Origin of the sequence: Trichormus sp. NMC-1, assembly GCF_001858025.1 — a bacterium.
Classification (GTDB): Bacteria; Cyanobacteriota; Cyanobacteriia; order Cyanobacteriales; family Nostocaceae; genus Anabaena.
Window position 1 is genome coordinate 1 of sequence record NZ_LZQD01000005.1, and the last position, 57,671, is coordinate 57,671.

Below are 57,671 nucleotides of genomic sequence, written 5' to 3' on the forward strand. Positions count from 1 at the left end.
GAGGAGCAATATCCTCCCTCGACTCAACCAAAACTCAGGATGGCATTAGATGCTGCTCACATGAGTATCTGGACTCTCGATATCCAAAGCCACCAAATTACTAGTGCGATTAATCTGGAAGCTCTTTTTGGTTTAGAGAAAGACAATTTTAACAACACCTATGAAGCTATTGTGAACTGTGTTCATACACAAGATCGTGATATCTTTAAGCGCGTCCATCAACAGGCTATTGAAAATGGGGGAGAATTTGAAATTGAATATCGAGTGGTTTTAGACGATGATAGTATTCGCTGGCTAGTCAGCAAAGGTGTAGTTTGGCAAGACTCATCTGGGGTAGCGTTACAAATGTGTGCTGTAGATATGGATATCACCAAGCACAAACAAGATGAAGCAGAATTACAACAGCAAAACTTGCAATGCCAACGCCAAACTACGCTAACGCAATTATTCGCTAATATCACCCTCAAAATTCGTCAGTCTTTACAAATTGATGAAATTCTCGAAACTAGTGTCACAGAACTGCAAAAACTGCTGCAAGCAGATCGGGTGTTAATTTTGCAGCTTCATAGTAATCGTTCCTTCCTACCTGTAAAAGAAGCCGTAGTTCCTGGTTTACCGGTTGTTATGGGGCAAACGATTACCGATTCTTGTTTTTCAGAAGATTACATCTACCAAAAATATTGCCAAGGGCGAATTAGTGCCATTAGCGACATTGAAACAGCAAATATTCAACTTTGCCACGTTGAATTACTCCAACAATTTGCTGTTAAAGCTTATCTTGTGGTGCCAATTTTCCAAAAAAATCAACTTTGGGGGCTGATTATTGCTCATCAGTGTCTGCGTACCCGTGAATGGAATGACTGGGAAATAGAATTTTTACGACAGATTGCCGATCAAATTGGCATTGCTTTAGCCCAGAGTCTGATCTTAGAACAAGAAACTCATCAGCGCCAAGAACTTATCCGTTCTAATGAAGAACTTCAGGAATTTGCTTTGATTGCCTCCCATGATTTACAAGAACCACTACGGAAAATTAGGACATTTGGTGATCTCCTAAAAGTTACCTGTGGAGACTCTTTAAGCACACAGGGATATGATTATCTAGAACGGATGCAAAAAGCTGCCCTGAGAATGCAAACGTTGATTGATGACTTATTAACACTTTCACGAGTAACTACAAAGGCACAGCCTTTTGTATCGGTGAATTTAGCACAAATTGCCCAAGAAGTATTATCTGATTTAGAAGTGCGTATTCAGCAAACTGGGGGACGAGTGGAGATAGAATACTTACCCATCATTCCCGCTGATCCTGTACAGATGCGGCAATTATTGCAAAACCTGATCGGTAATGCCCTGAAATTTCATCGTCAAAATGAACCGCCTGTTGTCAAAATATCTAGTCAATTATTAAACAATAATTTGCATAATATTGAACACCAGATTAAACATTATCAAATTATTGTTGAAGATAATGGTATTGGGTTGCCCGAAAAATATCTTGATCGCATTTTTAATGTTTTTCAACGTCTGCATGGTCGTACTGAATATGAAGGTACTGGCATCGGTTTAGCTATCTGTCGAAAAATTACTGAACGACATCATGGTACTATTAAAGTCCAAAGTACTCTAGGGCAAGGATCAAAATTTATTGTCACCTTGCCAAGTAAAGAGGATCTCTAATTTTTCTTCCCGGAGAGGGATTACTATTAGACCCTGAAATAGGGTTAATTGTACAAATGTAAATGACTCTTGATAAGTAGGTGGGCGTTAAAAATTGTCGTTGGGGCAAGGGAACAGGGAACAAATAAGAAACTTTAGTTCTGAGTTTAAACCTCAGTCAAAAAAAAGGATGTTTTTTGAGATGACGAGCAACAAAAAAAACAGTGTCATTATTTCAATCTCATGTTTTTAAACATGAGTTTTTCTGTTCCCTGTTGCCCGTTCCCTGTTCCCTCTGAATAGTGAAGACTATTAACTATTAACAAGAAACAGGGGAGCTAGATGTGTAGGTCGTTTTTTAAGTACAGAGCGCAGGCTACTTAGGCTATAGTACGACAGGGCGTAATAGAACAACCATTTAAAATAGTTAAAATGCTTACCCTGTCAGCTTTTTACTCTGTAGAGTGGTGGTTATTTGGTAAAATTTATAACTTTCCCAACATTCTCTAATCTGCTTTTTAAGTTTTAAATTTTTAATTCAGTAGTTGAAGTGATCACAACTTAAGGAAAATACTGGTTTGGAATTGTAGAACTGCTTAGATAAGTAGTACGAGGGAATTATGAATAACAGCCCCATCCAAGTTTTGTTAATTGATGATGATGAAGATGATTATATTTTAATTCGTGCTTGGTTCAGGGAATTTCAGGTAACTGGCTGTGAGTTGGAATGGGTGGATACTTATGAAGTAGCCAGGGAAGCGATCGCTCGACACGAACATGATATCTATCTGGTAGACTACCGCTTAGGGCAGCACAATGGGCTAGAACTGTTGCCAGAAACCATGAACAATGGTGACACTTGTCCCTTTATTTTACTTACTGGTCAGGGGGCTAGGGAAATAGACCTCGAAGCCATGAAAGCAGGAGCAGTTGATTATCTGGAAAAAAGTCAACTAACTGCGCCTTTATTGGAACGTTCGATTCGCTACGCCATTGAGCGCAAACAAACAGAAGCAAAAATCCGTCAACAAGCAGCTTTACTTGATGTCGCAACTGATGCCATTTTTGTCCATGATTTAGATAATCAAATTTTATATTGGAACAAAGCGGCAGAATATCTATACGGTTGGAAAGCAGAAGAAGCCTTGACAAAAAAGACACAAAACCTCTGGCAGGAAAAAGACTTATCTAAATTGTCAGAAGCACACCCAATTCTTATGAAAGATGGCTGTTGGGAGGGAGAACTATATCAAATTACCAAGCATGATCAAGAAATCATCGTCCAAAGTCGTTGGACATTAGTCCCTGAAGTGGGTCATCTATCACCATCTATTTTAGTTGTAAATACTAATATTACTCAAAAAAAGCTGCTAGAATCTCAATTTTTACGTACTCAGCGCTTAGAAAGTATTGGCACATTAGCTAGTGGTATTGCCCACGACTTAAATAATATCCTCACCCCGATTCTGATGACTGCTCAACTTTTGGAAACTCAAGTCCAAGAAGAGCGTTCTCGACTACTAATCCCGATATTAATCGCCAATGCTAAACGGGGAGCAAATTTAGTTAAGCAAGTATTATCTTTTACTCGTGGACTAGATAGCGATGCCAGCGGCTCTCTAGGAGAACCCACACCTTTACAAATAAAACATTTGCTGAGAGAAATTCAACAAATTATTAAAGAAACATTTCCTAAATCAATTGAAGTTATCACTCAAATTCCCCAAAATCTTTGGACTGTATCCGGTGATGCCACTCAACTACATCAAGTGTTCATGAATCTATGTGTCAATGCCCGTGATGCTATGCCCAAGGGTGGCACTTTAAAAATTACTGCCGAAAATCTTTTGGTTGATGAAAATTACGCCCGGATGCATATTGATGCCCAAGCACAACCTTACATTATTATTACTATAACTGATAATGGAATTGGTATTCCACCAAAAATAATAGACCGTATATTTGAACCATTTTTTACTACTAAAGAACTCGGCAAAGGAACTGGTTTAGGTCTATCTACAGTATTGGGAATTGTTAAAAATCATCGTGGTTTTATTAATGTATATAGTGAAGAAAGAAAAGGTAGTCAATTTAAGGTTTATTTACCTGCCAAAAAAGATACACCAGAAACTATAGAAGAGACAGAAATATCTTGGACTCAAGGAAATGGAGAACTGATATTATTTGTAGATGATGAAGCGGCTATTTGTGACATTACAAAAATGTCACTAGAAAACTATAATTATAAAGTAATTACAGCCCATGATGGTATTGAAGCAATAGCCTTATACGTAGAAAATCGTGATGAAATATCTCTAGTGTTAACTGATATGGGAATGCCACGTATGGATGGACTCACCAGCATTCGTACCATAAAAAAAATTAATCCAAACGTCAAAATTATTGCTATCAGCGGACTAGCAACCAGTGAAAATGTGAATGCAGCTTATGATTTAGGTGTTAAAGCCTTTTTACCCAAACCTTACACAGCAAACCAATTATTAAAAACCATTAGCACAGTTATTGGTCATTAATTAGGGTTTGCTGAAAAAGTCTTTTCGTGAAGACTACGAATTACGAATTACGAATTATTTTAATTACCAATCAACTCCACCGCATCACGTCCATCGTCATCTTGTAAGTAAACTTTGACAATTTCTTCTTTAGCGGTAGGCAATTTCTTGCCCACGAAATCTGGGTGAATTGGTAACTCTCGATGACCCCTATCTACTAACACAGCTAAACGAATCACCTCTGGTCTACCATACTCATTAACTGCATTTAAAGCAGCACGAATTGTCCGTCCTTTGAAAATAACATCATCGACAAGTACAACTGTTTTCCCTGTCAGATCAAAAGGGATATCGGTTTTGGCTGGAGTTCTTAATCCAATTTGGTCGAGGTCATCACGATAGAATGTGATATCTAATGCTCCCACAGATACGCTGACATTTTCCAGAGTCTCTATCTGACGTGCCAATAAGTTGGCTAACGGCACACCTCTAGTGTAAATACCCAAAAGCACCAATTGCGACAAATCACGTGTCCTTTCCACAATCTGAGAAGCAAGTCGGGTCAGGGTACGTCGCAGTTCTTCCGATGTGAGAATTTCAACTACTTTAGTAGACATAAATACTGGGGATTGGGGATTGGGGAGAGGGGGTGACGCGGAGAGGGGGTGACGCGGAGAGGGAGGAATTTACGAATTACGAATTACGTTGGCGGTAGCCTGCCGTAGGCACTATTACGAATTAAAAATATTGCTGCCCCCAACCACAACAAAAAACAAAATCGAGTCAATTGCAAAGCTTTGTGAATAGAATCTGGGGCGATAGGATAAATAGCATCTCCTAAGAGTGGTTTATGTTTTGCTACTCCACGATACCAATTTATGCCTCCCATTTGCACACCTAAAATGGCAGCATAGGCACACTCACTCCAACCCGAATTAGGACTGGGATCTTTAATAGCATCCCGGCGACACATTCGCCAGATATCTAAGGGTTTGGCTGATAATAATGCCAAAGTCATAACTGTTAACCGACAAGGAAGCCAAGTTAAATAATCTTCTAACCGCGCACTGAACCAGCCAATATCAGTATAAGGTGCTTCTCGATAACCCACCATTGAATCTAGAGTACTACTAGCTTTATAGGCGAGAGCCAAAGGAACTATCCCAACAAATGGTATAACCGCACCAATAATTGCATAAAATAGAGGAGCCATGACTCCATCTGTAGCATTTTCTGTGACTGTTTCTAGAACTGCTCGCAAAATTTCTGCTTCTGAAAGGTTTTCTGTATCCCTACCCACATAATTACTTAAAATCTGTCGTGCTTCCTCTAAATTTCCTGTTTTTAAAGGTTGAAGAACATCCATAGCAGCTGCACGCAGACTATGAAGAGCAAAACAACTGGCTAAAAGGATGCTTTCTAGCGCAATTCCTAACAATGGATGTAGCCATTTAGCAATGAGAATTATTAACCAGCCGATGAAACCGCTCCCTATGATCACAATTAGTCCGAGTACAATTCCGGCTAGGCGCTGTGTGAGAGAACTCTGACATTGTTTCAGAAAAAATTTACTCAAGTGAGAAATTACCCACCCCATCACTTGTACTGGATGAGGCCAACCCCAGGGATCACCAATTAAGTAATCTAACAAGGCAGCAATGATGAAGATATAGATGTTATTAGTCATTAGTGATTGATTAATTTCTGCCTATTCCCTATTCCCTGATAACTGACCAATGACTAAACAACAAAACTAGCTTCTTCTCCCAGAGATGCCTGCCAACTACGCGCATCATAATAAAGGTCTGCCAGGGTAATACTGTACAAAGCTTCTTTCAGTTTTTGGTTAAGCCTCTGCCACAAACTAAATGTTACCCAATCTTCAGCTTGTGCAGGTGCTGGATTATTAAGGGGTAAGTGAGTCATATTTTCACCAACTGCCTCTAAAATTTGCCCTATGGAAATTTGCACAGGCTCTCTTGCTAATTGATAGCCACCGATACTGCCGCGAATTGATTTCACCAATCCTCCACGACGCATTTCTATCAGCAGCTTTTCTAAATAAGGAGCCGGAATATCTTGGCGCTTGGCAATTGCTCTTACAGATACAGGACCGTATTCTGGCTGTAAACTCAAATCTAGCAATGCCTTAACACTGTAGTGACCTCTAGTCGTTAGTTTCATTTGTCAGGGAATAGGGAACAGGGTAAGAAATGACTAATGACTAATGACTTTAGGATCATCTTCGGTGAGCAGACGACTTTTTTGGGGTGACTTTAAAAAACTTAAACAAATATAGTCTAGCAGGAATTCACAAACTATATATAGTACTTGCTCAATGATCTATGAGAAAATCCCTTCTCTTTTTCCTCTTGCCTGTCTTGACGAAAGCGAACTGCCTCTTGTAGAGAGTAAGTTCACGAATCAAATAGGATTTCTATAGATATAGCAACCGCCAGAATTATTTTTTATAAAATGTCTTGACAAGATTGGGAATTGTGCAACAATTTTGCCTGTGAGTGTAATATACTTGGCTATGCTGAGATAAAAATAAAGGATTATGTTCCTGTTAGCTCAGTATCAGTTAAAATAAAATCGATTCAATCACTTCAAACATTCATTTTCGACCTAAGTTGATGCCTAAACTGAAAAAAATTGACCCCCTAGTCGGCGAAGAACTGCTCAAAAAAGTTAAGGAGCTAGAGAACGAAAGCAAGGAAGACAAAGCTAAACAGTGTGGCTACTATACTGTTACCAAAAATGGTATAGAGCGCGTCAATATGATGAAATTCTTAAATGCCCTGATTGATGCTGAGGGCATTCAGTTGGATAGTATACCTAGTGCCAATGGTCGTGGTGGACGCAGTGCCAGCTATAGAATTAGCGTGCAATCCAACAACAACTTACTGATAGGTTCAGCTTATACAAAACAGATGAATCTTAAACCTGGAGATGAATTTATCATCACTTTAGGGAAGAAGCACATTCGACTTCGGCAAGTAGACCCTGAAGATAGGGAAGATGCTGAAGTAGAAGCTACAGATGAATAAATAGTCATTAGTCATGAATCAGTTGTCCGTTATTTACTAATAGACATCTGGTGGAAAAAAATGTAGAGACGTTCCATGGAACGTCTCTACAAGGGTTCTGGAAAACGCATATTTAAAGAAAGGTCGATGTCTAATGACTAATGACCAGTGACTAATGACCAATAACTATATCTGTTGTGGGCAAGACTGGCAAATAATGCTGTAATGCCTTACGGGTTGCTGCCAAATTACAAGTTAAAGCAATTTGCTCTTTTTCTAGTAATCCTAAAATGCAATCGGGGTTATCTCGTGCTACAACAGGTAACTGATGCAAACCTCGCAGCGCCATCCGGTCTAAAGCTTCAGATAAAAGTTCATCCTGCCAAGCATAGAGAATGTCAGTCGAACAAATGTCTACAAGTGCTTGAGAAGAAAAATTAGCCTGGATTTCAGTAGGGGAATTCTGGTAATTTTCCCACAGGGAAAGAGTACGGTTAATATCTTCCAGAGACAGGATACCAACTAATTGTTCTGCGGCATCAACTACTAAAGCACTGCGTGTGCGATCGCGGATCATTTCCATAGCCGCTTCTAAAACTCCAAGAGTTGCGGGCAACTTTTTTGGGCTAGAGTGCATAGCATCTGCTACTAAAATGTGCTGCACAATTTCCACCTGTTCATCCTTCAATTCTGAAAGACCAATTTGTTGAAGATTGGAATTAGAGTTAAAAGTTGGCTTGATCCGCTCCACTAACCATACACTTAAACCCACCGCTGCCATCAAAGGTAAAACAATGCGGTAGTCACGGGTTAACTCAAACAACATTAAAATAGCTGTTAACGGCGCTCTCACACTACCTGCTAAAACAGCAGCCATACCCACCATTGCATAAGCTGGGGGAGCAGCCATATATTCACCAATGCTTGGCACTACCAAAGCCAGAAATTTAGCATAAGCTGATCCAAAGGACGCACCTAAAAACATTGCTGGTGCAAACAACCCACCTACAAAACCGCTACCAGAACTAACTGCTGTCATCAGCAATTTCAACAGCATTAATACGAGTAACAGGTTGAGGGAAAACTCCTGATCTTGCAGCATCGCTTGCACAGTTCCATAACCAATGCCCAAAATTTGCGGGTACTGCAAAGCCACCACCCCAACTATGGCACCACCAATAATTGGCTGAATAGGCTGAGGAATCTGGGACAGCAGCTTAAACCCTGGAACTCGTCCAGCAAAGCCAGCTTTTCCCAAACGAATTAATTCTGTATAAGTAAGAGAAACTAAACTTGCGCCTAAACCCAACCCCAGATACAGCGGCAATTCTAAGAGACTGCGGACTTGGTAAGCAGGTAAGGCAAAAGCAGGTTGGGACCCCAAACCAATTTGAGCAATTAAGGCCGCCACCACCGCAGCGAGTAATACAACACTGACAGCAGAAGTGGCAAAAGATGTAGCTCCCATCACTACCTCAAGAGCAAAAAATACTCCAGCTATGGGAGCATTAAATCCCGCAGCTAAACCAGCCGCAGCACCAGCACCCAAAAGCAAGCGCTGCCTTTCTTGAGAGACTTGTAGTACATCAGACAACAACACTCCAAAATTAGTCCCAATTTCCACACTGGGGCCTTCTGGTCCCAAAGATGCACCGCTACCTAAAGAAACTGCTGCTGCGATCATTTTGGTGACTGGTCGTAGTTGTCGCTTAACTTCTCTACCTTGAGAGACGGCAATCAAAGATGAAAGTCCGGGTCCAAAGTCTTGACTGCGCCAGCGCATTAAGCCGACAATAAGTCCGCCTAGGGTGGGAACACAGGCTAAAGTCCAAGCACCCCAGACTCCAATTTGTCCCATGAAATTTTCCAGCATGAGTTTCTGAATCAGCTGGATTAAATAGTGAAATGTGACTACGCCCATACCAGTACCACCACCAATGAGTATGGCTAAAAACAGCACAACTGTTTCGGGGGATGGTTGAAACCGGTTAATTAGGTGAGTTAAATGGACGGAAGGTTTGGGAAAGGCAGGTAGTTCAGTTACCTTCCTCAGTTGAGTGGGAGGCAAGAGAGTCATTGAGAGACGGGGTAAATGTAAGAAAAAATTTAAATTTTTATTTGCTACTTCTTATTGTGAGCCATGATTTACCTGTCAGACAAGTATGCTCCCTCAAGCCTAATTTACAAAGCTTTGGTAAAACCAGACAAGTAATCACAATTTTTGTGAGGAGAATGGTTAAATGGGAGAGAATTAATAGTTAGTGGTCAACTATGTTCTGACTGTATTCTCGATCAGAACAGTAAATTAACACTGGTCTTAGTGAACATAGCTTCAATAAGCTGTAACTAAGAGTCATCCTTACCCAAATCTGGCTATACTCGTGTTACGACCATGTAGCTCTCCTTAGTACCAAAAGAAATCTATGTGTGATCCATGACGAATGTTCAGACGATATTGGCGAGGCTACTAAGTAGTGAGCAAATTTCAATATAGCTATTGTTATAGAGCGAGTAAATGGACTAGGCGGACGAGCTAGATGAATATACACACCTTTGATAATCATTATGTTACTTGCCCGATTTGCCAAAGAAATAACAGGACACAGCCTATCAAAACTTACAAAGGCTTGTTTACCTGTCCGTATTGTCAGGAAAAGCTTGTAGTTTGTAAAAGTGGTCACTACGTCCGTGATCCATTTACTTGGAAACAAATGGTTATCGCTTCGGCGTTACGTCGTCAAAGCCGACCTTTAGCGAGGATGATCAGAGATTTAGTTCTTCTCAAGCGTCCTTTAGTAGCTTTGGCTGTAGGAGGTGCAATTTTATTTACTACAATTGCTGTCACCCAGAAAAACACCAGCTACAACCACCCAGAGGTTCCAAGAATTGAGAAAGTTGATGAGAACAGTGTAACATAGTGTTATATTGTAGTGATGAGAGTTGATTGAAGAAGACACGGGGACACGGAGACACGGAGAAAGAGGGATAATCTCTCCGCGTCACCGCGTCACCGCGTCACCGCGTCTCCCCATCCCCCCGTCTCCCACTCTGGAGCGTCCTCTTCGGTCATCAAAATTGTGGATTGCTAGACTCAACACTCATCACTCTTTAACTACAATCGATTGCTGTCTTTTGTAATTAATTGCCAACCTTCAGCTTGATCAACTATCTTGATAGATTTGAGTTTGAGATTACTTAAAGCGGATGCATTCAAGAGTAAATAGGGCTGCCCATTTTGCCAATAATATTGCAGTTCACCATGCGAAGCAGGAGTAATAGTGCGATCGCTATAAAAATCCAAGGACGGACGAGAATAGGGAAATGATGTGTAGATTTGCCGAACTGTTGGATTAGCACGCGCTATCATTGTGGCAACTGGTTTAACTGGATAGGCTTCTCCTAATTCCCACACCCAGTAGTTAGATTTCATTAACAACAGCAGTGAGATATAACTTCCCCAAATTAAAATTTTCAGAAATTGCCCATCGCCTCGCTCTGCCAAAATCGCTGCTAAAGTCATAGTCAAAGCTAGTGCGGCAAAAATCATCTGTAAGTCTGTTTTACCTGCGCTCCCCCAGCTAAAATAAATACTCCCAGCCGAAGCAGCCACAGCCAGTATGGCAAAACTAGTTACCCAAGCGCGGGGATAGGATGAGAATAGGCGCAAATTTTCAGTCTCTGCTAACTGAAAACCAAAACCCAAGGCCAAGCTAGGATAAATTGGGATTATATACCAAGGCAGTTTGATGCTAATCAGGGAAATGAGCAGTAGGTAAACACCTGTCCAAACTATGATCAGTTTTGCCCAACTCAGGCTGCGATTTTCCCAGGTTAAACGCACTGTTTGTGGTAAAAATACCAGCCAAGGCCACGTCCACTTCAGCAGTTCTATGACATAATACCAAGGGGCTTCAGACCGACCGTTGGCAGCTTTGCCCATCTGATTAAAGGGTTGATCTACTGAGTTAGTTTGGGCAAAAGAATAACCATAGTGTAATAGCTGGGCAAAGTTCCAAGCTACCACAGGTAGACTGCCGATGAAGATTCCTATCCACAGATAGTAACTAGTGAGCAATCTTGGTGTATCCCAAAAGAGAAAAACTGCGACAATAGCACCTAATAATATGCCCACCATGCCTTTTGTCAGGCAAATTAACCCAAAACTAATGCCGATACCAAGACAATAACGTAAGTCTCGACGCGATCGCAGCACACACAACATCATCACCATCAACAAGCTGACAACCGTGCCATCAAACATGGCTAATCTGCCGTGACGCACTATCGGTAGCATTGTTAGATAAATCAAGGCGCTATAAACAGCAGCCCAACGTTGGTGAAATATCTCTCTGCCGATACAATACAGTAAAGGTACTGAAGTTGCGGTGATAATTGCACCAGGCAAACGCGTAGTCCATTCGTTGACACCACCCAGGGAGTAAGCCCAAGCAATTAGCCAATGCATTAGGGGTGGCTTGTGATAGTATGGTTCACCTCCCAAAGTCGGGTAAAGCCAGCGCATGGAACCTGCTGGGGCCCGCCAGATTTCTCTGGCCACTTGTGCTACGGTACCTTCATCCCAATCTCGTAGCGGTAATCCCCCAAGATTGATACTAAACAGTACTACTGCTGCAAACAGCAATACTATCAGCCATAACCAATCAATCCATTTTTCAACTGCGCGATGCTGTTTTTCTAGATGACTCCAAATAAAGCTTCCTTCTTGCATATTCTATGCTAATCATTTTACTCGCACTTTTGATTACAAAGAGACATCTAGCGAATCTCCAATTTTGCCACACAGTCACAAACTATTTTTGAGCAATGGCTAGATCCCAAATTAACTCACTTTTCTGTGAACAGCGAAGTTTTTTAGAGAATTTTTTTTCTTAGTTATTTTTAACTTAATTTAACAAGCATTCTCTTCCAATTAATGATACAAATATTACCAAACTAGTTAATTACCCTTTGAGGAGCTTGACAATGAATTTACCTGTGGTACTAGATATTGCTTTAGGACTAATTTTTATTTACTTAATTTTGAGTTTGTTAGCGTCGGAAATTCAAGAACTAATTGCTACAGTATTACAATGGCGTGCTATTCACTTAAAGAAATCGATTGAGATTCTTTTGGCTGGAGATGTTAAAAGCTCAGAATCTCAGGATATAATTGAACTAGTAAATAGAATTTATAGCAATCCTTTTATTAAAAGTATCAATCAAGAAGCAAAAGGATTTTTCTCGATTTTACCAAGAAAAATAACTTGGTTAATAGCTGATACAACTCGTCCACTGCGGAAATTAATAGCTAAATCTCCAAAAGGAGAGAGAACTTTTAATAAGGAACATAGTGCGCCTTCCTATATTTCTGCTGATACTTTTGCTACGACGCTTATAGAAGAATTACAACTACCAAAAATTATTCACGGCTTAACGGCAGTAAGGCTAGAAAAATTCAAAAATCAACGGTTGCAGGAAGTTGAAACAATTTTAACCAGGTCACTAAGACAAATACAGCTTACTGAATTATCAAATTATATTACCCAAGATATAAATGATGATTTTAAAAATCTCAAGAAAGAATATACAAATATTGTTGCTGATTTCAAAAACAACAAACTTGATATAGATACTAGCGTCAATCAAATGAAGAATAGTTTAGAGAAATATATAGATAATTTTCAAGCAAATATAGATGATGAAAATAAAGTATTAGCAGAAACATTACGACGATTGCAAACTTTCTGTAACCACATTTTTTCAAGTGTTGAGGAGGCAATAATTAGAGGGGGATTAAAGCCTAATATTAACGAAATTGTGCAATTAATGAATACAAGCACCGATGTGTATAAAGAAATGCAAACAGCTATACAAGATGAAGATAGTCCAACATATCAAACGATTAACGAATTGATTGAGAGTTTACCATCTGTGATTAAAGGTAATATTGAAACCATAGCCAAGCGAGCGCAATATAGAGCTAAAAGCACAGAGGAAGGTATTAGTATATTACGTCGAGAAATTGAAGACAGTTTTGACAGTTCGATGCAACGAGCCGGTGGTGTTTACAAACGCAATGCTAAAGGAGTAGCAATTTTAATTGGTATTCTCCTAGCTTTCGGTGCTAATGCAGATACATTTCATATTATTGATCGCTTATCAAAGGATACAGTTCTACGAGAAGCTATTGTTTATAAAGCTGTGCAAACAATAGATCAACAGTCTAATTCTCCCAATCTCAGTAATATAGATACTAAGAAAATTTTAGAAGATATTAATTTACCAATTGGTTGGACAAATGAGAACAGGCTAGAGCAAATGAATGGGAATCCCATTAAAATTAAGGGTGTACCTATTTTTAGCTTATTAACTATGTTTCTTGGTTGGATAATCAGTGGTTTTGCTATTGCAATGGGAGCGCCTTTTTGGTTTGATTTACTTGGTAAAGTGATGAATGTGCGAAATGCAGGTAAATCACCAAAATCAGCTAGAAATCGAGATGAAGATTAAAATAATAGGAAACGAACCGCGTTCGCGTAGCGTCCCGTAGGGATAGGCGCGTTCGCGGTAGCGTTCCGTTCGCGCAGCGTCTCCGACAGGAGAAGGAAAGGACGCGAAGTAAAGAAAGAGAAGTAAAGAAAGAAAAAATCAAAAAATGAAAATTATTTGTAAATCCCATTCATTACTTTGGCGAATGATGTTTATTTGACGGATAAATTCTCGTAAATAAAATCGTCTTTCTACTTCTGATAAATCTAACCAAAATTGAGGAATAGAAACAGCTTCAGCAACAGAACGTAAGTTAACTGGAGGGAGAGTTGCTAATTTGGCTTGGAGTTGAGAAATTTCTGTACGGAGTTTGTAAGCTCTAATTTTAGCTGTTTCTGTATCCAAAACTCCAGTTTCTATGAAGGTGGGTAACTGTTCGAGAATTTCTTGCTGACGTGTAATATTATCTTCTAAACTATTTTTAATGACATCTAATTGGGGAAAGTTCATCCCCGCAACTGCGTGAGGTAAGTCTCGACAAACGGTTACAATCGTCTTTTCCAGAATTTCTTGGTAAGGAATAGCACGACATTTAGGACTTTGGGGACAAGTTGTATTGCGTAAATACAAATATTCCTTATCTTGATATCGTTGAGTAACACGAGTAACTATCATCTGAGACTGACACTGGTTACAAACAACTAACCCAGCTAGAGAAAGGGGCGCACTAGCGGTACGAGATGGTAAACGGCTATTGCGGCGTAAAAGTCTGTCAACTTGGGCGGCTTCTTCCCTAGAAATAATACTTGCATGAGTATCAGAAATAATTTCGCTATTTTGATAAGCTGTGTCACCGCGATAAACTGGATTAGTCAACCAACGCCTTCCTGTGGTGACAGAGATTTTTTTATTGTATTTTTTCCCTAAGTAACGAACTGAACCACGTAGAGAACCATAGAGTAAAAAGTTGTCAAAAAAATCTTTGACTACAGGTGAAGTACTGCGATCAATAATATATTTTCCTTTACCTCTGCGGTAGCCGTAGGGCGCTTTACCGGGTGGGGGAGCGACTTCAAGACGATTGCGGGCGTGTCCTTGACGGATGCGACGGCTGCGTTGTTCTCGTTGAATTTCTTGTAGCAAATTCAGCAATTCGATGCGGGGTTTGGCAGTTTCTGAGGTGTATGCTTGTTCTGTAGCAATTACCATTATCCCCATTGCTTCGAGTTGGTTTAAGCGATCGCTCACTTCTGCTATTTTATCCCCCAATTCTTCTAAGCGGCGAATCAAGAGATAATTTGCAGGTTCTGTTTCACAGTCTATGAGTAGTTGTTGTAATTGGCTTCTCTTTCCCAAATCTTGATAAACTCGATCTACCTCCCAACCCCAAGTAGCTTCGTCGGGAGCAGTTTCTAATAAGGGATCTGTGTAAACGTAAGCAATAATTTTCACAATGAAGTCAATTCAATCACATTCCCGTCTGGATCTTTAGTAAAAATAGCTGCGCGGCCGGAAGCACTAGCTTGAATGGAATAATTTTGATTGAGTAATTCTGTTTTAGCAGCTTCTAAGTCAGCAACACAGAAAGCAATATGAGGGTTACGTCCCCATTTTTCGTTTTGATTATCGGTGGGGACAGATGACGAAACTATCAGATGAATTTGATAATTGCCAATTTGATACCATGCACCAGGATATTTAAGGATGCGTTCTATTTTTGCTAATCCTAATACTTTACCATAAAAGTTTTCTGAGCGTTCTAAGTCGGTTACGAGTATGGCTGTGTGGAGACTTTGGCTAATTTGCATTGTGAGTAAGATAGGTGTAATTTCTGTGCAGGATGTTAGAAAAAAATTGGACGACTTATGTGAAAGTTTATGGGATAAATAATGACCGAATAATTCGTAATTCGTAATTCGTAATTCGTAATTCGTAATATAGCGGTATGCACAATGAGATACATCATAGTCCCCTCATCGCTTGCGGGGAGGGGGTTGGGGGTGGGGTTCTTGTATCTCACTCAACCGAGAACCGCTATAGTGCCTCCAGAAACTACCTGTGATGTGTCAGTCCTTAGGTGAGATGTCAGATTCTTCCTATGACGCTATCGTAAATCATGAGTGCTTTCAGGAGTGCATCTTTAATGAAAGGCAAAAAAGTTTTACTTACAGGCGGTACTGGTGGGCTGGGTTTAGGCGTAACGCCAGCGGTTCTCGCTCAAGGTGCAGAGGTGACAATTCCTTATCGTCACTCTAAAGAGATAGAACATTTGAAGGAAATTATTCCACCTGAAGATTTTACCAGAATTCACTTTATCCCTGCTAATTTGGAGGATGAAGCTTCGGTAGAATATGTGATCAGCCGCATAGGAAGGGTTGATGTGTTAATTCATCTCGTGGGTGGATTTTCAATGGGGAAAACCCACGAATACAGTTATTACAGTTGGAAAAAGGAATTGGAGTTAAACCTAAATACAACTTTTTTAACTTGTAAATATAGCCTGAAAAGTATGCTAGAACACGGATATGGGCGTATTGTTACGGTCAGTTCTCGTGCTGGTGCTGAACCTGCGGGAAAATTAGCCGCTTACTCTGCTGCTAAAGCTGGTGTGATAGCTTTAACGAAAGCTATAGCTGATGAAACCAAAGGAACTAATATCACGGCAAATACTGTTCTCCCCAGTGTCATTGATACCCCCACCAACCGGGAAGCTATGGGTGCAGAAAATGCTGAGAAGTGGGTAAAACCGGAATCTATCGCCCAAGTCATCTGCTTTTTAGTTTCAGAAGCTGCTAAAGATATCCGAGGTGCAGCTATTCCTGTTTATGGGAATGTTTGATAATTGAATTGCATATTTTATTTAATTAATACCCATTCAGATCAATCACTGGATGGGTGTTTTTTGATTGTGGTCAATTATTGCTAGACAGTTCTTCCTTATCGACTTCATGATAACAAATTTTAAAGCCAATGTCAACTTCCTAAATCTCCTTTATTGGCTTTTTTCATGTATAAAGATGTGCAAAGAAGTTAGTAATTTTTCCGTTTACTTAGTATAATTAAACTTTGGCTCAAATTTTATAGATCAATCAAATGTCTACAACTCCAATACCTCGCCCTCGTCCTAATGTAAAGCAACCTGATATTGAGGAAAGATTACAAGATAAAATTAAGGATAATACCATGACAAGTCCAATTCAAAAAATATTTTTCGGCTGTCCTGGTACTGGTAAAAGCCATAAAATTTCCAACGATATTGATGGTGGAATTGTTAAAACAGAGTTAAAGATTGATAAAGATGTTCATCCTGAAAATCTCATTAAAACTGTTTTTCATCCAGAGTACACCTATGGCGATTTTATGGGAAAATTAATGCCACAGACTGATAAAGAAGGAAAAGTTTCCTATCAATTTTATGAAGGTCATTTCTTAAAAGCACTAGGACAAGCCTACAAAAATATTATAATAGCTAAACAAGAAGGTACAAAAGCTCAAAATGTTGCCTTAGTAATTGATGAAATTAATCGAGGTAATTCTTCAGCCATTTTTGGTACAATTTTTCAACTTTTAGATCGATGTGAAAATGGTCTTGACAAAGGTTGGTCAGCTTATGGAATTAACATTTCTGATTTAGAATTTACCAAACTTGTAGAACTAACAGGTTTTACATACGGAGGCGTTGACAACCAAAATATTCCTGAATATATTTATCCAGGTGAAACTAAAGGTAACTTAGAAAGTTTTACTGATATTTTTAAAAAAATTAAAATTAAAGTAAAAGTTAACAAAGCAGTTGGTAGTTCAATTCGTATTCCTTACAATCTTTCCATCTTTGGAACAATGAATACTTCTGATAACTCTATTTACTTCATGGATAATGCTTTTAAAAGACGTTGGGAATGGGAATATGTAGATTGGAGTGAAGATAATGATGAAAAACTAGATACTGTCATTTTAGAAGGCTATGGAGATGGCAAATTAAAATGGAAATATCTAGTAGAAAAATTTAACATCTTTATTAAAGATAATCATAATTCTGTCAGAAGTGGGAGAATAGAAGATATGCAAATAGGTTATCATTTCATAAATACAGATAAAGTTACAGAAGATCAGATCAAAAATAAACTCATGTTTTTTATTTGGGATAGTGTTTTTAATCGAGATAAGAATCCTCTTCGCAAACTTTTAAATAAGAATGATAAAGAATTAGTAACTTTTGGAGATTTTATTACATCTCATAAGGAATTTGTAAACAACCTCTTAGAATATACAACAAAATAATCTAATTCACAATCTTGATAATTTCCTCTTTGTTCAATAATATTGTTGATGTATTATGTGGGACTTTTCAAAACTCAATCTTAAAATAACTTCAGACTTTGTAGGTATTAAATCTGAACCTGAAGGATATGCTTTTTATTTACCAAAAGGTTTTGATGATTTTATTACTAAATATCAAAATGGAACTAATTCTGATGATATTAGTAAATTTAACAAAGTGCGTGATTTTTTCTTTTTAATGTATCGAACATTCAGAAAATTTGATCGTGATAATGAAAATAATTCCAGAGTTACTAGAAAAGATGCTAAAAATAAGAAAAATCAAGATCAACCAACTTTGAGTACAGGAGGTATTAGTTTAGAATATGAAGAAGGAAGTGATTGTATTTTATACAGTAAACTTTCGATGATTGAACGCATATTAGAAGCTTATGATGATTTAGCAATTAATTCTATTGAAAAGAAAGTTAGACGTAGTGAAGAAATAGACTATTCTAAAATATATAAATATTTAGATAGAGCTATTTATTTAGATAATGGAGCTATTTATATTGATGTGATGGACTTACCACGTCCAATGATAAGCTATGAAAGTACCGATATAGTTCATCTTTATTGTTTTATCCTGGATGAAATTATTCAACAATTACAGGAAGATGTACCTGATCATGTTTATGGTAGAAGTCAAGATATTCAATTTCTTTCGCAACGATTTAGAGATAATTATTTAACTATTAATCACTCTCTTTTTGATCAAGATACTTTTGAAGAAACTATTACTCTTTGTAAAGAAGCTCTTGATAATATAGATAGAAATACTCATTATAAAGATGCTGATTACTGGGGACTTTATGAAGCGATTGAGATTTTTTTGTATGGAGGATTAAACCCAGATTTAGATGATGGTGATTTTTGGGGAATACAAGGAGAACAAGGTTTTGATAAAGTTTGGGAGGATATGTGTCAAACATACTTTTTTAAGGAGGATTTTGATCCTCAGACAAATGATTTTCCAAATATCTGTTTTGCAGATACTGATATTCCAATAGATGGTTATCAAAATAACAGAATTGAAGACGCTACACGTCGAAAAAAGAGAATAAAAGCAGGAGAAGAAAATAGAGTTGGTTGGTGGGATCTTACAGGTAAAGATAATGAATTAGATAAATCTGGTAATGAGTGGTTATATCAAAAAGGATATTCTGAAGTTAATCATCGCCGTAATGGTAAAGCATTATACTGGAGAGAATTTTTCTGTGTGGAATGGGATTTAAAAACTAGGATATTTCCTAATATAGAATACCAGGGAAATAAATTTGATCACATTGACTTATTACGTCGTTATCCACGACCTGATCTAATTATACAAGAAAAAAGTAACGGTTCTGAATACTTCAAAATTATTGACTTTAAAAATATTTCTTTTAAAAAATATGAAGATTATAGAAATAGATTTTTGGAAGAATTAGAAAAAACGGATTCAGGTCATAGCTATAAAGTAGCTTTAGAAAAACAACTTGGTTACGAATTAGCATTACAATTAGCTTTACAGAAAAAGTTTCCTAATATTCTGATAAAAAACCAATTTTTTGTCCCTTTTTATTTTACTGATAAAACGGAATATGATCAAAATTCTTTGGGAAATATAGAACCTAGATTTAATATTAGAGGTATTAAAATATTTAAAGCAGATTTTGAGGTAATACAAAAGGTATATTTAGGAATTATTGAAGCATCAGATGTTTTAGTGCGTTCGTATAATTATTCTCAGCAAATTCGTCATAGTCATCCTTTGATAAAACAGAAAGAAATAATTTTGCTAGAAAATCAAATTTTAAAAAGTGAATATGTTCCTTTAATTTCCTTTCAAAATGAGAAGCAAAGGAAAGTTGCTACAGGTTATATTATGAAACAAGTAAGAATATTTTTTAAAACAATAGAAGTAAATATTCCCAGTCTTGGAGAATCTTACTTTCCATATTCAGAAAGTATTACTCATAAAGAATTTAAGAAGGTAGACATAGCGTATTTTTATGATAATTTATTTTATGATTTAGGTGAAAAAGAAGAAGATAGAGATGAAAATGGAAAGTTAAAAATGAAAACTAAATGGTGTATAACTTTTCATAGTAATTCTACTCCTATTGAAGTTCCTAATCTGAATATACCTAACTCTGTTTCATGTCGTAGTTATGGAACTATAGATATTGTTGGTACACCAATTCTTTACTATATTTATTTTACACTTCCAGAAATATTAGATGTCATTCTAAAAAATTAACTTTTAGAATTAGTAGAAAAAATGCTGGTTTACAAATTCTCATCCTATAGCCATCAGGAATTAGAAGCAATGTTTGGATTAACCGAATAGCAGCAAACTCGATTTTATCAAGAAGTAAAAGAAGAAACGAAGTTAAAAACGATTCCTAGACTATTAAATGAGGGGCTTACTGTAGAACAAATTGCTCGGATATTTGAGTTAGATATCGAAGTGGTGAAACAAGCAATACAACAGCAAAGTAGTAAATATACATCTGATGAATAAATGTAGGGGCGATGCACCTTGATCAGCGATCGCCCACAAATAGTAAAACCTTAACGTTTAACTGGTGTACCGCAAGGATAAGTTGCTACTTCCTCACCACTATCTTCCTTAACAACCGGCTTGTCTTTAGCCGCTAGATAATCTTTTTGCAGAGTCTCTAAAAGTGCTTCCCGTCCATCATACAACCGCTTCAGGGTACGAGGTTGACACTGATTGAGAGTGTATGCTGTTACTAATGGCAGAGCGATCGTACTATCGGTATAACAAACGATCGCACTAGGCAACTCATCTGGGTCAATCTTACCCCAACTCACAGCTTCTGCGGGAGTCGCCCCCGATAACCCACCGGTATCAGGACGTGCATCTGTAAACTGAACAAAGAAATCATGTCCTCGTTCTTCCAATCCTAAGACCTCGTGAAGTTGCGGTTGTGTTTGTAATAAAAAGTTCTTAGGACTACCACCACCAATAATTACCGCTGCACTTGTACCGTCGTTTTCTCGCGCCCCATAGACGATCGCTGCTGTTTCATTTACGTCAATAGAAGGATCTATCACCAACTTTGAACCTTCTAACGCCAACGCTGCAACATTCATCCCAATGGAACTATCTCCAGGAGAAGAAGTGTAAATAGGTACGCCACATTCATAAGCTGTTGCTAATAAGCAAGAATTTTTGACACCCAATTGCTTTTCTATTTCCCACACGCACTTCCCTAGCAAATGGTGAAACTCAGCCGTTCCCATGCGTTTTTGGAAAGGTTCTGCTTGGAGAACTTTGCGGATGAAAGCATCGGTTTCTAGCAGTACGTCGTAACCAAAAATAATGTCATAAATTCTGATTGTCCCTTCTTCCCGCAATTTGACATCATCTAAAAACGGACTACCCGCAAACAATTCAAAACCCAAACCGTAGTGCATATCATGGTAAAGATTTGCACCAGTGCATATCATCCAGTCAATAAAACCATTGCGAATTAAAGGCGCAAGGGCGGAAACTCCAAATCCGGCTGGTGTCATCGCCCCGGAAAGGCTAACCCCTACAGTGACACCCTCTTGAAACACTTCTTTAGTCAGCAGTTGACAGGCTTCCCGCAACCGGGCTGAGTTGTAAGCCGTAAAATAGGTATCAATCAAGTCAACCACGCTAACATTGTTAGACATGGGGATAGGTGCAATTTTCTTACCTTGCTGTTTTGACATTTTTGCTAACTCTCAAATTATAGATACGCCGAATCCAACCGAATATAATGTTATCTAGCTTTTAAGCAATTCCGCCAATACTGCTCGATACAAATCCTAGGAATTTTGTCCAGTAATAAGGCAGAAAAAACTGAGATAGGGCTTGAAAGGCGCTAAACTGTCCATGCTCATAACTTTATTAAAGTAGTTTCTTATACTATTCTTAATAATCAATATATGTATACAGCAGATTGCAGATCAATGAGGTACAGAATCTAGATTGAAATTATACAAGAAAAAAGTAACGGTTCTGAATACTTCAAAATTATTGACTTTAAAAATATTTCTTTTAAAAAATATGAAGATTATAGAAATAGATTTTTGGAAGAATTAGAAAAAACGGATTCAGGTCATAGCTATAAAGTAGCTTTAGAAAAACAACTTGGTTACGAATTTACGGGCGTATTGCAATACGCCCCTTCTGACTCCTGCTGTAAATACGAAATTATTCTGAAGATAAATTTTGTTGAAACCCTACGAAACTGTAATCGCAGCCCCATTCAAAGGTCAAAATCCTTGGAAAGTTGCTGCGGAAATCAATATGCTGCTAGACAAGTGTAGTTCGATCTAAAGTCACTCAGTCACTTGTCAGTATGTACGCCCAGTAGCAACTCCTTTGGATCGCCATTGGCCTTGTAGGTTGCGAGCAGCAAATAAGGACATACGAACATGGCACCAACGGAAGGACACAGAAAGCCGAAGAGAAACCCTTTGGGGGTAAATCCCTCTCGCCACGTAACCCAGATTGCCGTTAGGGAGAGAAAAATCAAAAGATCCGTGTTGAACTGAGCTCGCCAGTCAAGCTTCAGCAAATCGCCAAAATAGACGGCTGGAAAATTTATACCCGTTGTGGCTATGGCATAAATTGATACCGTAAAAATGATAAGTGTAGAAACAACTAAAAAAGCGCGTAGTAATGTCATGTTGTCGTTACTCCTGTTACTCGAATAGAAGACCGATTTCGGGATGTCATTTAGGGCTTGTAACTTTAATTTAGATATTAAGGACAAATTACCGCAGATCCTACTCTAAGTCAAACGCGATCGCATTAACGATCTATCACCTAAAAGGTTTACTGAAGGCGATTGCTAATATTGTCAGTAGTGAGATATATGCGATCGCTTTTTAGTAATATCGATGCTTATAGCGATCGCGGCTCCAAATGTGGTGAAATGGAAATCATCTACCTTCATCAACAAATCATCCTTGATGCGGTTGAGAATTGCAGTTTCATCCAGAATTGATGAAATTTGATCAACGACGGCTCTCGTCATGGAGAGCGATGGGATATTTTTTGATTTGCAAGTCGCTGACTGGATTACTGGAAAATAATGTTATAAAAACTAACATATTTCTGATATTTTTTATTGTAATCTTAATGGATATATAAACAATACAATTTTAGCTAAATTGTATAAACCCAGAACTTATACTTTATTTCCCTAGTTGTAACACCTATTTTTTGACAAAGGTAATGAAAAACGACACACCCCAAGAATTAAATTCCGATCCAGAAATTTCGCGCTTGATTGATGAGGTAATGTCATCATCCCTGAGTGATGAACAGTACCGCAAAAAGATGCAGCGACGTAAGGAAGTACAAGATCAACGAATAGCTAAAGCCATCCCCGAAAAAGGATTAATTATTGTCAACACAGGTAATGGTAAAGGTAAAACCACTGCGGCTTTGGGAATGGTGATGCGATCGCTTGGTCATGGATACAAAGTAGCAATAGTTCAATTCATCAAAGGAGCCTGGGAACCCTCCGAAAAGCGGGCTTTCAGTCATTGGTCAGACCAATTAGAATTTCACGCTATGGGTGAAGGCTTCACCTGGGAAACTCAAGACCGCGATCGGGATCTCGACAAAGCCAGCATCGCTTGGAATAAATCCCTAGAATACATCCGCGACCCAGACTTTAAATTGGTACTATTGGATGAAATTAATATTGCTCTCAAACTCGGTTATTTACAAATTGAGGCAGTTTTAGCCGGTTTAGAGCAAAAACCACCTGATAAACACGTAATTCTTACAGGTAGAGGCGCACCACCAGCATTAATGGAAAAGGCAGATTTAGTTACTGAAATGACTCTTGTTAAACATCCTTTCCGCGATCAAGGTGTTAAAGCTCAAGCGGGAATTGAATATTGATGACGTTAATTTATTATTTTGGATTTTAGATTTTGCGGAAAGTTGCGTGGGCGGCTATGCCGACTTGAGCAAACTTTCCAAGACGGATTTGGGATTAATCCCAGAGCAAAAGGGGGAAGAATCTGCAATCATACAGTTTAATTTTCAGTCTGATAGTAATAGTCAGTAAGGGAAAAACCTCAGTTGATGATTGCTATTTATTAGCATCACTCTTGATTACACATCTGTAAAATCTTTCTGTCGTTAGCACTGATAGTTTTGAGTGGATGATAGTCTTGCAGTGCTACTGAGTAAGCATAACTGATTGCATCCTCATCCGTGATTTGAGGTATTCTACTGGTTGTGGACACTTGAATTGCACCAACTTCCCCAGGAGAACTTCTGACCGTCATTGCTAGTTCTCCAGACTTGGCAATTGTACCCTGAAAACAACTAAACTCAGAACTAGGCATATACAATGCACCTATCACCTGACCTTGCTGTTTCTGAAAGACAATATAGCCTTGTCCTAACTGGTTTGGTGTTGATGACTGACCATAGAGATAAATACCATCTTTTTGGGGTAAATTTACTGGTATTGATAGTCCCAAGTTGTTTCTAGTTGTGGGAACTATGTTGACATTTTTATTCTCTGGTTCAGAAAAAACTTGCTCAATTTTTTCTAAGTTATTACTGTCAAATTCATCTGTGTGTAGTTGACTTTTTTGCTCTCTGATTTCTCTGAGTTTAGACAAAAGAGAGGTTTTCTCACTACTCTGAATCTCACTACTCTGAATTTGATTCGTAGATAGTTGTAAATTTGCAGCTACTGCTGTAGATTTCACCAACATTTTATTCTGTCCACTGACAGCACCCAAACCTACCATACCAAAAGTGGCAAGTAAGCCAACACCTGCAAATTTTAACTGACCTGGAGTAATAAATTTAGAAAAATTGTTAAGCACGTGATTTCTCCTGTAACAAAATGAATTATTTTCCTGTTACTTACTGTAAGAATAACTAAACACTATGACTTTAAGGCTCCCTCAAAGGTTTTATATATTGTCTATAATCAAAAATAATCAATAAAGTAAGTTTTCTGGAATTTTAGTCGATATTCTTAAAACGAACATTGTTTTACACTATAGGCTTCATCCCACAGATTCAGCCATATGGGGGATGAAAAATAGTATCTTAGCTATTTTCACTTTGGCATTTCTGTGCAGATTTTTCAGGGTGAAATAATACGAAAGTTTTTTTCAGGGATAATTGAGATTTAATCTTGACTACTTCACATTTATACAGATTAACCATAATATTTAGCTACAACAGCAAGTCTATCGATTCCGCATTACCGTCAAAGATTTTCGGAAATTAATTTGGGATGTGATTTTGCGCCAAACAAAAAGCATAAAAAAATTGCCCCCTGGATTCAGGAGGCACACCGCCAAAAGCGATGTCTATGGATAAGTTGCGGTGCGTGTATGCTTTTAGCTGGCAACGTATTCTTTAACATTGGCGCGACGGCGACGTAAATGAGCAAGAGCTTGATGCTCTAATTGACGAACACGCTCACGGCTGAGATTCAACCGCTCACCGACTTTCGCCAAGGACATCTCATTACCATCTTCTAAACCAAAGCGCAGAGCCACAACTTCGCGCTGTTGGGGTGTGAGTTCTGCTAATAGGTTATTGAGGTCTTGGCGCAAGAATTCCTGAGTGGTGTAATATTCTGGTGATGGTCCGTCATCTTCCAGCATTTCTTGCAGTTCGGTATCCTGGTTATCACCAACTCGCACATCTAAAGAAACTGGTTGACGCGCCATGTTCAGATATTCACGAATCTGAGCAGGTTCTAATTCCAATTCTTTGGCGATTTCTGTAGGTGTTGGGGATCTTCCTAACTTTTGTGCCAATTCCCGCTGCACTTTTTTGATTTTGTTCAGTTTCTCGGTAATATGGATGGGTAGGCGGATGGTGCGACCTTGTTGTGCGATCGCTCTCGTAATCGCTTGACGAATCCACCAGTAAGCATAGGTTGAGAACTTATAACCCCGCATAGGATCAAATTTCTCCACCCCTCTTTCTAATCCCAAGGTTCCTTCCTGGATTAAATCCAGAAATTCCATGTTCCTTTTTTGATACTTTTTCGCAATAGCTACAACCAAGCGTAAATTGGCTTCAATCATTTTTTGCTTGGCTCGTTTACCAAGCGCCAAAGTCTGCTTGACATCGGGTTCAGATTGATTAACATGGGCAGCCAACTCTGGTAAACTAGGTTCATGCTCTAGTTTCTTTGCCAAAGCTTCCTTAGCTTCTACCAGTGTCATCATTTGTTGCACCTGCTTCCCATAAACAATCTCTTGCTCACGGGTTAGCAGAGGTACACGACCAATTTCCCGCAGATAGGTTCGCACCATATCAGCTGTGAATTTGGTGTTCAGGTTTTCAGTTTGGGTGTTAACAGTAGGCATTGGTGCGTTGTCCTCTACTCCCTAAACAAAATTTATCTTTTCTCAACTATGGCGAATTCAAAAGGGTGGTATAAACATCAATAGATATAGGTGAGCTACCATAAGCAATTAATTTATATAGCCGTTTTCCAGACGGTGGTACCCTAGAATGGGTTCCCCTCCCCTTCCTCAATTTTGGAATCTCTTAGAAGCACAATGGTTTGTTTTCAAGAATTCTTCTTTTCTTGGTCTGCTGGCAGCAGCGATAAAACACGAAGTCAGTATGAGTTGTACTTCTTTTATAGTACGGCAGATCTGGCGGATAGTAAAGTAGCCCAGATAAATCTTACAATTATAAAGCAAAATGGGCTGACTGCTTAATTTGGTTTTAAAGTTCCTTAAAAACGCTGACTATATCTATAGTGACTCCAAAAACCCCTCTTCTGTTGCCTGCAAGTAGCCGGATAACCGAACTTATGAAGCTGCCATGATGGAGGGATGTCACGAAATGGTCATTAGTCATTCGTCATTGGTTACTAAAATAATGACTATCGAAGTAAGGGTGTCTAAAAACCTAAATCAGCTTTAGCTAGTTCTGCGGCTGCGAAAACTTCTGCATCTGATTTTTCTTCCCAGGCTTGGTCGCCCATTTCGGTGTAAAATACTGAGTCATAGGGACGGGTACGTACAACTACTGGCATGGGAACGGCGTGACCTAAAATTAATGCTTGTTGCTTAGAGTCTAACTTTGCTAATACTGAGCGTAAAGCCCCAGCACCAGATACACCTGTAAAAATTGCATCAATATCTTTTTCGTCGTTCAGCAATGCTGTGATGCGAGTCCCAATTTGGGACATAACTTCATTATCTATCCCAGAAGGACGTTGATCAACTACTAAAAGTGTTACGAAATATTTCCGCAGTTCGCGGGCTATGGTTCCAAAAATTGTACTTTGTACCACTCCTGGGTCAAGAAAGCGGTGTGCTTCCTCAATTGTAATCATTAATGGCGTTGGTCTATCTAAAGGATTCTTACTTTGCAGAAATCGATCTGCTCTTTTGACATAATGCTCGTGAATGCGTCTGGTGATCATATTTGTCACCAACATATAGGATAGCATATTTGACTGGGAACCAAACTCTATCACCACATTTTTCCCAGCTTCTAAAGATTGTAGAATCTTACTAATATAGTTTTGGGGACAAACTGCCCGCATATATTTTAGACTATCTAAACGTAATAGCTTACGCTGTAAAGAAGTAATTGAGCCTGGGTGTCCTGGCTTGTCATCACAAAAAATCTTAATATCCTCACTTGTCATATTGAATAACTGAGGAATCCAAGATTTACCTAACTCGTTGCATAAGATATTGGCATTATCTAAAGCTGCTTCGGAAAGTCCTAAATCTCTGCCACATAATTTAATATCTTCTACTTCAATTTGCTCATAGCTAAGATAGAGTTCTTGTGCATCACGTACGCCCCGGCGTTTAGTTGATTCGGGGTCAAGAGTATAAACTTCGACTTTACCGGGAAATAATTGTTTTAAACCTTTGACGGTGTTAACTTCTTTACCTTCTGCTACTGCTTCCCAGCCATATTCTGAGTGCATATCAAAAATCAAGTTAACAGCCGCATTTTTGCGAATTATACCCGCTAAAAGTAAGCGAGTCAGGAAAGATTTCCCCGTCCCTGATTTACCAAAAACGCCGTTACTTCGTTCTACAAACCGATTTAAATCAATACAAATCGGCACATCCATATCTAAGGGTTTACCGATAGAGAAGTTGTTTCTGTGAGGATCATCTTCCCAACCAAATACCCGCCGAAAATCATCTTCATTCGCGTCGTAAACTTGGCTAAAGTGACTGGGAATGGTTTTTACAGGTAGCAATTCCATCGTCGTGCTAGTTTGCGGTTGAAATGACGCTAAACCCTTGAAAGACGGAACAAATGAATTTACAGATTTACCATTAGGAGAGGAGAAAGATTCCTGAGATTCAGGGGTAAACATCAACATTGGTGCGAGGTTGACCATTCCATAGGTTCCGCTTCCAGCTAACACCTCGCGCAAAAAAGTATCTTCCCAACTTGGGGGACTAGCAACAATACGTGCATTTGCAGCGCCTAAAGCTACATCTGTCAGCATACAGAAAAAGCGCGATCGCATCCCCTGTACCACCAAAAATTTACCCACCCGCATATCTTCTACAGAAATATCCGGGTGTAGTCTGACTTCCAAACCCCCAGTTAGTGAACCTTGGATAACTGAACCTAGCGGTTGTCCTGAATTCATTTTGTTAGTTATTAGTCATTGGTCATTAGTCATTAGTCATTAGTCATTAGTCATTAGTCATTAGTTATGGTGATTGGTGATTGGTGATTGGCAAAAAGTCTTACCTGTCACCTGTCACCTGTCACCTGTTTACCTAATCAATCTGAATTGAAGTTGGCGCACTTGGCGCTGTTGGAGTTATGGTTGATAGAGGTTTTCTGAATTGGGCGTAGAGGCGATCGCGCCAAGTGAAGAATAGTTCATAATCAGGATTATCCGCTAAACCGGGGACTCCTTTACCTCTGAGAGATGCGGGTAAATCCAAGTAAGAACCTTCTGGAAACTTCAACAATATCGATAATCCCGCGACTGCCAAATCAGCTATGGTTGGTTCATCTCCTAATAAATAAGGACTATCTGCCAATAATTCTGTCAGAATGTCTAAATCTTGTTTTAGACTAGCGATCGCTGCACTAATCACATCTGGGGTAAAACCCACCCCAAAACCCAAAACCGAGAGAAAATCACTGGGTACACCTTCTACCAGATTTTTGAAAACATCTGGTGTAGAAACAGGTAATAAAGACTTACGGAAATCTTGATCTTGACTAATAGCCGCAAAGAATGCTTTTCTACCCTTAACACCTATTGATTCATCCGCCCAATCTTCTATCAATAAAGCAGTAGCGCGTTTCTTCGGGTCCTTTGGTATCATTGGGCGATCTGGATATTCTAAGTCTAAATACTTAGCTATTTCCGTAGAATCTACAATATATCTATGACCATCCTTTAATACTGGAACTTGTTTCTGACCAGTCAAACGAAATAATTCTACTTGTCCAATTCCTGGTGTCACCTCGATTTTGCGATACTCTAACCCTTTATAGTCAAGGATGAGGCGCACCTTTTCAGAATATTGAGATAATTCCCACTGATATAATTCCAGCATCTTGTATATCCTGTCACTCACTTTATGGATTTTATAATTCTATCTTTAGTTACAGTAATTTTTCCAGTTATTAAGTTATCATATCTTTTATTTAATGAAAAATAAAGTAAAAATTTGTCCTAATTTTTGTCGCCATTAATAGCTAACCAAAATATATTTACCAGATATTTACCAGCAAATTAACAAATAAAATCCTGAAAACAATGATTTAGTTTCATGTGGATTAACCTAGTACATAACGGCAGAAATAGACCAACCATTCCCAATTGTTGAAAACTCTTCCTTCTTTGCTGTTGAAAATTTTAATTTTTAATTCGGCATCAACGCACAGCGCCAGCTACACAGCTTCCCATAGCGCCTCTTGGAGAAGCAATACTAGCTGATCATAACTATATAGTCTGAATCTGGACTAAAAATCAGATTTTCGGTTCTAGTTAGATTTTGGTTTAACAAAATGTTATAAGTTTTTATGTAGCTTGTTAACAATGAAGACAAACACAATTTATGAATGTAACTTACAGCAAATTATTGACCAAATTCGCTGGTATCGTCGGCATAACCGGCTTTAGCCTCCTGATGACTTTACCATCTCAAGCCAAAGAACTCCTCAATCCTCAGCCGAGTATTTTCAACGAAGCTCCCTACAATCGGAGTCAAAGGATTCAAGAAAATTATCAACCCCTATCTCAAGAAAAGGGCAATACTAAAGGCAAAATACAGGTCAAGCAGACAGGTGGAAGTGGAGTACTCAATCCTAGACCAAGTATTTTCAATGAGCCTCGCTATAGAGGTCGTAATACATCTGGACAAACTCAACCCGTGAAGCCAGAAACAGAAGTTCCCACCACTCCAGGAACTCAAACACCTGAAACTACTACACCTCCGACAACCCAACCACCTGCCAGTACAACAGAAACCAAAAACGTTATCGGAGTGGCAGAATCAAACGGCTCTTTTACAACCTTGATCAAGGCTTTAAACGCTGCTGGACTGACAGAAGTATTGCAAGGAAAGGGTCCTTTCACTATTTTTGCTCCCACTGATGCAGCTTTTGCCAAATTACCACAAGACGCTTTGCAGGATTTGTTAAAGGAGGAAAACAAAGAAGTATTAGTGAAAGTTTTAACTTATCACGTGGTGCCGGGTAAAGTCCTTTCTAGCGATTTGAACTCAGGTCAAGTCAAAAGCTTACAAGGTGATCCAATTAGTGTGAAAGTTGATAAGGCTACAGGTGTATTTGTCAATGATGCTCAGGTAACTCAGGCAGATATTCCAGCCAGCAACGGTGTTATTCATGTAATTGATAACATTATTTTGCCACCTAGTCTGTAGAATTAATTCCTTGCAGATAAATTTTGCAAGGAGTTTGTCAAAGGTTTTTCTCTCAAACGAAGATAGAGACGTTTCCTCAAACGTCTCTACAATATGAATTATTTGAATGCAAATCGCTGTAAATTAGCGAGATTTAGTAGTTTTGCCGTTACCAGACTGTGCTGCTTGCAGTAACTGGGGCATCAACTGGTCAATTTTTTGTGCAGTCTGCTCTTCTTGGTGCAAGTTTTGCTGTAGCAACTGCACTACTTCTTGTTGTCCCATCCGTTCAGCAACTGTAATCAAGCTACGATAGCAAGCAATCTCGAAATGCTCAACTTTAGACTGGACTCCCGCGAGACCTAAGTCGAGAATTGTGGGATTATTAGCAGCTAGTAGCATGAATTTTTGACCATCACTAATCACACCAGCCGCAGCTTCACAAGTAACCCGTTGTGGTTGCTGTTTCAAAGTGCTGAAAATCTGCTCTAGGTTTCTGATTTGCTGCTCGGTTTCACGAATATGGGTCTCAATTAGAGACTTACACTGGTTGTTTTGACAACATTGCCACATCATCTGCTGTGCTTCTAAGAAGCGATTTTCAGCATCGTACATCGCACCAACTTCGTAGATAAACTTATCTTGCAAGCTTGTGATTTGTTTGACACCTGGACGTTCGCTAAGTTGAACCATTGTGATTCTCCTGAAGGTTTGACGCTGTACTCTACAGTCGTACCTTTAACCCTACGTTTAGCCTTTATTCTTCTCTTCACACCTGAGGCACAGTTAAGGGTGGGATCTGAGTGATAACTGGAATACATTAGACTCACACCTGGGGCATAGGTAGTTAATTAAGTTAAAGTAAAGATAAATTAAGAAAGTGCCGTAAATTAAATGAATGCTCCCAGCTTAGAGATAATTTCTACTCAGTTAGAAAGTCCAAATTTGCGCGATCGCATGGTAGCCCTGGCCAGCTTACGCCATATCTCCCCAGAAGATGCTGTACCTTTGATTAAAAAGGTTTTAGATGATGAATCTCTGCAACTGCGCTCAATGGCAGTATTTGCTCTAGGTATCAAGCAAACCCCAGAATGTTATCCCATATTAGTAAGAATTTTAGAAACTGACCCCGATTATGGTATCCGTGCTGATGCTGCTGGGGCTTTAGGCTATTTAGGTGATAACAGAGCATTAGAGGCTTTATCACGGGCGTTTTATGAAGATACTGATTGGCTAGTTAGATTTAGTGCAGCCGTATCTCTCGGTAATATTAAAGACCCCCGCGCCCGTGAAATTTTGATTAAAGCACTCGATAGCGAAGAAGTAGTCATCCAACAAGCGGCTATTTCTGCTTTAGGAGAAATTAAATCTATTGAGTCTGTAAGTCATATCCTGCGCTTTGCCCAAGCAGAGGATTGGTTAGTACGGCAGCGTGTTGCAGAAGCTTTGGGTAATTTGCCCACTCCCAAGAGCATCTCAGCTTTGAAATATCTAGAAAAAGACAGTCATCCCTACGTTGCAGAAGCTGCGACAATTTCTCTCAAAAGACTCGAAGAAATCGACAACCAAGTTTAAGTTAAAGGACTCCGTCCTAGATTTTAATAATAAAAGTAGGATTTAGAAAATTTTGATTCATGAATATTGAAGAGTTTTTTGAATTAAGTGCTGGTAAATGGTTTTCTCATCGCACCAGTCACCATTTGGCTTTTAAGCAATCGGAAGACGGTAAATCAGACATCGTCATTGAGATGCTGGCCGCAGATCATCCAGAAGTGATCAAATTGTGTCAACAGTATGAAATTGAACCTAGTACGGCTTCCTGTGGTGCGCGAGTTACCTGGAACGGCACAATGGAATGGGACGAAGAAAAACACGAAGGTTCTACCGTTTTAGCCACAGTTCCTGATGCAGATAATCCAGATGAAGGTAAGTTACTGCGGGAAATGGGTTACGCAGAGAAAGCCCCCGTCGCTGGCAGCTATAAAATGGGCAATGATGGCGCTCTGACTCTCATTACTGAGTATGAAACCATGTGGTCTGAAGAACGGTTGTGGTTTGCTAGTCCCAATTTACGAATGCGGGTAAGTGTCCTGAAGCGTTTTGGCGGTTTTAGCATGGCTTCCTTCACTTCGGAAATTCGCATGGGTAGTACTGCTGTATCTACAAAGGCTACTGAAGCGGCTAATTCTGCTGCTAGTCAAAGTTAGATAGTAGGGTGGGCCATGCCCACCTGATTGTATTGCTTCTAAATTTGCAACACACGAGCCAAGAATTCAGGTAATGGCAGCACAATCAACAATAATAAAGCTATTGCCATTAATCCCAACACATCACGTCCATTATCAAGTTCGGTGACATCATTCAGTGCAGGTTCATCAATCAATGGCACGAATAATAAAATAATTGCCCACAATAAAAATTCCTCTCTGATAAAAGAAAGTAGTAATAACAATAAACGAGCAATTTGACCAATAGCAACTGCGGTGCGTTGTCCAAACATTGCATGGACAATATGTCCACCATCAAGTTGTCCAACGGGCATCAAGTTTAATGCCGTTACAATCAGTCCTAAAAACCCAGCGACTGCAACTGGATGCAAATCAATTGCTGATTTTACTGTTAACTCACTTCCTAATGCTAACTTTGAGAGCAACGCTAATAAAATGGAATATTTAGGATTAAGAGAATCAGGATTCAAAAGTCCGGGTTTTTCGTTGAGAGGAACTATTTCCGAATGAGCTAACCCCCATAAAAGTAGGGGCAAGGTAACAACAAAACCCGCAATTGGCCCGGCTATACTGACATCAAATAAAGCTTTGCGGTTGGGAATTGGACTACGCATTTGAATAAATGCGCCAAAAGTTCCCAGGAAAAATGGGACGGGAATAAAGTAAGGTAGTGTCGAGCGAATTTTGTAGAATCTAGCCGTGAAATAGTGACCAAGTTCGTGAATACCTAAAATAGTCATTAACCCTAATGCATAGGGTAAGCCTTTGAGCAAGATAGTTGGGTCAGATTCTAGTTGAGTGAATTCAACACCAGCAATTTTCGCACCCATCAAAGTAGTAGTTATTAAAGTAGCTGCTAAGAGTAGGATTGCTATGACTGGTTGAGTTAAGTTTTCTCGCTTGCTGTTGTTACTTTGTTTAGCAGCTTGACTATTGGGAACGAGTACAAAGAAAGGTTTATCATTTATACCTTCTTGAAATATTACCAAGAAGCGATCGCCAAATACTGATTCAATATTTGCTTTAATCTGCTGGTAAGCATTAATTGGTGTTGTTCGCAACTGACCACGACAAATCACAGCTTGGGGTCGATACTCAATGTTTTGGATGTAGTATACAGACCAAGAAAAACAATTTCGCAGTTGAGTTTCTTCTGCTGGCTCAATAGGACGCACTGGTGTCGGTTCTGAGGTAGAATGATGGGCTGATTGTGAGACTGGATCTGACGGTTGAGTCTGTGTATCTCCTGATACTTGCCGACCCCACTGAAACAACAGCCAGTATAACACCAGGGATACAACTGACGGCCAGATAATCAGAGTTGCTGGAGGCGGTTGTTTAGCACCATAGATCAGCGTCCAACCAGTCAACACAAAAGATGGTGTCATTAACACCAGCCACAACAACCACACAGGCGTTCGGGTGATTTGAGCAACGCTGCGCTGAATTATTAGATAAGTAGCTAGTCCCAGTAACAGGATAAACCAAAATGCCATGTTATCTTCACCAGTTTTGACAAAATGACCTACCTGTAGTCTCTGTAAAACATCATGACTACAAGCAAGACTGCAACCCTAATTTTGCAACTACAGTTAACAGAGTTGGGTAAGTACACTGTAACCCGATTGTCCACCACTCCTCAGTTTCGGTTTTTTGCTCATGTCCCCCTTATCTCAACAGCCAAGTCATAGGATTAAGCCACCCATAACTGTACTTCCTGATGAAGTGCCGATAGAAGAAAACTTAACGACAAACTTCGCACTCAACACCATTTTTGCATTTCCACCTAATCGGGATACATTAGGGGGAACTTCTTACTTGATTTTAAGAAATGAAGGTAACATCCTCATAGACTGCCCCTCGATAGAACAAACAACGCAGGATTTTTTGTGTTTACATGGGGGTGTAAGCTGGCTCTTTCTCACTCATCGCGGTGCTATAGGCAAAGCGGCAGAGATTCAGCAAATCTTTAACTGTAAAATTCTTATTCAAGAACAAGAAGCTTATTTATTACCTGGCTCAACTGTTACCACCTTTGGTCAAGAATACACTCTTGAGGCCACAGCACAAGCGATTTGGACACCGGGACATTCTCCCGGCTCATCATGTCTATACTATCGTGAATTTGGGGGCGTGCTATTTTCTGGACGGCATTTACTTCCCAACCAAAAAGGTGAACTGGTTCCACTCCGCACACCAAAGACTTTTCACTGGCCAAGACAAGTTAAAAGTCTTCAAGCCCTGCGCGATCGCTTTACACCAGAAACTTTACAGTACATTTGCCCCGGCGCTAATACAGGCTTTCTCCGAGGCAAACGTCTCATAGACCAAGCTTATCAACGATTGGTGTTGGCGGTAGCCTCCCGTTAGGCAGGGGGCAGGGTGCAGGTGACAGGTAATTCTTAATTTTCTCCGCGTAAGAGCGTCCCACCATCACCGCGTCTCCCCATCACCGCGTCCCCACTACTACCAAATCTTTAGTCAAGACTTCCACAGCAGCTTGATATTGACCATCGGCTTCTGTACCGATTTGCTGACGGGTAATTGGTTCTTGAGTAATTATTTTGTCTGGTTTAATACCCAACTTATTAATGTCTCGGTGGTTAGGAGTTTCGTATTTAGCAATTGTCACCGCCAAACCCGAACCATCAGACAATTCAAATAAGGATTGAATTAGTCCCTTGCCAAAGGTAGTTTCACCTACTAACTGGGCGCGACCATTATCTTGCAAAGCACCGGCTAGAATCTCACTAGCGCTGGCAGTTCCTTGATTGACTAAAATCACCAAAGGATCTTCTGTCAGGGCTACACCAGCAGCTTCAAAATTCCCCTGAAGACCTTGCCTGTTGACAGTGTAGACGATTGTGCCTGAGTTTAACCATTGCCTAGCGACTTCAATTCCAGCTTGTAAGAGTCCTCCTGGATTATTTCGCAAATCGAGAATGTAGGCAGCAGCGCCTTTTTTTTCTAAACTAGAAATAGCGTGCGCCAATTCCATAGAGGCATTAGCATTAAATTGAGTTAGGCGTAGGTAGCCAATGGGTTGCCCTTGGGGGGATAAACGTAAATCAGCTACCACCGGATTAAGTTCAATGCGATCGCGCGTTAAGATAATTTCCTTTTCTGCCTCTCCCTCTCGTCCAATCAAGAGAGTTACAATACTACCGATTGGGCCACGCATCCGCGCTGCAGCTTCGTCAAGAGTGAGATTCTCTGTAGATAGACCTTCAATTTTGAGAATGCGATCGCGTGGTTTGAGTCCTGCTTTTTCCGCTGGAGAACCTTCTATAGGTGTAATTACTTCCAAGCTACCAGTTTGGGAATTGAGGGCAATTTGTAAACCCACACCCGTCAGTTCTCCAGAAGTATTCACTTGCAAACTACGGTACTGCTCTGGATCTAGAAACCGAGTAAAAGGATCATCAAGGCTCTTAAGCATCTTTTGAATTGCCCCATAAGCTGCTTCAGGGTTATTCAGCGGCTTTTTTAGAGCTTTTTGCCGCACATCAGCCCAGTTTTGATGATTAAACGTTTCATCCAGATAAGAGCGATTGACAATTCGCCAAACCTCAGAAACTAATTTCTGCTCCTGCGTTAAAGCTGATGCTGGTTGGATAAATGAGCCAAAACCCCAGCAAAAAGCCAAAACTAAACAAAATCCTTGCCGCAAAACCTGTTTATTCATGAACCCCATCTTCAATTCCACCTCAACCCAAATTCCCTAGAACTGACCAAATGCCCGATTGTTTATGAAATCTATCTCTCGACTATGTTACTTTTTTTATAGAAGACGTGCATTGCTCTCATCAAGTTGTTAAGTCAACTGATTTAGGTCAAACCCTCTTCATTAACGATAAAATCTACCTTGTGGCCAACGTTTTTGGCGTTAGCTTGCCAAGGGGAAGCAATATATTCCATATTTACAGAGTGTTAAGTTTCTGAAAAAATTTAATTACTCTGAAAAAAACTCATCTTTGTGAAAATCCCAAAATTGCTATTGGGAGATTTATCAACCGCAACCGATTGTTAGGAATTTGAGATTGTATGGCCAATGTTTATGACTGGTTTGAGGAACGCTTAGAACTCGAAGCGCTAGCAGAAGACGTAACCAGCAAATACGTCCCTCCTCACGTCAACATCTTCTACTGTCTAGGTGGAATTACCCTAGTTTGCTTTTTGATCCAGTTTGCTACTGGATTTGCGATGACATTCTACTATAAGCCAACAGTCACTGAAGCTTATTCCTCCGTAGAGTACATCATGAATGAAGTCAACTTCGGTTGGCTAATTCGCTCCATTCACCGCTGGTCAGCCAGCATGATGGTGCTAATGATGATTCTGCACACCTTCCGGGTTTACCTCACAGGTGGCTTCAAAAAGCCCCGCGAACTGACCTGGATCAGTGGTGTCATCCTCGCTGTAATCACCGTTTCCTTCGGTGTGACAGGCTACTCCCTACCTTGGGATCAAGTTGGCTACTGGGCTGTAAAAATTGTTAGTGGTGTACCAGAAGCAATTCCCGTAGTTGGCGTTCTCATCTCCGACCTACTACGCGGTGGTTCCAGTGTTGGTCAAGCAACACTAACCCGCTACTACAGCGCTCACACCTTCGTTCTACCTTGGTTAATTGCAGTCTTCATGCTGTTCCACTTCTTGATGATCCGCAAACAAGGTATTTCCGGTCCTTTGTAATCAGACAGTCATTAGCGAAAAAGCATGATTCAGTTTCCAGATCAGTATTGTTTGTTTTAAACTTAGGAAGCAGAAAAAACATAAGTTGTAAACAAACACTACTATCTGAACCTGTAAACGGTGAAAGTTATAAATACTGGCCTGAGAAATTTGCCTTTTCACCAGATGTACAATCGTGCAGATTGCCTAAACATCTGATGGCTTTCACCAATGCTTAAACTCAACTTCAGCAGGAGAGTACATTTAAAAATGTCAACGCAAAAAAAACCCGATCTGAGCGATCCTAAGTTAAGAGCCAAACTTGCCCAAGGCATGGGACATAACTACTATGGTGAACCTGCTTGGCCCAATGATTTGCTGTACGTATTTCCCATCGTAATTATGGGTTCATTTGCTTGTATTGTGGCTCTAGCCGTGCTAGATCCAGCCATGACAGGTGAACCAGCTAATCCTTTTGCCACTCCCTTGGAAATTTTGCCAGAGTGGTATCTATACCCAGTCTTCCAGATTTTACGTTCACTACCTAACAAATTGTTAGGAGTATTAGCAATGGCTGCCGTACCCTTGGGGCTAATTCTCGTTCCCTTTATTGAGAACGTGAATAAGTTCCAAAACCCCTTCCGTCGTCCAGTAGCTACAACAGTATTTCTGTTTGGTACTCTCGTCACCCTGTGGTTAGGTGTTGGCGCTGCGTTACCATTAGATAAATCTCTGACTTTGGGACTGTTCTAAATTAGTTTCCACAAAGCGCTGTTACGCCTGTGAGTTTCAAGAGCATATACTAAAGTTATGAGTAAGTCTAAAAACTAGCTGGCTACAAGTCATGAATAGCATTTTAGCTGCTCATAGTTCTAGCTCATATATGCTTTTGAAAACCATCAGGCGTAAATTTTGACTGTTTAAGCTTGATCTTAAATTTTCAATTTTGGATGGAAAATAAAAACTATTTCTCAATCCAAAATCGCTAAAACACAAACAATACCATTTTTCAATTATCTATATTCAAGTCAAGGTCAATGCTTACCACAGTGCAGCAAGACCATCTGACGGTGAAGAGCGATCTTAAGCTCCTAAACCACGTACAACAATGGTTTGAAAAATTTTCTTTCCAATATTTAGCTGAATTCGGCTGGTCAGAAAGCCAACTTTATCGCCTCAACTTAGCATTAGCAGAAGGCTTTACCAACGCTGTTCGTCACGCTCATCGAGCTTTACCACCAGAAACAACCATAGAAATTGAATTGAGTCTGTGGAGTGACCGCTTAGAGATGAGAATTTGGGATCATGGTCAACCTTTTAATCCTGATGCGATAGTCGAGCCGGAGCCAGGTACTCTACAAGTAGGAGGGTATGGATGGTTTCTGCTTCGACGCTTGGCAGATCATGTTGTCTATGAACGTGCTGCTGATAGCAGGAATTGTTTGCTGATTGTCAAATATTGTCTGGAAGGGCAATATTAACAGGAACAGAATCAAAGCCTTAGTTCGTTTACTAACTATCAGCACTGGGATTAATTCCTGTTTAAGCTAAGTCAAAAAGCAATATTTCGGCGTTGAGGTTGGTAGTAATTTCTAGTTGCTCTTCTCCAGTAATTTGCACTCCGTCCCCTGCTCTAAGTTCTTTACCATTGAAAATTACTTCACCTGTTGCTATTTGTAACCAAGCATAACGATGAGACTGGACGCGATAATTAATAACGTCACCTGGCTCTAAAATAGATGCATATAAATCAATATCTTGGTGAATAGTCACCGCATGATCACGTCCATCTTGTGCAGCAATTAAACGTAGTTTTCCCCGTTTTTCTTCTACAGAAAAAGTTTTTTGTTCATACCTTGGGGTTAATCCTAGGGTATCTGGTAACATCCAAATTTGCAGTAAATGCAGTTCTTCAGTTTGTGAGGGATTAAATTCACTGTGCATAATACCAATCCCTGCACTCATAATTTGTGCGTCACCAGGACGAATTACCGAACCTGTACCCAAACTATCTTTATGTTCAACTGCACCTGACAAGACATAGGTAAGAATTTCCATATCTCTATGTCCGTGAGTAGGAAATCCAGCCCCAGCAGCAATCCTGTCATCATTTATGACTCGCAGAGAACGAAATCCCATGCGGTTTGCATCATAAAAATGGCTGAAAGAAAATGTATGATAACTATCTAACCAGTCAATCTGACTATGACCGCGTGCATTTCCATCATGAATTATGTAGTTAACTGTATTTTGAGACATGATTTAACCTCACTATTGACTGCTTGATATTTAAATTTTGACTTGCAGTTTGTATCTCTTGCAACTTGCAATCTGCTGTATAATATTTCTACGAGATTTAGTTGGCGCAACTATGGCTACGCCACGCAAGCTATCACACAGAATTGGTTTAGATAAGTTTGACGTTGCGGTTACTCCACATGATCAAAGTCTTTGTTGGATTGGATTGTCGCTACAGCCAACCGACAATTTAATTCACTGGTAAACTGGCTTTGAACTATTACTATAGTAAAGTATACCCATAGATAATGAAAAGTACGCACTTATAAGTGACATACTTACCTGCAAGATACTATTAAGGTATTTCCTCCATCATTCTGGGAAAGTAACATGGCTCGCATAACATAAATAGACATCGACCTTTCTTTAAATATGCGTGACCTAAAACCCTTGTAGAGACGTTCCATGGAACGTCTCTACAATATTTACCACCAGATGTCTAATATAGTGGGTTGTTAAGAAGCCACTTCGTGTCTACGTTTTCATCAAAACCCCACCAACCCTGTGGCAAAATTTAATAGAGTCCTAAAAAACTGATTATTCCCCGCATGACCGCAACTATTCCCAATCTCCCCAGTCTCTACGAACCCTTTTCCACAGAAGCCAAATGGCAAAAATTCTGGGAAGACAACCAAGTTTACAAAGCTGACCCCAACCACCAGGGTGAACCCTACTGTATCGTCATTCCCCCCCCAAACGTGACTGGTAGTTTGCACATGGGTCACGCCTTTGAAAGTGCGTTGATTGATACCCTGGTGCGCTACCATCGCATGAAAGGACGCAATACCCTCTGGCTACCCGGAACCGACCATGCCAGCATTGCTGTACAAACGATTCTCGAAAAGCAACTCAAAGCTGAAGGTAAAACTCGCGATGATTTGGGACGGGAAAAATTTCTAGAACGGGCTTGGCAATGGAAAGCGGAATCTGGGGGTACAATTGTTAATCAGCTGCGCCGTTTGGGTGTTTCGGTAGACTGGACACGGGAACGCTTCACCTTAGATGAAGGTTTATCGAAAGCTGTTTTAGAAGCTTTTATTCGTCTGTATGATGAAGAACTGATTTATCGCGGTAACTATTTGGTGAATTGGTGTCCCGCTTCTGGGTCTGCGGTGTCTGATTTGGAAGTGGAACCAAAAGAGGTAAATGGTAATCTGTGGCACTTCCGCTATCCGCTGAGTGACGGTTCTGGTTTTGTAGAAGTGGCGACAACTCGACCAGAAACGATGCTAGGTGATACAGCAGTTGCGGTTAATCCCAATGATGAAAGGTATAAACATTTAATTGGTAAAACCCTGACTTTGCCAATTATGAACCGAGAAATCCCGATTATTGGTGATGAATTGGTTGACCCGGCTTTCGGTACGGGTTGCGTGAAAGTGACTCCAGCCCATGACCCCAATGATTTTGAAATGGGTAAACGTCATGATTTGCCGTTTATCAATATTATGAATAAAGACGGCACTCTGAACGAAAATGCCGGGGAGTTTCAAGGACAAGACCGCTTTGTGGCCAGGAAAAATGTGATTTCTCGCCTAGAAGCAGATGGGGTTTTGGTGAAGATAGAAGATTATAAACATACAGTACCTTATAGCGATCGCGGAAAAGTCCCTGTTGAACCTCTGCTTTCAACTCAGTGGTTTGTCAAAATTCGCCCCCTTGCTGATAAAACTCTCGAATTTTTAGATAATCAAAATTCTCCAGATTTCGTTCCCCAACGCTGGACAAAAGTCTATCGTGACTGGTTAGTAAATTTGCGAGACTGGTGTATTTCCCGTCAATTATGGTGGGGTCATCAAATCCCGGCTTGGTATGCTATCAGCGAAACCGGCGGACAAATCACCGACTCAACACCCTATTTCGTAGCGCGAACGGAAACGGAAGCTTGGGAAAAAGCCAAATCGCAATTTGGGGAAAATGTCCAATTAGAACAAGACCCTGATGTTTTAGATACTTGGTTTTCTTCTGGACTTTGGCCATTTTCAACTTTAGGCTGGCCAGAACAAACTCCAGATTTAGCGACTTACTACCCCAACGCCACCTTAGTTACAGGTTTTGATATCATCTTTTTCTGGGTGGCGAGAATGACGATGATGGCGGGACATTTCACCGGACAAATGCCGTTTAAAACTGTTTATATTCACGGCTTGGTCAGGGATGAAAATAACAAAAAAATGTCTAAATCTGCAAATAATGGCATTGACCCATTATTGCTAATCGCTAAATATGGAACTGATGCCCTGCGTTATACCTTAATTAAAGAAGTAGCAGGTGCTGGTCAAGATATTCGCTTAGAATATGACCGCAAAAAAGACGAATCAACATCTGTAGAAGCATCTCGTAACTTTGCGAATAAGTTATGGAATGCAGCCCGATTTGTAATGATGAATTTGGATGGGCAAACTCCAGCCCAATTGGGTAAACCTGAACCGACAGAACTCAGTGATAAATGGATTATTTCCCGTTATCATCAAGTAGTTAAACAAACCACTAATTACATCGACAATTACGGTTTAGGAGAAGCTGCTAAGGGACTTTATGAGTTTATTTGGGGTGATTTCTGTGATTGGTATATTGAATTAGTAAAATCTCGCCTTCAAAAAGATGCAGATCCCGGATCTCTCAAAGTTGCCCAGCAAATTCTTGCCTATATTTTAGAAGGAATTTTAAAACTACTTCATCCCTTGATGCCTCATATTACTGAGGAAATTTGGCAAACTCTTACTCAACAACCAGCAGAGAATCCACAAATTCTAGCCTTACAACCCTATCCTGATGCGGATGAAAAATTAATTGACCCAACATTGGAAGAACAGTTTGAATTGTTAATTAATACTATTCGCACAATTCGCAATTTACGGGCTGAAGCTGACATCAAGCCAGGGGTAAAAATCACTGCTAATTTGCAAAGTGAAAGTGAGAAGGAACGTTTTATCCTCAATGCTGGACAATCTTACATTCAAGATTTGGCCAAGGTAGAAACTTTAACTATTACTAACAAAGCTTTGATTGATGAACCTAAAAAACCATCAATTTTAAATAAATCAGCTTTCAAGGGTTTAAAAGCTATTGGCTTAATTATTGTCGGACTTGTTTTTTTTAGAGTGGGTATTATTGTTGGAAATGCAATTTTGCGTCTTCCTCTTTTTGGGACTTTCTTTGAAACCGTTGGTCTTGGTTATGCAGGTTGGTTTGTTGTTCGCAATATACTCAATGCCGAAGGTAGACAAAAGTTATTTACCAGTTCGTCTGTGCCGGTTGATAGCCAAAATATATCACAGCCAGAAGCTACTCAAACCCACGAATCAGACAATTCTATTGCTGGTGTTGTCGGTACTGTCCAAGTGGTAATTCCCTTAAAAGGTGTTGTAGATGTTGAAGCTCTCCGTGCCAAACTAGAGAAAAGTATCAGCAAAGCCGAAGCTGAAGCTGCTTCTCTAAGTTATAGACTGAGTAATCCTAAGTTTGTGGATAAAGCTCCCGCAGATGTAGTTCAAGGTGTACGGGATGCTTTAGCAGAGGCTGAGAAACAAGCAGAAATTTTGCGCGATCGCCTTCAGGCGTTGCCGTAGGTATCGCTTGCGTACTTTATAACAGGCGATTGGTGATAGGAAGAAACTTACCAATCACCAATCACCATATGCCTAACGGCAGGCTACCGCCAACACCAATTACCAATTACCAATCACCAATTACCTAATAGCGACAATGCTATACCTAGCTCAAGTACGTAAAAACGAATTTTTAGACCAGTACCAATTACACTTATTAGCAAGTCAGGAAACTGAATATTGTTGGTCAATGATTTCCGAAGAGGCGTTTATTCTCCTGGGGAAAGGAAATACCTTAAGTGAAAAAATGCTGGTGTTAGTAAAGCTTTCCCCTACAGGTGAAGTTGAAATAATTGAAGATGCTACCAAATGGGTACTGAATGTAGTGCAAACCTACCTCACAACTGGTATTACTCCAGAGTTTTTACAACAGGAAGCAGATAAAGCGGAAAATTGGCGACAATGTTTAACGTTGCAAAACCAAGATTTAGCACGTCGTTCCTTGGAATTAGAAGCCCGTCGTGAACAAATTCAAGCCTTAGAAGAAAGTCTTAACCGCGACAAAAACGATCAACAACAAAATAATTCATGAACAGTATTGAAGAAGACACGGGGACACGGGGACACCCCATGTCTAAAACCAGGGGTTATTTTGAATTTTGAATGGATTTGTCCCCAATTACCTATTTTATTCTGATGCTAACAATTGGCGAATTAACCTTGTGACAGCTTTTTGTGTAAAGCGATTAGCAATTTGTTGACCTAAATGATGCACTCTGGGATTAACAAGTATCTGAGCTACCTGAGGAGCAAGTTGAGCAGGATCAAATCCCTTAGTTTGTCGAAGAATACCCAAAATGCGTTTGATATTATCTAAGGTTTGTTGTTGTTCTAATGTAGCACCGGGCATTTCATTAACTGCTGTCAAACCTACCCTTTCTCTCAATACATAAGTAAAATTATGCATGACATTTTTGCTGAGAGCATCAATTCCGTTCACAAACTCATCGACCAACCTGTCACGAATAAATGCACCCCGTTCAGAAGACAGAAACTCTACTCCTTGATTTAATACTAAGTTCAAATCGTATTCTTGATTTTTCCGGGCATTTGTTAACAAGTTTTCTAGGCGATTCCAACGGAATTTACCATCTTTAAATAGTAACTCTTGCAATGATGTTCTTAATTCATCTGCTGGATCTGTTAACAGGCGTTTAGAAACGTAAGGATAAGCTTCACTGAGAACTTTGAAATCAGGATCGATATAAATAGCAATACCTTCCAAAGTCACCAAAGAACGAATAATTAAAGCATAGTAGGGAGGTACGCGGAAGGGATATTCATACATTAAAGCTGATAAATCATCGGTGATGCTTTTAATGTTGAGTTCGGCTACACTTGCACCTTGAGCATTAGCAAATACTCTGGAAAATGCGGGAATAATTGGTGTTAAGTCGGTTTCTGGGGTGAGAAATTCTAATTTAACGTAGTCTTTGGCTAATGAGTCAAAGTCACGGTTAACGACGTGAACGATCGCTTCAATTAAACCATAACGCTGTGGTGGCTTAATCTCGCTCATCATCCCAAAGTCAAGATAAGCCAATTTACCATCAAAGGTAGCTAACAAATTACCAGGGTGGGGGTCAGCATGGAAAAACCCATGTTCTAATAATTGACGCAAAGAACACTGTACTCCTACTTCAATAAGATAACGGGCATTTATACCCAGATCCTGAAGTTCTTGTGCTTGGGTTAATTTAATCCCATTAATCCACTCCATCGTCAACACACGACGATTGGTGTATTCCCAGTAAATTTTCGGTACATATATGTCTTGCATATGACCGTATAATTGAAAAAAGCGTTCAGCATTTTCGCCTTCGTGGATATAATCCATTTCTTCAAAAATGCGATCGCCCAATTCATCCAAAATCCCGACTAAATCACTGCGTACCCGTTTGACTTTTCTCTGCACCAAACCAGCCAAATAGCGCAAAATATACAAGTCAATAGCGATACTTTCCCGCAAATCTGGACGCTGGACTTTAATCGCCACTTCTTCCCCAGTTTTCAGCTTACCTTTGTAAACTTGTCCTAAAGAAGCCGCTGCAATTGGCTCAGTGGAAATTTCCGCGTAAATATTCTCTGGGGTTGCTCCTAGCTCTTCTTCGATAAACTGGTAAGCGATTTCGTTAGCAAAAGCCGGTAATTGATCTTGTAGTTTAGTTAATTCTTCCAGATACACCGGAGGAACTAAATCCGGCCTGGTAGACAAAGCCTGTCCAATTTTGATGTAAGCAGGCCCCAATTTCGTTAGCAAAATTCGTAATTCAATAGCTCGTCGGCTATCATTTTTGACGACAATTCCCCGTTTTTTATCCCACCATATCCCCAAAACAAAGGAAAAAATTGGTTGTAAAACTGCCAAAATCCGCCGAAAAACCTGCCAAGGTTTACTTTTGTAATAGGCGCGTATCTCTTCAGGATCATAAAGCAGCATCTCTGGTTCAGCTTTAGCTGTAGCTAGTATTGTCTGTTGTTGAGATGCTGAAAATCTTGGCGAATTGTTAACCAAGGTTTGTGTAACATTTTCTGGTACTACTTCAATCACGGACAATTCGCCTGCGTGACTGTCCTCCGGACTTGATCGGTAACTAGGGGGAAGTGTCTTAACTATCATGAAGAAAGCCACCGGGTTGATGAACGTTGTTAAGTATTGTAACAATATATTGCCATTTCCGCATATCCCCAACAGGTAGAAACCGGAATCGGAGATTGAGATGATTTTTTGAGCAGAAGACGTTAAAACTCTTATATTGCAAGTATTATAGCCTTTTTTCTCTTTAGTTTATTTATACCAAATTGAAAAATGATTGTGACAGATGCATAGCCCAAAACCATTACCTGTCTGTGTTTCAGAATCTAAAATCCTACCTATTCCCTATTCCCTGATTCCTGCTGTACTATAAGCAAACGAAAAACAGGACTTACCATAAATGTAAATCCTGACAAGTTTCGATATCGATTTCAGAAATGATTTTTGCTCAAATAAATCATTCCGTAAAACAGGCAAGATGCCTGTCAAGTATAACTTTGTGATTTATAAGTTTATGGCTTTTGCACAGGTGTAACTTTTGCTTCTACCTTAACGCTTTTCACACCTTTGACTTCCTTAACCAAAGTTTCAGCTTTTTTGAGTTCTTCAGAAGAAGTAGCTGCACCTTTGAGGATAATTTCACCTTCTTTATTCTCTACTTCCAACTTATTGCTAGGTAAAGCTTCTTTTAACTTTTTGCTAACTTCAGTTTTCAAGTCGCTGGTAGCTTTGGTAGCCCCAGGAGTAATTTTTGTAGTTGTGTTTCCTGGTGTAGTTGTAGCTTGTGGTGTGGTTGTAGCTGCTGTAGTAGGTTGAACAGTTTTATCTGTAGTTTGTGTAGTTTCAGACGCGGGTTTAGCTGGTACTGAAGGAGATTCATTGGTTGTACCAGGAGTTTCTGAACCAGTTTTAGGAGCTTCTTGGCAACCAACAACGCCCGCTACTAAAATGCCACTAACGAGGAAAGGAATTAGTTTTTTCATGTTTATCTCCCAATTGAGTACTTGAAGCGATTTACTGAGTGTGTGATGCCCAGGAGCGAATCTTAAAACAGAAATTAAACACAAGAAAAAATTAGTGCTTAAGCAAGCACCGGATTTGTAGAAAATTGAAACTAGGACAACTTCTGTCGGCTCAAATCCATTAGCCTATACCGACAAACACCAATTCAATTTTCTGGATGGTTACAGACTTGTGGAGACTGGTATTTGGCAAAAGACTCTCTATTGACATGAGTTAGAGTCTTAGCCGCTTTTTAACGGTAGATCATGCTGTCCCACATAGGTCACTTGATGTTATCAGATTTGGAGCAGTTTGACGCATCTTCCATCAAAATTTTATAAACTGTGGGGTGATAGGGGAAAAGGTAATTGGCTGACTTCATACTCCCCTCTGCTTGATAATTATGAATCCAGGGGAAATTTCGCCTTAATTGTTCGGTTCTACGACTGTCATTAGTACAGAAATCACTATAACCTCGTAAGTATGTAGTGCAATGTCTGCTTTAGCTGCCGTCAGACGCTATTGAATCAACGAAGGGGTGAAAACCTGTGTACGAATGGATCTTGCCAAGTTTGAGGGAAGTTTTAGCCCAGAGCCAATCAAGTATGGCTGATTGTTCATCTGCCAAAGCCGAGCAGCAATGGCGCATCAGTTTGGCAGCTACAGAACATCTACTACTCAATTCTTTAGCCACAACTTCGTCTGACATCACTCAAGGTTTAGTTTTAACTGCACCAGCACCCTTATTTAGTCAACCAAAACTGACTCAAAGTTTACAAACAGTAACTTTTACAGCAAAACCTTTTAATCCGTTGGCTTTGATGCCCTTTCACATCTCACCAGCAATTGCGGGGAGTGTAGTACCAGAAGTGATGTCTTCTCTCCCAAACGCTACGCGAGTGACAGGCTGCGGCTACGAACCTGATGAAATCAATCCCGATGAATCTATCTTACCTTTATTACCTGCTGATCCTCTGGGATCAGAGCGATTTTGCTTGGTATTCACAGAAAAATTTAGATTAGTTCTGGTTTTGTCAGAACACAAAAGCGGTAAAAAAGAATTTTTATTTTCCTTTGAACCAGAGGTAGTGCAGCAGGCTTGGCGATCGCTCGGCGCTAGGGTAATCTTGACTAATCCAGAATTATTTGCTGAGTTAGACGATTTAGTCGAAAAGTACGCCCCAGTTGCACCAAACTATCACACTATAATTCAATTTAGCCAGTTGCTGCTTCAGGAATTAGCAGAGCCAGAAGCGGATAAAGTCACACATATTTCTCCTATTTCCCCACTTCACCATATTTCTGTTTCCCCGTCAGCAAAACCATCCTCTCGTCCCGATGTAGAATTACTACAAGCCTTTGCTCACGAAGTCCGTACCCCACTAACAACAATTCGTACTTTGACTCGTTTGTTACTCAAGCGAAAGGATTTACCTACTACTGTAATTAATCGCTTAGGAGTTATTGATCACGAATGTACTGAACAAATTGATCGCATGGAGTTGCTGTTTAAAGCAGCTGAATTAGAAAATTGTGCGGCAGCTAAATCTGCAAATACACATCTAACGCCCATGTCTCTAGATCAAGTATTGCAGCAAAGTATTCCTCGTTGGCAACAAGCTGCAACTCGACGAAATTTAACTTTAGATGTGGCTTTACCTCAGCAATTGCCAACGGTGGTAAGTAATCCCGCTATGCTAGATCGGGTACTGACTGGCTTAATGGAAAATTTTACCCGTAGTTTACCTCCCGGTAGTTCTATTCAAGTTCAGGTTAGTCCAGCAGGTGATCAACTCAAGTTACAATTATCTCCTCAATTGGATTGTCACGATTCAACCAGAACTGCAACACTACCAATTCGTAAATCTTTAGGTCAATTATTAATGTTCCAACCGGAAACAGGAACAATTAGTTTAAATATTGCGGCAACGAAGCATCTGTTTCAGGCCATTGGTGGTAAGTTGATTGTGCGTCAGAGTCCTCGATGTGGAGAAGTGCTGACGATTTTCTTACCTTTAGAAGTTAGTAAGAACGAAAAAGTAAGAATTAAATAATTTAGCTTTGCCTATAAAATATTCTATACATCATCAATTTCTACGAGTTTTTGTCGAGATGATAAACCTGACTTAATTCTGATATAGGATTTGGGTACATCAAAATTTGCTGCTAATAGCTTAATTAACTCTTCATTGGCTTTACCATCAACTGGTGGTGATTTTAAATTCACAATTAAACTACCATCTTCCTGTTCTAAAATTTTCTGCTGTTTGGAATTTGGTTTAACTTTCACTTTTTTTTGCATAATAAAAATTATAGCGATCCTAAATAAGAAGTTCCTAATTTCTGCATTGCCAAAAGCGCCGTCCCATAAGCTGCTTCTGTGTTTGTAGAGGCAGTAACAGGAACTTTTAAATATCTACCTCTAATACCCATCCAAGCAGAATTCGCTGCACCACCGCCAGCAGTGTAAACACGAGTTAATTGATCAGCACCTAAATTTTGTAATAATTCATAACCTTGCGTTTCTATCCGCGCCATACTTTCTAACAAGCCATGTAAAAACTCTCCAGGATTGTCTGGCCGGGGTTCTAGTCTTGGAAGTAGTTGGGGATCATTAATGGGAAAGCGATCGCCTTCCTTCAACAAGGGATAATAATCTAATTCACTCGGTTTTGATACATCAATATTCCGACTGAAGCTGACTAACTCTTCATCAGTGAAAAAATTCTTTAACACTGCACCACCTGTATTAGAAGCACCCCCAGTCAGCCACAAATCACCTAAACGATGGCTATAAATTCCATATCGCGCATCTTCTACACGGGTACGACTCAAAAGTTTGAGTACCAAAGTAGAACCTAAAGAAGTTACTGCTTCCCCCGGCAATTTTGCCCCACTAGCTAGAAAAGCGGCAATGCTATCAGTTGTCCCAGCACACACCAAACAATCACGCCGTAAACCGAATTTAGAGGCAATTTCTGGACGTAATTCGCCAATGGGAGTACCAGGTGCTAAAACCTGCGGTAACTGAATCGGAATTTGCAATTTTTCCAGCCATTCTGGATATTGGAACTTTTCCACGTCATAACCTAGCTTTAAAGCGTTGTGATAATCGCTGATGCCTAATTGTCCATGCAGTAGAAAAGCCAACCAATCGGCTTGATGTAGTAAATATCTAGCTTGGCGAAAAGAAGGTAATTGCTGCATCCACAAAAGTTTGGCAAGACTGGAAGTTGCACTCAATACGGTATGGTTGGGTGGTGCAATGTTGATCAAATCCTTTAACACCATTGATCCCCGTGCATCGTTGTACAACAATGGCGCATCTACAGGCTGACCAGTTTTATCGGTGAGTAAAATAGTGGATGAAGTACCGTTGATAGCGATCGCCCCAATTTGTTGCCCCAATTCCCCTGAAATTGCTGCTAACAGCCTCCATAACGCTTTTTCCCAACAAGTTGTTACCCAGTCAGCATCAATCGCCATTTCCCAGGGATAACGCATCTGGGACAAAATCCTAGCTTCATCATCAATCACCACACCCCGTGCGCCGGAAGTACCAAAGTCAATACCCAAGTACAAAACCATAAATTCACCTGTTTACGAGTTCATGAAGTAGAAGCAGGGCGCAGGGTGCAAGGGGTAGAAGGTTATTATTTCTCCCCATCTCCCCATCTCCGTGTCTCCCCATCTCCGTGTCTCCGTGTCTGCCATCTCCCGATCTCCGCGTCTCCTCATCACCCCGTCTCCCCATCATGGTTTTTGTTGCATCTTGTAACAAGATATTCCCCAATCTTGGCAAAACAGTGAAAAGTAGTAAACGAAGGTTAACAGCTAGTTAGCTTTTTTGGATCGGTTAATCATCTAGTTTGACGTTAGGAGGGTTTCCACCATGCCTATATCTGATACTCAAGTGTACATCGCTCTAGCTGTGGCTCTAATTCCAGGCATTCTAGCTTGGCGTTTAGCTACTGAACTTTATAAATAAAGCCCAGATGTGACACGTTCACAAGACTAATCACCTTGGCAGTAGAGGGTACATTTTCCCAAGGCTTGAGGCTTTAAGCTGTGAGTTACGTTGGCGAAATGTACCTGTATACGCCAGGTAATTTTTTTTTAATCATGTAACACTGTAGAAATTTTCAAAAAATGGAGTAATATGGCAGCTAAATCAAGCCGCAATTAGCGCCAGTTTGCTTTTGACGGTGCTTCCCTTCAACCAGCGAGGCTCTTTTTAGCATCATGAACGCGTTTCAACCATCCAGACCTCCGCTACACCCAGTAGAACCACGTCGTCGATCTTTACCTCGACCAAAAAAACATCTTCGCCAACGTTCTTACCAGGTGATGGCGCTGGAAACCACAGCCAAGATAACTGTTAACTTGGTCATTGCTACAGCAGCAGTATCTGCCTTGGTACAACTTTTGCCTTATCACTGGTTACAACAAGACAAGTTGCGAGAAATTCGCACAGAAGTCAAGCTGGTAGAAGGACGTGTCAATACTTTACGAGCAGAATTTAGCCGCAACTTTGATCCCCAACAAGCTAAGAGTATTAGGCAAGAACAATCATACCGATTTGATCCCAGTCAGCGACAAATAGTGCTGATTAATCCAGATCGAAAAGATGCTGAACAATCAGATTCCAAGCCTTAAGGTAATTTAAGGTGGTTTGTTCTTTTAGTTCAGCATAAAACTCCTGACTCCTGAGTCCTGACTCCTGCTGTATTTATGTTCCATAAGACAATCTGGATTCCCTCTTTTGCGGGAATGATCTATTAGCAAATCAGCCCATAGGTCTGCTATTGACCAATTCAAAGTTAAAAAATTATTTTTTAGGAATTTTTAAACCTGTGTTAAAAAGCTGCCAATCAGTTGACGTAAGGATTCAGCAACTCGTTTAACCAGCTTTCCAGTTGTAACCGTAAGCGGTAAGCAGAAATATCCTGACTGGTATCGAGGGAGGTTAGATGTGTCAGGGAGCGGTAATAATCAGCGATCGCACAATTCCAGTCACCCCAAAGATGATAAGTTCTACCGCGTTCAGCCCAAATATGACCTTGTAGCTGACCAAACAGCAGTACAGTCTCAAAATTTTCAATTGCCTCCGCGTACTGCCCCAATTCACGCAAAGTAATGCCACGGTTAATCCAAGCGCGAACATGGCGAGGATTCAAATCTAGGGCTTGATCGTAGTCAGATAGGGCGGCTACTAACTCCCCAGCAGCAGCATAGTAATTAGCCCGGTTATTATAAGCACTAGCCAACTTGGGATTCAGTTGCATTGCTGTGTTGTAGTCGTACAGGGCTTTTTGAGAATCACCACTTTGAAAATAAATCAGCCCTCGGTTGTTGTAATTAACTGCATTGTCGGGATGATTGTCAATAAGTTGGCTTAACAAAGCGATCGCTTCAATGTAATCTCCTTGTTGAGCTAACTTCAAAGCACAAGACCGTAAGTAAGTATTCTCTATATCTGATTCACTGTTACGTTTTGCTTCAGCAATTTGCGTATATAAAGTTTTTTTACTCAGGGACTGGCAACGTTGATTTTGTTGACTACCAGAAGCTAGAAAGGAGTGATGATCCATATTTTTCTGCTTGAGCTATTTGCTCGGTGAAATAAAATTATAGTTTTTCGCCTATGAGTGGGTTTAGAACTGTGTCACTTTTTCAGTAGTCTTTTTTTTGCTGAAAGAACTGAATTGAACCTAGTCTGAAAAATTTCTGAGTGCTTTAGATAACTGGAAGGCAATTTCCCGCAAGTTGTGCTGAGTAAAAAATGCCAGTTCCTAGTCTTTAGCCCTTAATTCCTTTTTCCTCGGTTCTGGTGTACCCAGTTGATAATGGCTACTTAAATCTAGTTAGCCATAAACCCAATAATATATACTTCACCCTCAAGTCTAATTCCCGAAAGAATTACATCAATCTCGAAGACTAGTCAAGTAGTCAGAGTAACAACTTGGTAGAATGCCAACAAGACAGAAATTGGGTGATTGGTGTGGGCGGTAGCCGTTAGGCATATGGTGACAGAAAATAGGGAATAGGGAATAGGGAATAGGGGCAGAAAGTAATAATTTCTCCCCAACTCCCCAACTCTCCAACTCCCCAACTCCCCAACTCCCCAACTCCCCAACTCCCCAACTCCCCAACTCCCCAACTCCCCAACTCCCCAACTCCCCAACTCCCCAACTCCCCAACTCCCCAACTCCCCAACTCCCCAACTCCCCAACTCCCCAACTCCCCAACTCCCCAACTCCCCAACTCCCCAACTCCCCAACTCCCCAACTCCCCAACTCCCCAACTCCCCAACTCCCCAACTCCCCAACTCCCCAACTCCCCAACTCCCCAACTCCCCAACTCCCCAACTCCCCAACTCCCCAACTCCCCAACTCCCCAACTCCCCAACTCCCCAACTCCCCAACTCCCCAACTCCCCAACTCCCCAACTCCCCAACTCCCCAACTCCCCAACTCCCCAACTCCCCAACTCCCCAACTCCCCAACTCCCCAACTCCCCAACTCCCCAACTCCCCAACTCCCCAACTCCCCAACTCCCCAACTCCCCAACTCCCCAACTCCCCAACTCCCCAACTCCCCAACTCCCCAACTCCCCAACTCCCCAACTCCCCAACTCCCCAACTCCCCAACTCCCCAACTCCCCAACTCCCCAACTCCCCAACTCCCCAACTCCCCAACTCCCCAACTCCCCAACTCCCCAACTCCCCAACTCCCCAACTCCCCAACTCCCCAACTCCCCAACTCCCCAACTCCCCAACTCCCCAACTCCCCAACTCCTAAATTTAAATTTTGAGTAAATTTGACGATGACAACAGCAATTTCTTATTCCAATGCGAACGATCTCACAACCGATGATTACATTGTGATCGGCTTGGCAACTTGCTTTTACAAAGATGATGGAGAAGTGCATCAAATTGAAGTTATAGAGCCTATTCCCTCAGCCGCATTAGAAGCGATATTAAAAGGCATTCCTACATCCTACAAGCTTGCCTATGCAACAACTTTAGGATCTATATTGGACGGTGATACACTGGTTATGCCTAATGGAATTCCAGAGTCAGCACAGTTCGGAGATGAATTTGTGCTAAGGGCATTTTCCGCTGCTCGTACCTACAAGCGTCGTCAATCAGCCCAATTATTTATCCCCGTTGGTGCAACCAAAACCGATTTTAATTATTCTACGGAACGGAAACGAGTACTAAATGCTGCCAGAGTTGTCAGCAAAGAAGACAACGTTAAACAACATTCCCACACTCACAAAGTACTTTGATTTTAGGTAATTATGTTGAAACTTTACGGTGGCGCTTTTAGTCGTGCATCAATCATCAAGTGGTATTTAGAGGAACTGGAAATTCCTTATGAATTTGTGATGCTAGATATGAAAGCTGGTGAACATCTACAGCCTGAATACTTAGCAATTAACCCTGTAGGTAAAGTTCCTGCAATTGTTGATGGTGATTTTAAACTGTGGGAATCTGGGGCAATTTTGTTGTATCTTGCTGAAAAATATGGAAAAACTGCATTTTCACTAGAGGAACGCGCCATATTTTCCCAGTGGGTATTATTTGCCAATTCCACCTTGGCTACAGGTATTTTTATCGAAGCCAATCGAGAAAAGGAAATGCCCCGCTTATTGACTCCTCTAAATGAAATTTTTGGGCAGCAACCTTTTGTGCTGGGTGATGAATTCACTGTTGCCGATGTAGCTGTGGGATCTATGCTCGGTTATATTCCCATCATGCTGAAGTTAGACTTAAGCTCTTACCCAGCCGTTTTGAACTATATTAAACAAGTTTCTGAACGTCCGGCGTTTCAAAAAAGTATCGGTGCAGGACGCGGTTAGAAGCAGGGGGGCAGGGGGCAGGGCTTATCACTGGTTACAACAAGACAAGTTGCGAGAAATTCGCACAGAAGTCAAGCTGGTAGAAGGACGTGTCAATACTTTACGAGCAGAATTTAGCCGCAACTTTGATCCCCAACAAGCTAAGAGTATTAGGCAAGAACAATCATACCGATTTGATCCCAGTCAGCGACAAATAGTGCTGATTAATCCAGATCGAAAAGATGCTGAACAATCAGATTCCAAGCCTTAAGGTAATTTAAGGTGGTTTGTTCTTTTAGTTCAGCATAAAACTCCTGACTCCTGAGTCCTGACTCTTCTTAGTCCCCGGTCCCTAACGATAGTTTGTAAATTGCAAAGCCACAGGAAAGTCTTCTTGTTTCAGACGCTGAATCACAATTTGCAAATCGTCTTTAGCTTTAGCAGTTACTCGCACTGCATCACCTTGAATTGAGGCTTGTACCTTTTTGAATTCGTCACGAATCAATTTAGAGATTTGTTTGGCAATTTCTTGGCTGATGCCTTTTTTGAGGGTGATTTCTTGACGGAGGCGGTTCCCACTGGCAGATTCAACTTTGCCAAAATCAAATATTTTTTGAGAGAGGTTGCGTTTGGCGGCTTTTTCGCGCAGTATGCCGTGTACAGCCTCTAAAGTCATATCACTGTCGGTACTAATGGTAATTTTGTCTTCACCTAGCTCAACAGTAGTTTGAGTATCTTTGAGATCGTAACGGCTTTTGATGTCTCGCACCACTTGATCAATAGCATTGACTAATTCTTGGCGGTCAAAGTCGCTCACAATGTCAAAAGAAAAAGTAGAAGCCATAGATTTTAAATGTGAAATGTTGAATTTGGTAATGAGTAATGGGTAATGGGTAATGAGTAATTGGTAATTGTTTTTTTTGGCGTTGCATAATTGCGGGATGATTTGAGAATCTGCAAGCCCTATATAATCACCGCGTCTCAGTGTCCCCGCGTCCCCGCGTCAGCCTCAATCATCTCCTTATTCAGCAACGCCATTTTTTTCTATTCCCCAATCACCTATTCCCGAATCACCTCTGTTGCATGATACTCAAGTAGAAGAGGGTTGCAGAGCTAAAAGAGCCAATACCAAACATGAGCGAGCGCAAAAGGGGTATATTCAAAATATAAAAAATAGAGTATAGCAACCGAGCGGGAATAAAAGCGAGCGCCGCCATTACCGCCATAGAAGAATTCACCCCTGTGACATAGGCCATGAGTGCGGCGGCGGCAAAAATCATAAACGCCTCAAAGGAGTTTTGGTGCGCCCAGGTGGCTCTTTGAGCATAAGGTGGCAATTTATCAAACATGGCGCGAGGAGCAGAAATATCATACCCAATTCGCGCCCTTGCATAAGCTACCAACAAAAACGGGGCATAGATGAGAACTGCGGCAGCCGCAATAGAGTACAAAAAAACAGCAGGCATGGGTAGTTGCAATAGGGACATCAACCGAATGAATAGTGTTAGTAGTTTTTGCTTGGTGAGCGTAAAGGGATACTGGGTAATTTAGAAAAATCATTACCCAGTAACCATTGGTAATTTCCCATCTCTATCATTAGCTATGTGGAGACTACGTTGCACTTTAGTCAAAGTAGAACAGTGTCACCACTTTTCTTTGCTCTTCTGCCTCTCCACAAGTTTGCAGTAGGGTACGACTGTCGTGAAAAGCAAAGCAGATCAGTTGCTGACAACGGGAGACAATTTCTTTATTGCATAGGTAACTTGCCTCAGCTAAAGACAGATTGTCATTACTGGGATTTTCTACCAAATGCATTACCTGCTCAAGTTGTTGGCGAGATTCATGGGGCTGGCGTTCCAAACTTTGGGGCAGAATTACTGTTAATAAGTTTGGGTCAGCCCTGGTTGCTCCCCGGATGGCAGCGGAATTACTGCCTGTAGCACCAGAGGTAATGATGCGATTGCCCGATAAAACTAGGGCATATGTCATCATTTCAATGAGATTCTGATGAGTAATTGGCACATGACGAGAACCCAACAAGGCAATTCGCTTAGAACCCGTTTGCTGGATTGTCGCCAGTTCTTGCGCTAATGTATCAAGGTTGATGAGGTCTGTTGACTGGCTCAAAGATAGACATAATCAGATTAAACGACCCAGATATTCTACCAAAGAGCGTGTAGGTGCGAAGCCTACTAGAGTTACAGATTGCTACGTTTTCCAGATTATTTTGCTAGTAACTAACTCTTTTTCGATAGCTGCGTGTCAAATCAGGTAAAAATACGCAGCCGCCTCACAGGTCATACCAATTGCAAACTTGATGGCGATAGATGGAATAGCCAAAATCTTATCTAGTAAGCCTTTGACTATGCAAAATCGAAAATCTAAACTCGAAAATGGTATGAGTTGATTGCTGATGATCGGATGAAAGGTAGGACTTACGCCGTAGATTCACTAGTAATTTTAGTAACTTAATCTGACTATGACAAAGCCGCTGCTGGGTTTAATCCTAGTTGAGACAATAAACGGTCAATGTCAAAATGTTCGGACATTAATTGACGAATGCACTCTACTTTCAGAGGTTCATGGACACGGACTTGACCAAAGGCG

53 protein-coding genes and 2 pseudogenes (1 of these 55 running past the window's edge) are annotated in these 57,671 nt (G+C 40.3%); 26 read left to right on the forward strand and 29 right to left on the reverse strand.

Features of this window, described 5'->3' with window-relative positions; translation table 11 throughout:
- The first annotated feature begins 39 nt into the window (after nucleotides 1-39).
- Both A9Y75_RS16235 and A9Y75_RS16240 read left to right on the forward strand, forming a co-directional pair.
- A complete protein-coding gene (locus A9Y75_RS16235; RefSeq protein WP_083389652.1) occupies nucleotides 40-1,680 on the forward strand; it encodes an ATP-binding protein in 1,641 nt (546 codons plus the stop codon).
- Between the two features lie 599 nt (nucleotides 1,681-2,279).
- The gene (locus tag A9Y75_RS16240; RefSeq protein WP_071190595.1) at nucleotides 2,280-4,193 is read left to right on the forward strand and encodes a response regulator; all 1,914 of its coding nucleotides are present in this window, start codon (nucleotides 2,280-2,282) and stop codon (nucleotides 4,191-4,193) included.
- Nucleotides 4,194-4,252: 59 nt separating this feature from the next.
- Here A9Y75_RS16240 and pyrR read toward each other — a convergent pair whose 3' ends face one another.
- The 3 genes from pyrR to A9Y75_RS16255 all read right to left on the reverse strand — a co-directional run bounded on the left by pyrR (nucleotide 4,253) and on the right by A9Y75_RS16255 (nucleotide 6,356).
- Nucleotides 4,253-4,789, reverse strand: a complete 537-nt coding sequence (pyrR, locus tag A9Y75_RS16245; RefSeq protein WP_071190596.1) for a bifunctional pyr operon transcriptional regulator/uracil phosphoribosyltransferase PyrR — start codon at nucleotides 4,787-4,789, stop codon at nucleotides 4,253-4,255.
- 83 nt (nucleotides 4,790-4,872) lie between these two features.
- Complete coding sequence (gene cbiB / locus A9Y75_RS16250) at nucleotides 4,873-5,859, reverse strand: adenosylcobinamide-phosphate synthase CbiB (RefSeq protein ID WP_071190597.1); 987 nt, start codon at nucleotides 5,857-5,859, stop codon at nucleotides 4,873-4,875.
- A gap of 53 nt (nucleotides 5,860-5,912) precedes the next feature.
- Entirely contained in the window at nucleotides 5,913-6,356 is a 444-nt protein-coding gene (locus A9Y75_RS16255; protein ID WP_071190598.1) for an Rrf2 family transcriptional regulator, read from the reverse strand.
- A 452-nt stretch (nucleotides 6,357-6,808) separates the two neighbouring features.
- Between A9Y75_RS16255 and A9Y75_RS16260 the strand changes: the two genes are divergently transcribed.
- Nucleotides 6,809-7,222: an AbrB family transcriptional regulator gene (locus A9Y75_RS16260; RefSeq protein WP_071190599.1), complete on the forward strand. Its 414-nt coding sequence runs from the start codon at nucleotides 6,809-6,811 to the stop codon at nucleotides 7,220-7,222.
- Nucleotides 7,223-7,373: 151 nt separating this feature from the next.
- Here the strand turns inward: A9Y75_RS16260 and A9Y75_RS16265 are convergent, their stop codons facing one another.
- Entirely contained in the window at nucleotides 7,374-9,278 is a 1,905-nt protein-coding gene (locus A9Y75_RS16265; RefSeq protein ID WP_071190600.1) for a chloride channel protein, read from the reverse strand.
- Nucleotides 9,279-9,738: 460 nt separating this feature from the next.
- Here A9Y75_RS16265 and A9Y75_RS16270 point away from each other — a divergent pair, with 460 nt between their 5' ends.
- Nucleotides 9,739-10,119: a hypothetical protein gene (locus A9Y75_RS16270; protein WP_071190601.1), complete on the forward strand. Its 381-nt coding sequence runs from the start codon at nucleotides 9,739-9,741 to the stop codon at nucleotides 10,117-10,119.
- Nucleotides 10,120-10,313: 194 nt separating this feature from the next.
- Here A9Y75_RS16270 and A9Y75_RS16275 read toward each other — a convergent pair whose 3' ends face one another.
- On the reverse strand, nucleotides 10,314-11,930 hold the full coding sequence (locus tag A9Y75_RS16275) for a glycosyltransferase family 39 protein (protein WP_071190602.1): 1,617 nt from the start codon (nucleotides 11,928-11,930) through the stop codon (nucleotides 10,314-10,316).
- Between the two features lie 254 nt (nucleotides 11,931-12,184).
- Between A9Y75_RS16275 and A9Y75_RS16280 the strand changes: the two genes are divergently transcribed.
- Entirely contained in the window at nucleotides 12,185-13,711 is a 1,527-nt protein-coding gene (locus A9Y75_RS16280) for a hypothetical protein (RefSeq protein WP_071190603.1), read from the forward strand.
- A gap of 138 nt (nucleotides 13,712-13,849) precedes the next feature.
- On the opposite strand, the gene A9Y75_RS16285 is transcribed toward A9Y75_RS16280, so the two are convergent.
- The gene (locus A9Y75_RS16285; RefSeq protein WP_071190604.1) at nucleotides 13,850-15,142 is read right to left on the reverse strand and encodes a recombinase family protein; all 1,293 of its coding nucleotides are present in this window, start codon (nucleotides 15,140-15,142) and stop codon (nucleotides 13,850-13,852) included.
- Nucleotides 15,139-15,498, reverse strand: a complete 360-nt coding sequence (locus A9Y75_RS16290; RefSeq protein ID WP_071190605.1) for a VOC family protein — start codon at nucleotides 15,496-15,498, stop codon at nucleotides 15,139-15,141. The genes A9Y75_RS16285 and A9Y75_RS16290 overlap by 4 nt, the downstream gene beginning before the upstream one ends.
- Before the next feature lie 335 nt (nucleotides 15,499-15,833).
- Between A9Y75_RS16290 and fabG the strand changes: the two genes are divergently transcribed.
- The 4 genes and pseudogenes from fabG to A9Y75_RS30405 all read left to right on the forward strand — a co-directional run.
- Nucleotides 15,834-16,529, forward strand: coding sequence for a 3-oxoacyl-ACP reductase FabG (gene fabG / locus A9Y75_RS16295; RefSeq protein WP_071190938.1), 696 nt, complete (start codon nucleotides 15,834-15,836; stop codon nucleotides 16,527-16,529).
- Between the two features lie 254 nt (nucleotides 16,530-16,783).
- Nucleotides 16,784-17,971: a restriction endonuclease gene (locus A9Y75_RS16300; protein WP_236721436.1), complete on the forward strand. Its 1,188-nt coding sequence runs from the start codon at nucleotides 16,784-16,786 to the stop codon at nucleotides 17,969-17,971.
- A gap of 55 nt (nucleotides 17,972-18,026) precedes the next feature.
- Complete coding sequence (locus A9Y75_RS16305; protein WP_071190606.1) at nucleotides 18,027-20,252, forward strand: hypothetical protein; 2,226 nt, start codon at nucleotides 18,027-18,029, stop codon at nucleotides 20,250-20,252.
- Nucleotides 20,253-20,263: 11 nt separating this feature from the next.
- Nucleotides 20,264-20,342, forward strand: a pseudogene (locus A9Y75_RS30405) (hypothetical protein); the annotation flags it as partial.
- Between the two features lie 224 nt (nucleotides 20,343-20,566).
- On the opposite strand, the gene speY reads toward A9Y75_RS30405, so the two are convergent.
- The gene (gene speY, locus A9Y75_RS16310) at nucleotides 20,567-21,718 is read right to left on the reverse strand and encodes a deoxyhypusine synthase (protein ID WP_071190607.1); all 1,152 of its coding nucleotides are present in this window, start codon (nucleotides 21,716-21,718) and stop codon (nucleotides 20,567-20,569) included.
- Nucleotides 21,719-22,078: 360 nt separating this feature from the next.
- Here speY and A9Y75_RS28585 point away from each other — a divergent pair, with 360 nt between their 5' ends.
- On the forward strand, nucleotides 22,079-22,318 hold the full coding sequence (locus A9Y75_RS28585; RefSeq protein WP_071190608.1) for a hypothetical protein: 240 nt from the start codon (nucleotides 22,079-22,081) through the stop codon (nucleotides 22,316-22,318).
- Nucleotides 22,319-22,338: 20 nt separating this feature from the next.
- On the opposite strand, the gene A9Y75_RS16320 is transcribed toward A9Y75_RS28585, so the two are convergent.
- The gene (locus tag A9Y75_RS16320; protein WP_071190609.1) at nucleotides 22,339-22,680 is read right to left on the reverse strand and encodes a hypothetical protein; all 342 of its coding nucleotides are present in this window, start codon (nucleotides 22,678-22,680) and stop codon (nucleotides 22,339-22,341) included.
- Nucleotides 22,681-22,854: 174 nt separating this feature from the next.
- Complete coding sequence (locus A9Y75_RS28590) at nucleotides 22,855-23,031, reverse strand: hypothetical protein (protein WP_177176218.1); 177 nt, start codon at nucleotides 23,029-23,031, stop codon at nucleotides 22,855-22,857.
- A gap of 200 nt (nucleotides 23,032-23,231) precedes the next feature.
- On the opposite strand from A9Y75_RS28590, the gene cobO reads away from it, so the two are divergent.
- Complete coding sequence (gene cobO, locus A9Y75_RS16325; protein WP_071190610.1) at nucleotides 23,232-23,909, forward strand: cob(I)yrinic acid a,c-diamide adenosyltransferase; 678 nt, start codon at nucleotides 23,232-23,234, stop codon at nucleotides 23,907-23,909.
- A 206-nt stretch (nucleotides 23,910-24,115) separates the two neighbouring features.
- On the opposite strand, the gene A9Y75_RS16335 is transcribed toward cobO, so the two are convergent.
- From A9Y75_RS16335 to A9Y75_RS16350, 4 genes are all read right to left on the reverse strand, one after another.
- Nucleotides 24,116-24,853, reverse strand: a complete 738-nt coding sequence (locus tag A9Y75_RS16335) for a hypothetical protein (RefSeq protein WP_071190612.1) — start codon at nucleotides 24,851-24,853, stop codon at nucleotides 24,116-24,118.
- A gap of 525 nt (nucleotides 24,854-25,378) precedes the next feature.
- Entirely contained in the window at nucleotides 25,379-26,362 is a 984-nt protein-coding gene (locus A9Y75_RS16340; protein ID WP_071190613.1) for an RNA polymerase sigma factor, RpoD/SigA family, read from the reverse strand.
- A gap of 545 nt (nucleotides 26,363-26,907) precedes the next feature.
- A complete protein-coding gene (locus A9Y75_RS16345) occupies nucleotides 26,908-28,638 on the reverse strand; it encodes an ATP-binding protein (protein ID WP_071190614.1) in 1,731 nt (576 codons plus the stop codon).
- Nucleotides 28,639-28,771: 133 nt separating this feature from the next.
- Complete coding sequence (locus tag A9Y75_RS16350; RefSeq protein ID WP_071190615.1) at nucleotides 28,772-29,566, reverse strand: glutathione S-transferase family protein; 795 nt, start codon at nucleotides 29,564-29,566, stop codon at nucleotides 28,772-28,774.
- 504 nt (nucleotides 29,567-30,070) lie between these two features.
- On the opposite strand from A9Y75_RS16350, the gene A9Y75_RS16355 reads away from it, so the two are divergent.
- On the forward strand, nucleotides 30,071-30,898 hold the full coding sequence (locus A9Y75_RS16355; RefSeq protein ID WP_071190616.1) for a fasciclin domain-containing protein: 828 nt from the start codon (nucleotides 30,071-30,073) through the stop codon (nucleotides 30,896-30,898).
- A gap of 123 nt (nucleotides 30,899-31,021) precedes the next feature.
- On the opposite strand, the gene A9Y75_RS16360 is transcribed toward A9Y75_RS16355, so the two are convergent.
- A complete protein-coding gene (locus A9Y75_RS16360) occupies nucleotides 31,022-31,570 on the reverse strand; it encodes a DUF892 family protein (RefSeq protein ID WP_071190617.1) in 549 nt (182 codons plus the stop codon).
- Between the two features lie 201 nt (nucleotides 31,571-31,771).
- Here A9Y75_RS16360 and A9Y75_RS16365 point away from each other — a divergent pair, with 201 nt between their 5' ends.
- The gene (locus A9Y75_RS16365) at nucleotides 31,772-32,452 is read left to right on the forward strand and encodes a HEAT repeat domain-containing protein (protein WP_071190618.1); all 681 of its coding nucleotides are present in this window, start codon (nucleotides 31,772-31,774) and stop codon (nucleotides 32,450-32,452) included.
- Nucleotides 32,453-32,511: 59 nt separating this feature from the next.
- Nucleotides 32,512-33,084, forward strand: coding sequence for a phycobiliprotein lyase (locus A9Y75_RS16370; protein WP_071190619.1), 573 nt, complete (start codon nucleotides 32,512-32,514; stop codon nucleotides 33,082-33,084).
- A gap of 38 nt (nucleotides 33,085-33,122) precedes the next feature.
- Here A9Y75_RS16370 and A9Y75_RS16375 read toward each other — a convergent pair whose 3' ends face one another.
- The gene (locus A9Y75_RS16375) at nucleotides 33,123-34,601 is read right to left on the reverse strand and encodes a site-2 protease family protein (RefSeq protein WP_071190620.1); all 1,479 of its coding nucleotides are present in this window, start codon (nucleotides 34,599-34,601) and stop codon (nucleotides 33,123-33,125) included.
- 163 nt (nucleotides 34,602-34,764) lie between these two features.
- Between A9Y75_RS16375 and A9Y75_RS16380 the strand changes: the two genes are divergently transcribed.
- Entirely contained in the window at nucleotides 34,765-35,475 is a 711-nt protein-coding gene (locus A9Y75_RS16380) for an MBL fold metallo-hydrolase (protein WP_071190621.1), read from the forward strand.
- Between the two features lie 79 nt (nucleotides 35,476-35,554).
- On the opposite strand, the gene ctpA is transcribed toward A9Y75_RS16380, so the two are convergent.
- The gene (gene ctpA / locus A9Y75_RS16385) at nucleotides 35,555-36,799 is read right to left on the reverse strand and encodes a carboxyl-terminal processing protease CtpA (protein ID WP_071190622.1); all 1,245 of its coding nucleotides are present in this window, start codon (nucleotides 36,797-36,799) and stop codon (nucleotides 35,555-35,557) included.
- A gap of 350 nt (nucleotides 36,800-37,149) precedes the next feature.
- On the opposite strand from ctpA, the gene A9Y75_RS16390 reads away from it, so the two are divergent.
- The 3 genes from A9Y75_RS16390 to A9Y75_RS16400 all read left to right on the forward strand — a co-directional run bounded on the left by A9Y75_RS16390 (nucleotide 37,150) and on the right by A9Y75_RS16400 (nucleotide 39,257).
- Nucleotides 37,150-37,797, forward strand: coding sequence for a cytochrome b6 (locus A9Y75_RS16390; RefSeq protein WP_071190623.1), 648 nt, complete (start codon nucleotides 37,150-37,152; stop codon nucleotides 37,795-37,797).
- 249 nt (nucleotides 37,798-38,046) lie between these two features.
- Nucleotides 38,047-38,529, forward strand: a complete 483-nt coding sequence (gene petD / locus A9Y75_RS16395) for a cytochrome b6-f complex subunit IV (protein ID WP_071190624.1) — start codon at nucleotides 38,047-38,049, stop codon at nucleotides 38,527-38,529.
- A gap of 284 nt (nucleotides 38,530-38,813) precedes the next feature.
- Nucleotides 38,814-39,257 carry an anti-sigma regulatory factor gene (locus A9Y75_RS16400; RefSeq protein ID WP_071190625.1) on the forward strand — a complete coding sequence of 148 codons (444 nt, stop codon included), beginning with the start codon at nucleotides 38,814-38,816 and terminating at the stop codon, nucleotides 39,255-39,257.
- A 61-nt stretch (nucleotides 39,258-39,318) separates the two neighbouring features.
- On the opposite strand, the gene A9Y75_RS16405 is transcribed toward A9Y75_RS16400, so the two are convergent.
- Nucleotides 39,319-40,035 (reverse strand): pirin family protein, encoded by a 717-nt coding sequence (locus A9Y75_RS16405; RefSeq protein ID WP_071190626.1) that lies wholly within the window; start codon nucleotides 40,033-40,035, stop codon nucleotides 39,319-39,321.
- Nucleotides 40,036-40,622: 587 nt separating this feature from the next.
- Here A9Y75_RS16405 and A9Y75_RS16410 point away from each other — a divergent pair.
- Complete coding sequence (locus tag A9Y75_RS16410; protein ID WP_071190627.1) at nucleotides 40,623-43,646, forward strand: valine--tRNA ligase; 3,024 nt, start codon at nucleotides 40,623-40,625, stop codon at nucleotides 43,644-43,646.
- A 136-nt stretch (nucleotides 43,647-43,782) separates the two neighbouring features.
- On the forward strand, nucleotides 43,783-44,217 hold the full coding sequence (locus A9Y75_RS16415; RefSeq protein WP_071190628.1) for a hypothetical protein: 435 nt from the start codon (nucleotides 43,783-43,785) through the stop codon (nucleotides 44,215-44,217).
- A 96-nt stretch (nucleotides 44,218-44,313) separates the two neighbouring features.
- Here A9Y75_RS16415 and A9Y75_RS16420 read toward each other — a convergent pair whose 3' ends face one another.
- On the reverse strand, nucleotides 44,314-46,305 hold the full coding sequence (locus tag A9Y75_RS16420) for an AarF/ABC1/UbiB kinase family protein (protein WP_083389638.1): 1,992 nt from the start codon (nucleotides 46,303-46,305) through the stop codon (nucleotides 44,314-44,316).
- 428 nt (nucleotides 46,306-46,733) lie between these two features.
- Complete coding sequence (locus A9Y75_RS16425; protein WP_071190629.1) at nucleotides 46,734-47,204, reverse strand: BON domain-containing protein; 471 nt, start codon at nucleotides 47,202-47,204, stop codon at nucleotides 46,734-46,736.
- A gap of 567 nt (nucleotides 47,205-47,771) precedes the next feature.
- Here A9Y75_RS16425 and A9Y75_RS16430 point away from each other — a divergent pair.
- A complete protein-coding gene (locus A9Y75_RS16430; RefSeq protein WP_071190630.1) occupies nucleotides 47,772-49,277 on the forward strand; it encodes a HAMP domain-containing sensor histidine kinase in 1,506 nt (501 codons plus the stop codon).
- A 23-nt stretch (nucleotides 49,278-49,300) separates the two neighbouring features.
- Here A9Y75_RS16430 and A9Y75_RS16435 read toward each other — a convergent pair whose 3' ends face one another.
- The 3 genes from A9Y75_RS16435 to A9Y75_RS27715 are packed head-to-tail and all read right to left on the reverse strand — an operon-like array spanning nucleotide 49,301 to nucleotide 51,016.
- Complete coding sequence (locus A9Y75_RS16435; protein WP_071190631.1) at nucleotides 49,301-49,525, reverse strand: DUF167 domain-containing protein; 225 nt, start codon at nucleotides 49,523-49,525, stop codon at nucleotides 49,301-49,303.
- Between the two features lie 8 nt (nucleotides 49,526-49,533).
- Complete coding sequence (locus A9Y75_RS16440) at nucleotides 49,534-50,811, reverse strand: FGGY-family carbohydrate kinase (protein ID WP_071190632.1); 1,278 nt, start codon at nucleotides 50,809-50,811, stop codon at nucleotides 49,534-49,536.
- A gap of 4 nt (nucleotides 50,812-50,815) precedes the next feature.
- On the reverse strand, nucleotides 50,816-51,016 hold the full coding sequence (locus A9Y75_RS27715; RefSeq protein WP_236721437.1) for a hypothetical protein: 201 nt from the start codon (nucleotides 51,014-51,016) through the stop codon (nucleotides 50,816-50,818).
- A gap of 99 nt (nucleotides 51,017-51,115) precedes the next feature.
- On the opposite strand from A9Y75_RS27715, the gene psaM reads away from it, so the two are divergent.
- Both psaM and A9Y75_RS16450 read left to right on the forward strand, forming a co-directional pair.
- The gene (gene psaM, locus A9Y75_RS16445; RefSeq protein WP_006196319.1) at nucleotides 51,116-51,211 is read left to right on the forward strand and encodes a photosystem I reaction center subunit XII; all 96 of its coding nucleotides are present in this window, start codon (nucleotides 51,116-51,118) and stop codon (nucleotides 51,209-51,211) included.
- Between the two features lie 254 nt (nucleotides 51,212-51,465).
- Complete coding sequence (locus A9Y75_RS16450; protein WP_071190633.1) at nucleotides 51,466-51,879, forward strand: hypothetical protein; 414 nt, start codon at nucleotides 51,466-51,468, stop codon at nucleotides 51,877-51,879.
- 215 nt (nucleotides 51,880-52,094) lie between these two features.
- Here the strand turns inward: A9Y75_RS16450 and A9Y75_RS16455 are convergent, their stop codons facing one another.
- On the reverse strand, nucleotides 52,095-52,814 hold the full coding sequence (locus A9Y75_RS16455) for a tetratricopeptide repeat protein (RefSeq protein WP_071190634.1): 720 nt from the start codon (nucleotides 52,812-52,814) through the stop codon (nucleotides 52,095-52,097).
- Between the two features lie 350 nt (nucleotides 52,815-53,164).
- Entirely contained in the window at nucleotides 53,165-54,007 is an 843-nt protein-coding gene (locus A9Y75_RS28595) for a hypothetical protein (RefSeq protein ID WP_071190635.1), read from the reverse strand.
- A gap of 40 nt (nucleotides 54,008-54,047) precedes the next feature.
- Between A9Y75_RS28595 and A9Y75_RS16465 the strand changes: the two genes are divergently transcribed.
- The 3 genes and pseudogenes from A9Y75_RS16465 to A9Y75_RS16475 all read left to right on the forward strand — a co-directional run.
- Entirely contained in the window at nucleotides 54,048-54,512 is a 465-nt protein-coding gene (locus A9Y75_RS16465) for a hypothetical protein (RefSeq protein WP_071190636.1), read from the forward strand.
- A 12-nt stretch (nucleotides 54,513-54,524) separates the two neighbouring features.
- On the forward strand, nucleotides 54,525-55,085 hold the full coding sequence (locus A9Y75_RS16470) for a glutathione S-transferase family protein (protein ID WP_071190637.1): 561 nt from the start codon (nucleotides 54,525-54,527) through the stop codon (nucleotides 55,083-55,085).
- A gap of 25 nt (nucleotides 55,086-55,110) precedes the next feature.
- A pseudogene (locus tag A9Y75_RS16475) lies at nucleotides 55,111-55,335 on the forward strand (hypothetical protein); the annotation flags it as partial.
- 81 nt (nucleotides 55,336-55,416) lie between these two features.
- Here the strand turns inward: A9Y75_RS16475 and A9Y75_RS16480 are convergent.
- From A9Y75_RS16480 to A9Y75_RS16495, 4 genes are all read right to left on the reverse strand, one after another.
- The gene (locus A9Y75_RS16480; RefSeq protein WP_071190638.1) at nucleotides 55,417-55,908 is read right to left on the reverse strand and encodes a YajQ family cyclic di-GMP-binding protein; all 492 of its coding nucleotides are present in this window, start codon (nucleotides 55,906-55,908) and stop codon (nucleotides 55,417-55,419) included.
- 226 nt (nucleotides 55,909-56,134) lie between these two features.
- Nucleotides 56,135-56,551: an MAPEG family protein gene (locus tag A9Y75_RS16485; protein WP_071190639.1), complete on the reverse strand. Its 417-nt coding sequence runs from the start codon at nucleotides 56,549-56,551 to the stop codon at nucleotides 56,135-56,137.
- Nucleotides 56,552-56,687: 136 nt separating this feature from the next.
- On the reverse strand, nucleotides 56,688-57,191 hold the full coding sequence (locus tag A9Y75_RS16490) for a hypothetical protein (protein WP_016951795.1): 504 nt from the start codon (nucleotides 57,189-57,191) through the stop codon (nucleotides 56,688-56,690).
- A 350-nt stretch (nucleotides 57,192-57,541) separates the two neighbouring features.
- On the reverse strand, nucleotides 57,542-57,671 hold the final stretch of the coding sequence (locus A9Y75_RS16495; RefSeq protein WP_071190640.1) for a phosphotransacetylase family protein. The gene runs 965 nt beyond the window's last position; 130 of the gene's 1,095 nt are visible here — the last part of the coding sequence; its start codon lies beyond the right edge, outside the window — the gene reads right to left on this strand; the stop codon is at nucleotides 57,542-57,544.

What these genes read in the sequence shown, in the direction of transcription:
- A9Y75_RS16235 (WP_083389652.1), top strand. Translation starts at nt 40, where the DNA reads ATGGCATTAGATGCTGCTCACATGAGTATCTGGACTCTCGATATCCAA.
- A9Y75_RS16240 (WP_071190595.1), top strand. Translation starts at nt 2,280, where the DNA reads ATGAATAACAGCCCCATCCAAGTTTTGTTAATTGATGATGATGAAGAT.
- pyrR (WP_071190596.1), bottom strand. Translation starts at nt 4,789, where the DNA reads ATGTCTACTAAAGTAGTTGAAATTCTCACATCGGAAGAACTGCGACGT.
- cbiB (WP_071190597.1), bottom strand. Translation starts at nt 5,859, where the DNA reads ATGACTAATAACATCTATATCTTCATCATTGCTGCCTTGTTAGATTAC.
- A9Y75_RS16255 (WP_071190598.1), bottom strand. Translation starts at nt 6,356, where the DNA reads ATGAAACTAACGACTAGAGGTCACTACAGTGTTAAGGCATTGCTAGAT.
- A9Y75_RS16260 (WP_071190599.1), top strand. Translation starts at nt 6,809, where the DNA reads ATGCCTAAACTGAAAAAAATTGACCCCCTAGTCGGCGAAGAACTGCTC.
- A9Y75_RS16265 (WP_071190600.1), bottom strand. Translation starts at nt 9,278, where the DNA reads ATGACTCTCTTGCCTCCCACTCAACTGAGGAAGGTAACTGAACTACCT.
- A9Y75_RS16270 (WP_071190601.1), top strand. Translation starts at nt 9,739, where the DNA reads ATGAATATACACACCTTTGATAATCATTATGTTACTTGCCCGATTTGC.
- A9Y75_RS16275 (WP_071190602.1), bottom strand. Translation starts at nt 11,930, where the DNA reads ATGCAAGAAGGAAGCTTTATTTGGAGTCATCTAGAAAAACAGCATCGC.
- A9Y75_RS16280 (WP_071190603.1), top strand. Translation starts at nt 12,185, where the DNA reads ATGAATTTACCTGTGGTACTAGATATTGCTTTAGGACTAATTTTTATT.
- A9Y75_RS16290 (WP_071190605.1), bottom strand. Translation starts at nt 15,498, where the DNA reads ATGCAAATTAGCCAAAGTCTCCACACAGCCATACTCGTAACCGACTTA.
- fabG (WP_071190938.1), top strand. Translation starts at nt 15,834, where the DNA reads ATGAAAGGCAAAAAAGTTTTACTTACAGGCGGTACTGGTGGGCTGGGT.
- A9Y75_RS16300 (WP_236721436.1), top strand. Translation starts at nt 16,784, where the DNA reads ATGTCTACAACTCCAATACCTCGCCCTCGTCCTAATGTAAAGCAACCT.
- A9Y75_RS16305 (WP_071190606.1), top strand. Translation starts at nt 18,027, where the DNA reads ATGTGGGACTTTTCAAAACTCAATCTTAAAATAACTTCAGACTTTGTA.
- speY (WP_071190607.1), bottom strand. Translation starts at nt 21,718, where the DNA reads ATGTCAAAACAGCAAGGTAAGAAAATTGCACCTATCCCCATGTCTAAC.
- A9Y75_RS16320 (WP_071190609.1), bottom strand. Translation starts at nt 22,680, where the DNA reads ATGACATTACTACGCGCTTTTTTAGTTGTTTCTACACTTATCATTTTT.
- A9Y75_RS28590 (WP_177176218.1), bottom strand. Translation starts at nt 23,031, where the DNA reads ATGACGAGAGCCGTCGTTGATCAAATTTCATCAATTCTGGATGAAACT.
- cobO (WP_071190610.1), top strand. Translation starts at nt 23,232, where the DNA reads ATGAAAAACGACACACCCCAAGAATTAAATTCCGATCCAGAAATTTCG.
- A9Y75_RS16340 (WP_071190613.1), bottom strand. Translation starts at nt 26,362, where the DNA reads ATGCCTACTGTTAACACCCAAACTGAAAACCTGAACACCAAATTCACA.
- A9Y75_RS16345 (WP_071190614.1), bottom strand. Translation starts at nt 28,638, where the DNA reads ATGAATTCAGGACAACCGCTAGGTTCAGTTATCCAAGGTTCACTAACT.
- A9Y75_RS16350 (WP_071190615.1), bottom strand. Translation starts at nt 29,566, where the DNA reads ATGCTGGAATTATATCAGTGGGAATTATCTCAATATTCTGAAAAGGTG.
- A9Y75_RS16355 (WP_071190616.1), top strand. Translation starts at nt 30,071, where the DNA reads ATGAATGTAACTTACAGCAAATTATTGACCAAATTCGCTGGTATCGTC.
- A9Y75_RS16360 (WP_071190617.1), bottom strand. Translation starts at nt 31,570, where the DNA reads ATGGTTCAACTTAGCGAACGTCCAGGTGTCAAACAAATCACAAGCTTG.
- A9Y75_RS16365 (WP_071190618.1), top strand. Translation starts at nt 31,772, where the DNA reads ATGAATGCTCCCAGCTTAGAGATAATTTCTACTCAGTTAGAAAGTCCA.
- A9Y75_RS16370 (WP_071190619.1), top strand. Translation starts at nt 32,512, where the DNA reads ATGAATATTGAAGAGTTTTTTGAATTAAGTGCTGGTAAATGGTTTTCT.
- A9Y75_RS16375 (WP_071190620.1), bottom strand. Translation starts at nt 34,601, where the DNA reads ATGGCATTTTGGTTTATCCTGTTACTGGGACTAGCTACTTATCTAATA.
- A9Y75_RS16380 (WP_071190621.1), top strand. Translation starts at nt 34,765, where the DNA reads ATGTCCCCCTTATCTCAACAGCCAAGTCATAGGATTAAGCCACCCATA.
- ctpA (WP_071190622.1), bottom strand. Translation starts at nt 36,799, where the DNA reads ATGGGGTTCATGAATAAACAGGTTTTGCGGCAAGGATTTTGTTTAGTT.
- A9Y75_RS16390 (WP_071190623.1), top strand. Translation starts at nt 37,150, where the DNA reads ATGGCCAATGTTTATGACTGGTTTGAGGAACGCTTAGAACTCGAAGCG.
- petD (WP_071190624.1), top strand. Translation starts at nt 38,047, where the DNA reads ATGTCAACGCAAAAAAAACCCGATCTGAGCGATCCTAAGTTAAGAGCC.
- A9Y75_RS16400 (WP_071190625.1), top strand. Translation starts at nt 38,814, where the DNA reads ATGCTTACCACAGTGCAGCAAGACCATCTGACGGTGAAGAGCGATCTT.
- A9Y75_RS16405 (WP_071190626.1), bottom strand. Translation starts at nt 40,035, where the DNA reads ATGTCTCAAAATACAGTTAACTACATAATTCATGATGGAAATGCACGC.
- A9Y75_RS16410 (WP_071190627.1), top strand. Translation starts at nt 40,623, where the DNA reads ATGACCGCAACTATTCCCAATCTCCCCAGTCTCTACGAACCCTTTTCC.
- A9Y75_RS16415 (WP_071190628.1), top strand. Translation starts at nt 43,783, where the DNA reads ATGCTATACCTAGCTCAAGTACGTAAAAACGAATTTTTAGACCAGTAC.
- A9Y75_RS16420 (WP_083389638.1), bottom strand. Translation starts at nt 46,305, where the DNA reads ATGATAGTTAAGACACTTCCCCCTAGTTACCGATCAAGTCCGGAGGAC.
- A9Y75_RS16425 (WP_071190629.1), bottom strand. Translation starts at nt 47,204, where the DNA reads ATGAAAAAACTAATTCCTTTCCTCGTTAGTGGCATTTTAGTAGCGGGC.
- A9Y75_RS16435 (WP_071190631.1), bottom strand. Translation starts at nt 49,525, where the DNA reads ATGCAAAAAAAAGTGAAAGTTAAACCAAATTCCAAACAGCAGAAAATT.
- A9Y75_RS16440 (WP_071190632.1), bottom strand. Translation starts at nt 50,811, where the DNA reads ATGGTTTTGTACTTGGGTATTGACTTTGGTACTTCCGGCGCACGGGGT.
- psaM (WP_006196319.1), top strand. Translation starts at nt 51,116, where the DNA reads ATGCCTATATCTGATACTCAAGTGTACATCGCTCTAGCTGTGGCTCTA.
- A9Y75_RS16450 (WP_071190633.1), top strand. Translation starts at nt 51,466, where the DNA reads ATGAACGCGTTTCAACCATCCAGACCTCCGCTACACCCAGTAGAACCA.
- A9Y75_RS16455 (WP_071190634.1), bottom strand. Translation starts at nt 52,814, where the DNA reads ATGGATCATCACTCCTTTCTAGCTTCTGGTAGTCAACAAAATCAACGT.
- A9Y75_RS16465 (WP_071190636.1), top strand. Translation starts at nt 54,048, where the DNA reads ATGACAACAGCAATTTCTTATTCCAATGCGAACGATCTCACAACCGAT.
- A9Y75_RS16470 (WP_071190637.1), top strand. Translation starts at nt 54,525, where the DNA reads ATGTTGAAACTTTACGGTGGCGCTTTTAGTCGTGCATCAATCATCAAG.
- A9Y75_RS16480 (WP_071190638.1), bottom strand. Translation starts at nt 55,908, where the DNA reads ATGGCTTCTACTTTTTCTTTTGACATTGTGAGCGACTTTGACCGCCAA.
- A9Y75_RS16485 (WP_071190639.1), bottom strand. Translation starts at nt 56,551, where the DNA reads ATGTCCCTATTGCAACTACCCATGCCTGCTGTTTTTTTGTACTCTATT.